General features: G+C 67.1%; 52 protein-coding genes and 1 pseudogene (1 of these 53 running past the window's edge). 17 read left to right on the plus strand and 36 right to left on the minus strand.

Annotated features, from left to right (window positions below):
• Positions 1-955: cadherin-like domain-containing protein (locus BM372_RS20660; RefSeq protein WP_177235966.1), on the plus strand; the 955-nt coding region annotated here is incomplete at its 5' end.
• Here BM372_RS20660 and BM372_RS20665 read toward each other — a convergent pair.
• The gene (locus BM372_RS20665) at positions 952-1,095 is read right to left on the minus strand and encodes a hypothetical protein (RefSeq protein ID WP_177235967.1); all 144 of its coding nucleotides are present in this window, start codon (positions 1,093-1,095) and stop codon (positions 952-954) included. The two genes, BM372_RS20660 and BM372_RS20665, sit on opposite strands and share 4 nt — an antisense overlap.
• Before the next feature lie 80 nt (positions 1,096-1,175).
• Here BM372_RS20665 and BM372_RS11010 point away from each other — a divergent pair, with 80 nt between their 5' ends.
• A complete protein-coding gene (locus BM372_RS11010) occupies positions 1,176-1,820 on the plus strand; it encodes a nucleoside/nucleotide kinase family protein (protein WP_090955139.1) in 645 nt (214 codons plus the stop codon).
• Between the two features lie 66 nt (positions 1,821-1,886).
• Here BM372_RS11010 and BM372_RS11015 read toward each other — a convergent pair whose 3' ends face one another.
• On the minus strand, positions 1,887-2,261 hold the full coding sequence (locus tag BM372_RS11015) for a hypothetical protein (protein WP_143111461.1): 375 nt from the start codon (positions 2,259-2,261) through the stop codon (positions 1,887-1,889).
• 89 nt (positions 2,262-2,350) lie between these two features.
• Entirely contained in the window at positions 2,351-3,373 is a 1,023-nt protein-coding gene (gene ligD, locus BM372_RS11020) for a non-homologous end-joining DNA ligase (RefSeq protein WP_090955144.1), read from the minus strand.
• A gap of 114 nt (positions 3,374-3,487) precedes the next feature.
• Here ligD and BM372_RS11025 point away from each other — a divergent pair, with 114 nt between their 5' ends.
• Positions 3,488-4,177 (plus strand): alpha/beta hydrolase family protein, encoded by a 690-nt coding sequence (locus tag BM372_RS11025; RefSeq protein WP_090955146.1) that lies wholly within the window; start codon positions 3,488-3,490, stop codon positions 4,175-4,177.
• Here BM372_RS11025 and BM372_RS11030 read toward each other — a convergent pair.
• Positions 4,174-5,397, minus strand: a complete 1,224-nt coding sequence (locus BM372_RS11030) for a macrolide family glycosyltransferase (RefSeq protein WP_218160868.1) — start codon at positions 5,395-5,397, stop codon at positions 4,174-4,176. The genes BM372_RS11025 and BM372_RS11030 overlap by 4 nt on opposite strands.
• 181 nt (positions 5,398-5,578) lie before the next feature.
• Positions 5,579-6,046, minus strand: a complete 468-nt coding sequence (locus tag BM372_RS11035; protein WP_090955150.1) for a MarR family winged helix-turn-helix transcriptional regulator — start codon at positions 6,044-6,046, stop codon at positions 5,579-5,581.
• 174 nt (positions 6,047-6,220) lie between these two features.
• Between BM372_RS11035 and BM372_RS11040 the strand changes: the two genes are divergently transcribed.
• On the plus strand, positions 6,221-6,868 hold the full coding sequence (locus BM372_RS11040) for a hypothetical protein (RefSeq protein ID WP_218160869.1): 648 nt from the start codon (positions 6,221-6,223) through the stop codon (positions 6,866-6,868).
• On the opposite strand, the gene BM372_RS11045 is transcribed toward BM372_RS11040, so the two are convergent.
• Both BM372_RS11045 and hrpB read right to left on the minus strand, forming a co-directional pair.
• Positions 6,849-7,061: a hypothetical protein gene (locus BM372_RS11045; RefSeq protein WP_256214201.1), complete on the minus strand. Its 213-nt coding sequence runs from the start codon at positions 7,059-7,061 to the stop codon at positions 6,849-6,851. The genes BM372_RS11040 and BM372_RS11045 overlap by 20 nt on opposite strands.
• A gap of 324 nt (positions 7,062-7,385) precedes the next feature.
• Positions 7,386-10,088, minus strand: coding sequence for an ATP-dependent helicase HrpB (hrpB, locus tag BM372_RS11050; protein ID WP_090955153.1), 2,703 nt, complete (start codon positions 10,086-10,088; stop codon positions 7,386-7,388).
• 389 nt (positions 10,089-10,477) lie between these two features.
• On the opposite strand from hrpB, the gene BM372_RS11055 reads away from it, so the two are divergent.
• The gene (locus tag BM372_RS11055) at positions 10,478-10,744 is read left to right on the plus strand and encodes a hypothetical protein (RefSeq protein ID WP_090955155.1); all 267 of its coding nucleotides are present in this window, start codon (positions 10,478-10,480) and stop codon (positions 10,742-10,744) included.
• 19 nt (positions 10,745-10,763) lie between these two features.
• Here BM372_RS11055 and BM372_RS11060 read toward each other — a convergent pair whose 3' ends face one another.
• A complete protein-coding gene (locus BM372_RS11060) occupies positions 10,764-11,108 on the minus strand; it encodes a YegP family protein (RefSeq protein ID WP_090955157.1) in 345 nt (114 codons plus the stop codon).
• A gap of 280 nt (positions 11,109-11,388) precedes the next feature.
• The gene (locus tag BM372_RS20670; protein WP_177235968.1) at positions 11,389-11,544 is read right to left on the minus strand and encodes a hypothetical protein; all 156 of its coding nucleotides are present in this window, start codon (positions 11,542-11,544) and stop codon (positions 11,389-11,391) included.
• Between the two features lie 272 nt (positions 11,545-11,816).
• Between BM372_RS20670 and BM372_RS11065 the strand changes: the two genes are divergently transcribed.
• Positions 11,817-12,887, plus strand: coding sequence for a quercetin 2,3-dioxygenase (locus BM372_RS11065; RefSeq protein ID WP_090955159.1), 1,071 nt, complete (start codon positions 11,817-11,819; stop codon positions 12,885-12,887).
• A gap of 87 nt (positions 12,888-12,974) precedes the next feature.
• Here BM372_RS11065 and BM372_RS11070 read toward each other — a convergent pair whose 3' ends face one another.
• From BM372_RS11070 to BM372_RS20675, 8 genes are all read right to left on the minus strand, one after another.
• The gene (locus tag BM372_RS11070; RefSeq protein ID WP_090955161.1) at positions 12,975-14,213 is read right to left on the minus strand and encodes a DUF3500 domain-containing protein; all 1,239 of its coding nucleotides are present in this window, start codon (positions 14,211-14,213) and stop codon (positions 12,975-12,977) included.
• The gene (locus BM372_RS11075; protein WP_090955163.1) at positions 14,191-15,984 is read right to left on the minus strand and encodes an FAD-dependent monooxygenase; all 1,794 of its coding nucleotides are present in this window, start codon (positions 15,982-15,984) and stop codon (positions 14,191-14,193) included. Before BM372_RS11075 ends, BM372_RS11070 begins: the two co-directional genes overlap by 23 nt.
• Positions 15,984-16,847 carry a fumarylacetoacetate hydrolase family protein gene (locus BM372_RS11080; protein ID WP_090955165.1) on the minus strand — a complete coding sequence of 288 codons (864 nt, stop codon included), beginning with the start codon at positions 16,845-16,847 and terminating at the stop codon, positions 15,984-15,986. The genes BM372_RS11075 and BM372_RS11080 overlap by 1 nt, the downstream gene beginning before the upstream one ends.
• A gap of 146 nt (positions 16,848-16,993) precedes the next feature.
• A complete protein-coding gene (locus tag BM372_RS11085) occupies positions 16,994-17,887 on the minus strand; it encodes an alpha/beta hydrolase (RefSeq protein ID WP_090955167.1) in 894 nt (297 codons plus the stop codon).
• A gap of 261 nt (positions 17,888-18,148) precedes the next feature.
• The gene (locus tag BM372_RS11090; protein WP_090955169.1) at positions 18,149-19,120 is read right to left on the minus strand and encodes an alpha/beta hydrolase; all 972 of its coding nucleotides are present in this window, start codon (positions 19,118-19,120) and stop codon (positions 18,149-18,151) included.
• The gene (locus BM372_RS11095) at positions 19,117-20,130 is read right to left on the minus strand and encodes an alpha/beta hydrolase (protein WP_090955171.1); all 1,014 of its coding nucleotides are present in this window, start codon (positions 20,128-20,130) and stop codon (positions 19,117-19,119) included. Before BM372_RS11095 ends, BM372_RS11090 begins: the two co-directional genes overlap by 4 nt.
• Positions 20,127-22,853 carry an alpha-L-rhamnosidase gene (locus tag BM372_RS11100; protein ID WP_090955173.1) on the minus strand — a complete coding sequence of 909 codons (2,727 nt, stop codon included), beginning with the start codon at positions 22,851-22,853 and terminating at the stop codon, positions 20,127-20,129. Before BM372_RS11100 ends, BM372_RS11095 begins: the two co-directional genes overlap by 4 nt.
• The gene (locus BM372_RS20675) at positions 22,850-23,068 is read right to left on the minus strand and encodes a hypothetical protein (protein WP_177235969.1); all 219 of its coding nucleotides are present in this window, start codon (positions 23,066-23,068) and stop codon (positions 22,850-22,852) included. The genes BM372_RS11100 and BM372_RS20675 overlap by 4 nt, the downstream gene beginning before the upstream one ends.
• A gap of 155 nt (positions 23,069-23,223) precedes the next feature.
• Between BM372_RS20675 and BM372_RS11110 the strand changes: the two genes are divergently transcribed.
• Positions 23,224-24,054: an IclR family transcriptional regulator gene (locus tag BM372_RS11110; protein WP_090955177.1), complete on the plus strand. Its 831-nt coding sequence runs from the start codon at positions 23,224-23,226 to the stop codon at positions 24,052-24,054.
• 44 nt (positions 24,055-24,098) lie between these two features.
• Here the strand turns inward: BM372_RS11110 and BM372_RS11115 are convergent, their stop codons facing one another.
• The 6 genes from BM372_RS11115 to BM372_RS11140 all read right to left on the minus strand — a co-directional run bounded on the left by BM372_RS11115 (position 24,099) and on the right by BM372_RS11140 (position 33,615).
• Positions 24,099-25,607 (minus strand): glycoside hydrolase family 43 protein, encoded by a 1,509-nt coding sequence (locus BM372_RS11115; RefSeq protein WP_090955179.1) that lies wholly within the window; start codon positions 25,605-25,607, stop codon positions 24,099-24,101.
• Positions 25,608-25,612: 5 nt separating this feature from the next.
• Entirely contained in the window at positions 25,613-27,919 is a 2,307-nt protein-coding gene (locus BM372_RS11120) for a family 78 glycoside hydrolase catalytic domain (RefSeq protein WP_090955181.1), read from the minus strand.
• Positions 27,920-27,994: 75 nt separating this feature from the next.
• Positions 27,995-29,002, minus strand: coding sequence for an oligopeptide/dipeptide ABC transporter ATP-binding protein (locus BM372_RS11125; protein WP_090955183.1), 1,008 nt, complete (start codon positions 29,000-29,002; stop codon positions 27,995-27,997).
• Positions 28,999-31,056 carry a dipeptide/oligopeptide/nickel ABC transporter permease/ATP-binding protein gene (locus tag BM372_RS11130; protein WP_090955186.1) on the minus strand — a complete coding sequence of 686 codons (2,058 nt, stop codon included), beginning with the start codon at positions 31,054-31,056 and terminating at the stop codon, positions 28,999-29,001. Before BM372_RS11130 ends, BM372_RS11125 begins: the two co-directional genes overlap by 4 nt.
• On the minus strand, positions 31,053-32,006 hold the full coding sequence (locus BM372_RS11135; protein WP_090955188.1) for an ABC transporter permease: 954 nt from the start codon (positions 32,004-32,006) through the stop codon (positions 31,053-31,055). Before BM372_RS11135 ends, BM372_RS11130 begins: the two co-directional genes overlap by 4 nt.
• A 55-nt stretch (positions 32,007-32,061) precedes the next feature.
• The gene (locus tag BM372_RS11140) at positions 32,062-33,615 is read right to left on the minus strand and encodes an ABC transporter substrate-binding protein (RefSeq protein ID WP_090955190.1); all 1,554 of its coding nucleotides are present in this window, start codon (positions 33,613-33,615) and stop codon (positions 32,062-32,064) included.
• A 220-nt stretch (positions 33,616-33,835) separates the two neighbouring features.
• Here BM372_RS11140 and BM372_RS11145 point away from each other — a divergent pair, with 220 nt between their 5' ends.
• On the plus strand, positions 33,836-35,089 hold the full coding sequence (locus BM372_RS11145) for a glycoside hydrolase family 1 protein (RefSeq protein WP_090955192.1): 1,254 nt from the start codon (positions 33,836-33,838) through the stop codon (positions 35,087-35,089).
• A 76-nt stretch (positions 35,090-35,165) separates the two neighbouring features.
• On the opposite strand, the gene BM372_RS11150 is transcribed toward BM372_RS11145, so the two are convergent.
• The 3 genes and pseudogenes from BM372_RS11150 to BM372_RS11160 all read right to left on the minus strand — a co-directional run bounded on the left by BM372_RS11150 (position 35,166) and on the right by BM372_RS11160 (position 38,624).
• Entirely contained in the window at positions 35,166-35,630 is a 465-nt protein-coding gene (locus tag BM372_RS11150; protein WP_090955194.1) for a universal stress protein, read from the minus strand.
• Between the two features lie 45 nt (positions 35,631-35,675).
• Positions 35,676-35,909, minus strand: a pseudogene (locus BM372_RS11155) (hypothetical protein); the annotation flags it as partial.
• A 69-nt stretch (positions 35,910-35,978) separates the two neighbouring features.
• Positions 35,979-38,624: a helix-turn-helix transcriptional regulator gene (locus tag BM372_RS11160; protein ID WP_177235970.1), complete on the minus strand. Its 2,646-nt coding sequence runs from the start codon at positions 38,622-38,624 to the stop codon at positions 35,979-35,981.
• A 144-nt stretch (positions 38,625-38,768) separates the two neighbouring features.
• Between BM372_RS11160 and BM372_RS11165 the strand changes: the two genes are divergently transcribed.
• Both BM372_RS11165 and BM372_RS11170 read left to right on the plus strand, forming a co-directional pair.
• Complete coding sequence (locus BM372_RS11165; protein WP_090955198.1) at positions 38,769-39,326, plus strand: potassium channel family protein; 558 nt, start codon at positions 38,769-38,771, stop codon at positions 39,324-39,326.
• 357 nt (positions 39,327-39,683) lie between these two features.
• Positions 39,684-41,021 (plus strand): hypothetical protein, encoded by a 1,338-nt coding sequence (locus BM372_RS11170; protein WP_090955200.1) that lies wholly within the window; start codon positions 39,684-39,686, stop codon positions 41,019-41,021.
• Here BM372_RS11170 and BM372_RS11175 read toward each other — a convergent pair.
• Together BM372_RS11175 and BM372_RS21050 are read right to left on the minus strand one after the other, a co-directional pair.
• Positions 41,008-41,838, minus strand: coding sequence for a class II glutamine amidotransferase (locus tag BM372_RS11175; RefSeq protein ID WP_090955202.1), 831 nt, complete (start codon positions 41,836-41,838; stop codon positions 41,008-41,010). The two genes, BM372_RS11170 and BM372_RS11175, sit on opposite strands and share 14 nt — an antisense overlap.
• 159 nt (positions 41,839-41,997) lie before the next feature.
• Positions 41,998-42,303, minus strand: coding sequence for a hypothetical protein (locus BM372_RS21050; protein WP_256214204.1), 306 nt, complete (start codon positions 42,301-42,303; stop codon positions 41,998-42,000).
• Between BM372_RS21050 and BM372_RS21055 the strand changes: the two genes are divergently transcribed.
• From BM372_RS21055 to BM372_RS11195, 4 genes are all read left to right on the plus strand, one after another.
• Positions 42,290-42,571 (plus strand): hypothetical protein, encoded by a 282-nt coding sequence (locus tag BM372_RS21055; protein ID WP_256214205.1) that lies wholly within the window; start codon positions 42,290-42,292, stop codon positions 42,569-42,571. The genes BM372_RS21050 and BM372_RS21055 overlap by 14 nt on opposite strands.
• A gap of 68 nt (positions 42,572-42,639) precedes the next feature.
• The gene (locus BM372_RS11185; RefSeq protein WP_090955207.1) at positions 42,640-43,026 is read left to right on the plus strand and encodes an SHOCT domain-containing protein; all 387 of its coding nucleotides are present in this window, start codon (positions 42,640-42,642) and stop codon (positions 43,024-43,026) included.
• A 95-nt stretch (positions 43,027-43,121) separates the two neighbouring features.
• Positions 43,122-44,276, plus strand: a complete 1,155-nt coding sequence (locus BM372_RS11190; protein ID WP_090955209.1) for an AI-2E family transporter — start codon at positions 43,122-43,124, stop codon at positions 44,274-44,276.
• 39 nt (positions 44,277-44,315) lie between these two features.
• Positions 44,316-44,978 (plus strand): GAP family protein, encoded by a 663-nt coding sequence (locus BM372_RS11195; protein WP_090955211.1) that lies wholly within the window; start codon positions 44,316-44,318, stop codon positions 44,976-44,978.
• Between the two features lie 49 nt (positions 44,979-45,027).
• Here the strand turns inward: BM372_RS11195 and BM372_RS11200 are convergent, their stop codons facing one another.
• Entirely contained in the window at positions 45,028-46,623 is a 1,596-nt protein-coding gene (locus tag BM372_RS11200) for an MFS transporter (protein WP_090955214.1), read from the minus strand.
• Positions 46,624-46,959: 336 nt separating this feature from the next.
• On the opposite strand from BM372_RS11200, the gene trxB reads away from it, so the two are divergent.
• Positions 46,960-47,997, plus strand: a complete 1,038-nt coding sequence (gene trxB / locus BM372_RS11205; RefSeq protein ID WP_256214206.1) for a thioredoxin-disulfide reductase — start codon at positions 46,960-46,962, stop codon at positions 47,995-47,997.
• Positions 47,998-48,050: 53 nt separating this feature from the next.
• Here the strand turns inward: trxB and BM372_RS11210 are convergent, their stop codons facing one another.
• From BM372_RS11210 to BM372_RS11225, 4 genes are all read right to left on the minus strand, one after another.
• Complete coding sequence (locus tag BM372_RS11210; protein ID WP_090955215.1) at positions 48,051-49,466, minus strand: DUF998 domain-containing protein; 1,416 nt, start codon at positions 49,464-49,466, stop codon at positions 48,051-48,053.
• A gap of 279 nt (positions 49,467-49,745) precedes the next feature.
• Complete coding sequence (locus BM372_RS11215; protein WP_090955217.1) at positions 49,746-50,261, minus strand: universal stress protein; 516 nt, start codon at positions 50,259-50,261, stop codon at positions 49,746-49,748.
• A gap of 105 nt (positions 50,262-50,366) precedes the next feature.
• The gene (locus BM372_RS11220) at positions 50,367-50,882 is read right to left on the minus strand and encodes a flavin reductase family protein (RefSeq protein ID WP_090955219.1); all 516 of its coding nucleotides are present in this window, start codon (positions 50,880-50,882) and stop codon (positions 50,367-50,369) included.
• 208 nt (positions 50,883-51,090) lie between these two features.
• Complete coding sequence (locus tag BM372_RS11225; protein WP_090955222.1) at positions 51,091-52,497, minus strand: aminotransferase-like domain-containing protein; 1,407 nt, start codon at positions 52,495-52,497, stop codon at positions 51,091-51,093.
• On the opposite strand from BM372_RS11225, the gene BM372_RS11230 reads away from it, so the two are divergent.
• Together BM372_RS11230 and BM372_RS11235 are read left to right on the plus strand one after the other, a co-directional pair.
• Positions 52,496-53,509: a DMT family transporter gene (locus tag BM372_RS11230; protein ID WP_090955224.1), complete on the plus strand. Its 1,014-nt coding sequence runs from the start codon at positions 52,496-52,498 to the stop codon at positions 53,507-53,509. The two genes, BM372_RS11225 and BM372_RS11230, sit on opposite strands and share 2 nt — an antisense overlap.
• 103 nt (positions 53,510-53,612) lie before the next feature.
• Positions 53,613-54,278: an FMN-binding negative transcriptional regulator gene (locus tag BM372_RS11235; RefSeq protein WP_090955226.1), complete on the plus strand. Its 666-nt coding sequence runs from the start codon at positions 53,613-53,615 to the stop codon at positions 54,276-54,278.
• A gap of 121 nt (positions 54,279-54,399) precedes the next feature.
• On the opposite strand, the gene BM372_RS11240 is transcribed toward BM372_RS11235, so the two are convergent.
• From BM372_RS11240 to BM372_RS11250, 3 genes are all read right to left on the minus strand, one after another.
• The gene (locus tag BM372_RS11240; protein WP_090955228.1) at positions 54,400-54,768 is read right to left on the minus strand and encodes a hypothetical protein; all 369 of its coding nucleotides are present in this window, start codon (positions 54,766-54,768) and stop codon (positions 54,400-54,402) included.
• Between the two features lie 73 nt (positions 54,769-54,841).
• A complete protein-coding gene (locus tag BM372_RS11245; protein WP_090955230.1) occupies positions 54,842-55,564 on the minus strand; it encodes an SDR family NAD(P)-dependent oxidoreductase in 723 nt (240 codons plus the stop codon).
• A 19-nt stretch (positions 55,565-55,583) separates the two neighbouring features.
• On the minus strand, positions 55,584-56,066 hold the 3' portion of the coding sequence (locus BM372_RS11250) for an SDR family NAD(P)-dependent oxidoreductase (protein WP_090955232.1). Its footprint extends 285 nt past the window's final position; 483 of the gene's 768 nt are visible here — the last part of the coding sequence; the start codon falls outside the window, past its right edge; it ends in the stop codon at positions 55,584-55,586.

Consider the following 56,066-nt stretch of genomic DNA (forward strand, 5'->3'; position numbering starts at 1 on the left):
GGCCGGAGCGACGGCGTCCGCCACCGTCCGGCTCACCGTGACCGCACCCGCACCGACGGTCGCGGCGGTCGATGACGCGGGATCCACCGCGTCCGAGACGGCGCTCACCGTCCCGGCCCCGGGAGTGCTGGGCAACGACACCGGGACCGGGCTGACCGTCACGGCCTGGTCCCAGCCAAGCCACGGTACCGTGAGCATGACGGCCCCGGGCGGATACACCTACACGCCCGCGGCCGGCTTCTCCGGAGCGGACACCTTCACCTACACGGTCACCGACACGGCCGGAGCGACGGCGTCCGCCACCGTCCGGCTCACCGTGACCGCACCGGCCGTTGTCGCTCGTGACACGTTCACGCGCACCGTCAGCGGCGGCTGGGGCATCGCCGATCTGGGCGGCACCTGGACGCCAACCAACACGGCGCTCAGCGTAGACGGCCAGCGCGGCGTGCTGAGCCTCTCCGCCGGGCAGACCCGCCAGGTGCTCCTCAGCAGCGTCAGCAAAACGGACACGGACACCACGGCTACGGTCCGGCTGGGGGCCGCACCGGGGGGAAGCGGAGCGTACGCCAGCCTCGTGGCGCGCCGGGTAGCCCCAACGGTCGAGTACCGCGGAACTGCCAGGGTGCGGGCGAGCGGCGCGGTGAGCGTAATCATCTATCGGATGAACGGTTCCCAGCCCGAGACGATCATAGGACAGGAGGTCTCAGTTCCGGGTTTGTCCGCTGCGCCGGGGGCAACGCTCTCGCTCCGGTTGAGAGCGACCGGCGCCAGTCCCACAACGCTTAGCCTCACCGTATGGCAGTCCGGTTCCACCGAGCCGTCGCCCCAGGTGACGGCGAGCGACAGCACCGCAGCCCTTCAGGCGCCCGGCGTGACCGGGATTACCGCGGCACTATCGTCCACCAGCGGGTCAACTGTCATCCGGTTCAGCTTCGACGACCTCGTCATTCACTAATGGGCTCGCGTAGGCGTCACGGACGACGACATGGCCGGTTCCTGGTCGTCGTCAGCGTCTACCCATGCCGTGAAGTCCTTCAGCGACATGAAGCAGTAGTAGTCGCAGTACCGTAGGTTCTTCTTCTCCGACTTGCTCATGCTATTAATTCGCGGCGACGGCGGCCGCGGATGGCACGGGAATGATTTCGAATACCACCGGCGAACATAGAATCAAAACGATGACGAAAACCACAACCAGCCTGGAAGCCTTGATCGGGCGGGCGACAGAGCTTGCATGCACCGGCAGACGGGAAATACTCGGCATCGCCGGCGCCCCCGGCGCTGGGAAATCGACCCTCGCGGCGCAACTCGTCGCAGCGCTCGGAACCGACCGCGCCGTCCTGGTACCCATGGACGGGTTCCACCTCGCCAACGCCTTGCTGATCGAACGCGGACTCCGACAGGTCAAAGGATCCATAGAGACCTTCGACGACGCCGGTTACGCAACCCTGCTCGAACGCATCAGAAACCAGCAGCCCCCGGAAACCATCTACGCACCGCACTTCGACCGCAGTCTCGAAGAACCCATCGCCGGCGCGATTCCCGTCTACGCACATACTCCCCTAGTCATCACCGAAGGCAACTACCTGCTCTCCGACGAGGGCCAGTGGCCGCGGGCCCGGACCGCGCTCTCCGAAACCTGGTATCTGGAGCCTCACGAAGACACTCGGCGGCAACGGCTCATCCGGCGCCACATGGCGCATGGAAAGAACGAACACGAGGCGCGACACTGGGCGCTCGGATCCGATGAACGGAACGCCAAGATGATCCATGGGACCGCGGGCAAAGCCGACAGGACCATCAGAATGGCGTCCACTTCCTAGCCCACCCGGGCTGCCTGGCCGGCGCACCCGGTAACAATCACCACCGTGCCCAGAGGCTGCCGGGGCTCAGCCCGACAACGCTCTCCAGCGCCGGAACTGGACGGCCAACCAGACCGTGCAGGCGATCGGCAGCAGAGGAATCACCGGCCGACCTATGGCCACGAGGACCACAACGAGGGCCCAAAGCAATCCGGTGATGATGCCGACCGAGATCAATGATTTGCGGGTCACCGGGTAGGACGGCAGGTCGATGCCTTCGTCGCGGAGTCGTTGGGTTTCCTTTACGGCGGACCGAATAAGGGGGCCGAAGACGGCGGCCAGCGCGACGACGGCAAGTATGGATTGCCACGGTTCGGGAATGCCGGCCGCGCGCAACACGGAACCCAGAAGGAGGAACCATAAAAGTCCCCAGCCAACGAGCCGTCTGCGCTTCGGCGGCATTCCCTCTAAGGAATCCGACGGCCAGGATTGCCACTCATACCTAATGTTGTCGCTCTCGTTCCCCCTGGCCACGCCCAAGGACTGCCCGCTCAGCCCTTCCTCCGCGCCCGGCTGGGCTGCACCCGCGGCGGTTCTCCGGGCATCTTCGGAAAGTCTGGCGGGAACGGCAGCTCACTGAGGCCTGCCTCCAGGTCCCTCTCCCACCATTCCAGGAGAAGACCGACCGTGCCTGGGCTCGAATGCATGCCGGCCCACGGATCACCGGAAGCTTTGAGCCGCTCCGGCACCGTAACAATGGTGAAGGCCTGCGGATCGACGGCGTCCAACTCCTCCCAGCGGATCGGACACGACACCGTGGCCTTGGCAAGGGCACGGGGGCTGTAGGCGCCGGCTATGGTGCGGTCGCGGTTCGCCTGGTTGAAGTCAACGAAAATGCGGGAGCCACGTTCTTCCTTCCACCACGCGGTGGTGACCTGTTCGGGCAGCCGGCGCTCCAGTTCACGTGCTGCTGCGATGACGGCGTGGCGCACGTCCAGGAACTCCCGGGTCGGCTCGATCGGGGCATAGACGTGCAGCCCCCGGTTGCCCGAGGTCTTGATGAAGGCCTCGAGCCCGCCCTCGGCGAGGACGCGGCGCAATTCCTTGGCGACCGGCACCGCCTCGGCGAACCCGGTGCCCGGTTGCGGATCGAGGTCAATGCGCAGCTGGTCCGGATTGTCCGGATTGTCGGCGCGGGAAGCCCAGGGGTGGAACACCACCGTATTCATCTGCACCGCCCACACTGCGGCGGCGATTTCCTCAAAGACCAACTGGGGATGCGAGCGTGCGCTGGGATAGGCGACGTCGACCGCACCGACAAAATCCGGCGCACCCTTGGGCGGGTTCTTGGAGAAGAACTGTTCGCCGTCGACGGTGTCCTTGAACCGCTGGAGTGTTACTGGCCGGCCGCCGTTCGCCGCCATGAAGGCGTCCCCGACGTCCACTATGTAGCGGGCCAAATCCAGCTTGGTGAGTCCCACGGCGGGCCAAACAACCCGGCCCGGGCTGGACACCCTTAGCTCCCGGTCCCCGTGCGGACCGCTGACAGTGAGGTGAACTTCTTCCTTGGCCATGGGGACAACGTACCCTCCTGACGTGGGCAAATGAAGACCGCGCGGCGCGCCGAGTTGCCATCGACGACAAGTCGCGGCGAAGCGCACAAGCCCCTGACCCGGCATGATGGAACCATGACCAGCCCCGAATCCCCCGTCACCATAGACGTCGGCGATGCCACCGTCTCCGGCGTCTTCGCCGACCCCGGCGGCGCGTTCGCCACCCTGGTTGTGGCCCACGGTGCCGGGGCGGGAATGGACCACCCGTTCCTGCAGGGCTTCACGCGGGCCCTCAACTCCTTGGGCGTCGCCACGCTGCGGTTCAACTTCCCGTACCGGGAGGCCGGCAAGAAGTTCCCGGACAGGCCGCCGGCCGCCATCGCTGCCTGGCGGGCGGCGATGGACGCAGCCGCGTCCCGGTCCGGCCCCCGGCCGTTGTGGGCCGCCGGGAAGTCCTTCGGCGGCCGAATGGCCTCAATGGCAGTGGCGGAAGGCATGCCCGCCGCCGGGCTGGTCTACCTGGGTTACCCGCTGCACCCGCCGGGAAAACCGGAAAAACTCCGCGATGAGCACCTCTATGGGCTGCCCCTGCCGATGCTCTTCCTGCAGGGCACGCGCGACACCTTCGCCACCCCGGAACTGCTGGAGGCAGTGGCTGGGCGGATCGGGTCCTCTGCGACCGTTGAGTGGTGCGAGGGCGGCGATCACTCGTTTGCCGTTGCCGGCACCAAGCGCAGCGCGGAGGATACGGGGGCGTCGCTGGCGGCGTCGGTCGCGGCGTTCATGAAGGCGCACGGCGAGAATTCGGACGTCATTTCCTCCTAGCCGAGGTTCCCGAACCGGCCCACCACGTCGTGCACACGCGCCTCGATGGCGTCGGCGGCAGCCGGAGCCCCTCCCGCAGTGCGGACAACCTCGCTCATCGCGGCCACGTTCCGCCGGACCTCGTCGCCGACATGGAGCGCGTCGGCCCCGGTCCGGAGCGCCTCCGGCGCGACGTCCTCTGGGGCAAGCTGGCGGCCGAGGCCGAGATCTGCAATCCTTCGGGCTGTCGCCGCCTGTTCCGGCTGCTGCGGCACGGCCAGCATGGGGACTGCGAAATAGAGCGCCTCCATGGTCGAATTCATGCCCGCGTGGGTGATGAAGACAGCTGTCCGGCGGAGCACTTGGAGTTGCGGGAAGAACGGCCGGATCCGGACATTCGACGGAATGGTGCCGAGCTCGGCCGGGCTGGTCTGTTCACCGACCGCCATGGCGACGTCCCAATCGCTGCCCCCGAAGGCCTCCAGGCACATCCGGAAGAAGTCCGGCCGGCGGTTCAGCGGACTGGTCCCAAGCGAGATGAAAAGCAGCGGCCCTGTTCCCTGAGGTGCCCAGTCGCCGTCGTGGTCCCGGCCGCCCACGTCCGGCCCCACAAACCGGAACCGGTCATCGAACGTCTCCCCCATGGGCTGGAACGCGCGGGGAAGGAACACGATGTTGAACGGCGCCGGCGGACCGTCAAATAGCCGTGGAGCCCGCACCCCTTGCTCGGCCGCGAACTCCGCCACCAGCCGGCCCATGGCCATCACGACTTTCGCCATCTCATCGGCGTCGCCCGGCGACGGGGCCGGCATCAGCGACCGCAGCGAAAAATGCTCGTTCGTGGCATAGGTCGGCATGAGGCCAATGGCCGGGGCACCGATCTTTTCCGCCGCCATGCTGCCGCTGAGCGTCATCGCATCGAAGCAGACGGCGTCCGGCGGGTCCTTCCGGAGCCGCTCCACCATGGCGGGAAAACTCGACCGGAGATCCTCGAATACCTTATTCATGACGGGCAGCATCAGTTGTGCACGTTCCCGCTGACCGGGCCCCAGGGCCGGCATGGACGCCAGCCAGTTTCCGCCGGAGGCATGGAAGGCCGCGCCGGCATTGCGGATCCGCGTTTCGAAGTCGGCCGACGTGAAATACGTGACCCGGTGACCGCGGCGGACAAGCTCAGCCACCAACGGCAGGGTCGGGTTCACGTGGCCATGGGCGGGAATGGAGACGAACGCAAAATGCATGGCCATCACTCTTCATCGCTTGGCTGTGGTCCCCGTGACTGGGTAAGTCCGGTTGGCCGGGGTCCGGTCTGAGCGGCGTCCCGTGTGCCTTGCAGTGCGCGGGCCCTGCGGCCGTGGGCGTCGTCCTCCTTCATCATGCCCCTGTTGCACGGCCGGCAACAGCGGAAGATGCGGAACCGCCCTAGCTGCCGGTGTTTTGGTGCAGATCGGGGTCGACGCTGTTGGCCGCGGCAAGGCGTGCAAGCAGGTCGTGGAGCTGCTCGGCTTGTTCTGGTGTCAGCGAGCCCAGCAGCTGGTCTTCGTGCTCCCGGACGGTCCGCCGGAGGGCCGCCAGAAGTTCCTGCCCGTTCCCGGTGAGCCGCAGTTCGTAGCTTCTGCGGTCCGCGCTGCTGCGCGTGCGCTCCACCAGGCCACGGGCTTCGAGGGAGTCGATGAGCGCCACGATCCTGCTCGGCACGGCGCCCAGCCGGTCCGCCAGGACGCGCTGGTTCAGTCCCGGTGTGCGGCCGAGCAGGCGAAGCACGCCGGCGTCCGCCGGGGTAAGTCCGAGTGTGCGGGTGCGTTCGGCAAACCGCGCCGAGGCCAGCGCGCCGAGCTGAGAGAGAAGGAACGCCGTGCGGTGCGGTCCCGCCGTGGTCGAGGGATCCATGCATCCACGATACCCCGTTGACAGAATCATTCACTAAGCGAATCATTATATTGTTGAATCGACCTGGGAGGTGAGTTCGGAATGAATGGTTCGTCCGCTCCGCGTGAGGTTGAGCCTGAAACGGCTGGCGCGCCCCGCCGGCCGTCCGGCCCCCACCCGGGAATCCTGGCGGTGGTGAGTTTGCTCCTGTTGCTGGCCGGCCTGGTCCTCACCGCCGTGCTGAGCGGGGGCCAGCAATTCGTGAGCCCGTTCGCTCCATCGGAGACCGTGGCAACGTTCTTCCGCGACAACCCGGTAGCCGTGCGCGTGGGGGCGATGCTGCAGTTCGGTTCCGCGGTGCCGCTGGGTATCTACGCCGCCACGGTGTACGCCCGGCAGCTCCGGCTCGGCGTGAGGGTGCCCGGGCCGGCCATCGCGTTCTTCGGCGGCATCACGGCATCCTTGATGCTGATGGTGTCGGCCATGCTCATCTGGGTGGTGAGCCGCCCGGAGATCAGTGTGGACGCGGTCCTGACCCATGCTTTGGCCTTCCTGGCCTTCATCACCGGCGGTGTTGGCTTTGCGACCGGGTTGGGGCTCCTCGTTGCCGGCATGGCAGTCCCCTTCCTCGTGCTGCGCCTGGCTCCGGGCTGGTTCGCCTGGGCTGGGCTTGTGCTGGCCGCAGCGGCCGAGCTGAGTTTCCTCTCGATGACAATCGAACCACTGCAGTTCCTCCTGCCGGTCGCCCGTTTCGGCGCCCTGGTGTGGCTGGTGGCGGCTGGCTTCGTGTTGCCCCGCACCCGCGCGGCAGCCAACCAGGCGGTCACCCGCGCTCGACGGTAAGCCCGTACGGGACCTCGGCGCTGACCGCCACCGTGAACAGTGTGTGGCTGTGTCGGGTGACGAGGACGCCGTGCCGGCGTTCCTGCATCGCCCTAGAGCGGGCGACGCCGACGGCGGCTTCCAGTTCGTCCGCGAGGAGGGCGACGTTCTCGGCCTCGATTTCCAGCACGAGGTCAGTTCTTGTCTTGATCATGGCGTGGTCCTTCCAAGGGGTCTGAGGCTCAAAGAGGGGGTGCACGCGCCGCGTCCGCCGTCCAGGGGCGGACTGGCTTACCGCCTCCCCGGCCGCCGCTGCCGTAGCGTTTTGGTGTGGCGGGCCGTGGGGACTAATTCACGGGAAGCTGTGCGGCCCGCTCGGCGGGCGGCCGCCGGCCGGATGAGTGCGGCGGGCGGAGGAAACGGGAGCGGTGCGCACGTCCCGGTTCTGCTTCCAGTGTGCGGCATGCGGTGTTTCATGCGGGTGAATACTGGATGCCTGGGCTGTGTCCGTTCGCGCAACGGGACTGGCCGTCCAGAACTAGCTTCGCGGCTTGGTCCGCGCCGTCGCCGTGGCGGTCCAAGGGTCTTCGGGCCAGGGATGCTTGGGGTAGCGGCCCCGCATTTCAGCCCGGACTTGGGCGTAGGGCCCGGACCAGAACGAGGCGAGGTCGTCCGTCACGGCCAGGGGCCGGCGGGCCGGAGAGAGCAGGTGGAAGAGCACCGGCACCCGCCCGTCCGCCAACCGCGGCGATTCGGCCCAGCCAAAGCACTCCTGCAGCTTGACCGCCACCACCGGCCTGCCGCCGTCTTCCACGTCCGGGTAATCGATCCGGATCTTTGATCCGCTGGGCACCTCCAGCGACTCGGGCACCAGCTCCGCCAGCCGGGCTGCGTCCGGCCAGGGCAGCAGCCGGCTCAGTGGTCCGGTGAGGTCGATCCCGGCGGTGGAAGCCCCACCAGCCAGCGCGGCGAGCTCCGGCGCGAGCCACTCGTCCAGCCGGGCCAGCAGCGCCGGTTCGGAGACGTCGGGCCAGGGTGCGCCAAGCTCCCGGCGCAGGAGGGCAAGACGGCGGCGCAAAGCCTCGGCCGCCGTCGACCATCCGATGGTCCCCAGCCCCTCGCTTGCGAGGGCGCGCGCCACGGCCGCGCGCCCCTCGTCAGCGGAGGGCCGAACCGGGGTGGACGAGAGCAGGATCGCGCCAAGGCGGCGCTCCCGCCGGGCCGTGACCCTGCCCTGGCTGAACTGCGCCTCGAGCGTCTCGGCCAGAAGGTGGCGGGCGGCCGCCGCGGCGGTGTCGGACGTCAGCGGCGCCGCCGAGCGGATGAGGGCTCCCGTGCCCGCGGCGTCGCGGCCCTGTGCGCGGGAGACCTCGGCCACGGCCAGCCACTCGTGCCCGGACAGGGCGCTGCCGGCCGGCAGCCCGGCCCGCGTCCCGGAGGTCAGCAGGTAGCGGTCCGGCCCGTCGCCGGAAACACGGCGCGCGACACGGTCGGGGAAGGCCAGCGCGACGACGAATCCAATCGCTTCCGCGGCGCCCACGGTCCCGGCAGCGGCTGAAGGCGCGACGCCGGACGACTCCTGGCGGGCGATACCCTCCATCCTCCGGACGTCCTCGGTCCAGCGCCGCGATCCGGGATCCCTTCCAGTCCGCAGCGCGGCCACCAGGCGGGTAAGGTCCGCTCCCGGGGCCCGCTGGTCCCCCGAGACCAGGGCCACGGCCTCGGCCGCCGTGCGGTGGCCCACCGTGGCGGCGCCGTCCAGCAAGGCGCGGGCTAGCCGAGGGTCCGTTGGGACCCGGGCCAGGGTCTTGCCCAACGCGGTCGCGAGGCCGTCCGGCGTCACGGCGCCGAGTTCCCGGAGCACTTCGACGGCCTCGTCCATCGCGGCCTGGGGCGGCGCATCCGGCAGGGCCAGGCCCTTGCCCCCGGGCGCGCCCCAACAGGCCAGAACCAGGGCGGCTCCGGCCAAATCTGCCGTGGCGATTTCCGGCGTCTGGTGGGCCGGCGCGGCGCCGAAAGTCCGCTGGTCATAGCAGCGGATCACCGTGCCCGGTCCCTGGCGTGCGGCGCGGCCGGCGCGTTGTTCTGCCGAGGCCCGGGAGCAGGACACCGTCACGAGGCCGGACATCCCGCGGTTAGCATCGCGTCGCGGCTCGCGTGACAGCCCGGAGTCGATGACCAGCCGAACCCCCGGGACAGTGAGGGAGGACTCGGCGAGCGCAGTGGAAACGATGATCCGCGCAGCCCCGCCCGGATCGCGTCCGGAGACGGCGCGGTCCTGCTCGGCCGGGCCAGCCTGGCCGTGGAGTTCGAGGACTTCTGCCCGGCTGCGGCCACGCAGTCTGGCCGCAACGTAGGAAACCTCCCACGCGCCAGGGACAAACACCAGGGCGTCAAGGTCCTGTCCGGCAGCAAGCGCGGCGGCGTGCCCGGCCGCGGCCGTGTCGGCCACGTGGTCAAGGAACGCCCGGGTCACGCCCCGTCCGTCCAGCCGGGGCGCCGCCGCGGGCGCCCACTTGACGTCGAGCGGGAACAGCGCGGAGGGACAGTCGATAACCGGCGCCGGGCCGCCGTCGTGGTTTCCGGCGGCCTCACCGGTCGGTGCGTCACCAACAACTTCCTCACCAAGCAGCGCGGCGAAGCGGGGCGCGTCAAGGGTCGCCGACATGGCGACGAGCGTGAGGTCGCCGCGCAGTTGGCGGACTTCGGTGAGCATGCCGAGGAGGAGGTCGGTCTCTAGCCCGCGTTCGTGGACCTCGTCCAGGACGACGGCGTCGGCGCCCTCAAGGCCGGGATCGGCCAGGAGGCGCCGCAGCAGAATGCCCGGGGTGACGAATTCAATCAAGGTCCCGGAACCGGTCTGGCGTTCCCCGCGGACCGTGTAGCCGACACGGTCACCGAGGCGGGTGCCGTCCAGGGCGGCCAGGCGCCTGGCGGCGGAACGGGCAGCCACCCGCCGCGGCTGGGTGACAACGATCCGGGGACGCCCGCTGCTTCCTCTGCCGTCTCCCCCGGCTCTGATGTTGGCGTTCGCGACATTGGCAAGCAGCGGCGGTACCAGGGTGGTCTTGCCGGTGCCGGGAGGCGCCTGCACCACCGCCGACGTTCCCGCTCCCCCGCCCTGCAGTGCCGCCGCGAGCTCCCCCAATGAGCCCGCGAAAGTCAGGCCGGCCCCGATCACGCCGAGGTTGAAGGGCCCCCGGGGGCCGGCTGGATCCAAGGGTGCGGTCGCGGAAGTCACGCCTCCATTGTCTCCGGAATTCTCTGCTGGCAATTCATTTGGTGGCGGTCCGTTGGGCGGCTCTACACACTCGCGCTGAGGATGGTCCGTTGGCGACGGAACGAATTTCGACACAGCGGATGTCAGTTGCCTGCACGTGGGTGGTCGCCGTCGGCGTCGCCGCCATCCTTGGTGTTGCTGTCCACGTGGCCACCTGGGTGGTGGCGCCCCGGGAGTCGACAACCACGCCTGCCCCGGCTCCCGTCCCTGCCCAATGGTCCGGCCGGGCTCCAGCGGGCTCGGCACCGCCCCGAGTAGCCTCGCGCGACGGTGGATGCAAACAAACCCGTTGGATTTGGCAGCACTAAAACGGGAGACTGGACTTGATCGATCGCGAAAGTGGGAACCACATGATCAGTCTCAGGCAGGACGCCGACGGCTTCATCCGCATGAACCGGCATTTCCCGGACAAAACGCTCATCAGCATCACGTTCACGGATGGCTCCGAACGGGTCTACTCCGGGCGCCGGCTCAACGGCATCTATGACGAGGCCCTGGCCGTCTACCGAGCACAGAACCACCTGGACGCCAAGGGGTTCTCGCGGGCGCCGAGGAAGACAGTCCATCCTGTGAACAGGATCGAGTTCGTTCCGGTTCACGCTGGCATGGACCCTTAAAGGCTAAACCCGGGACACGTCACCGCGATGGGGCAACTCCGATCGCGCCAGGACCGTGCGCCGGCCGGCGGAGGGCCCTGGCGCGGATGCGGAGGTCGTTGTCGTGCACTCGCCGGTCCACGCCGGTCGCCGGCGTGGAGGCCGCCCGTGGCCGCCGCGCCCCCGGACTTGCAGTTGTCTCGGCTGGGCACAAGTCGCTAATCAGCCCCATGCCTGCGTACTCACGGACAGCGCTGATGCCGGCAACGGCTTCCGGCTTGTCCGCAAATGCCTTGGACACGACTAGTACTGCCCCGTCCGGGGCCCTAAGCCTGAACCTGAAGTAGGCATCGGCATCTACGAAGAGTTCAAATGTGCCTGCCATGGGGTTCCTTCCGATTCGCGGGTCCCCTTCCGGGCGTCATTGCCACAGAGTAGAGGGGACAGCTTCGCCGCTGCTTGATGGTTTGTCTCGGGGGCTGAATGGATGACGTCAGCCTCTCTTATCAGTCTGGGTGTGGCCTTGAAACGCCCGCAAGGCCAAGCATGTAAATCCTGGGTAAACGGCCGTCCAACGGCCCGCGCACGGAAGCGGTCGCCGTCGAAACTAGCTAGGTCTAGATCCACATCGGTGCACCCTGAACAGTGCGCCTGTCACCATGCCGCTACAGCGGCGGCCAGTAGTCGGCGCAGTAGTCGCCCCGGCTGGCGGCCGGCGACACTTGAGGGCTGATCCCGTCCCAGCGCGAGGCGACGGTGCCCCTCCGTTCCGGCGGCTCCATCGCCGCCGTCTGGCCCGAGTCACCGGTTGTGACGGTCACAACTGCATCTTTGGACAACGTATCCCCCGTTTCTGGCTGTGAGGGCGCACCGGCTCGAATCAGGAACCGCCATGCGCCTCAAGCAACATTAGCCGCGGGGACCGACACCGAAACAGGGACTTTGGACCGTATCGGGGAACGCCGTCGGTGCCTAGGCGGTTCGGGAAAGCGGCTGAAGTCTTTCATCCATTGGAAACGGAGGTGGTCCAGGCGGGGAAACGGAGGCAGTCTTAGGGGCAGTCCGCGGTCCATTGACAGGAAAGAAGGCTCCGATGTCCCTCAGCGTTGAGGAAATAAGCAATCAGCTTCCGGTGGCGAATGCGCTGCCGGGCGAAGCTGTCCCCTATTACATGGCGTCGGGCGAGGGTGCCCGCTATGAGCTCAACGGCCAGCTGGTCACAGTAATCGCCCGCGCCGAAGACACCGGCGGGATTTTCAGCGCCGCCTACATTTCCGGCGGCATGGGGGCCGGATCTCCGTTTGTAACCCATACCGTGGAACACAAGACGCTGTACGTCTTCGACGGCATCCTGCACGTCTGGCTGCCGGGCGAGAGCCGCATCCTGACTCCAGGGGATTCCGTGGTGATTCCGCCGGGAACCCCGCACGCGTACCGGATGGCAAGCCATTACACGCGGTTCCTGAACTGGATGACCCCTGGCGGGGCCGAGGCCTACTACGAGCGCGTCGGCACCCCCATCGACTCCCACGTCCCCCCGGTCCGTGCCGGCCGGTCGGCCAGCCGTCAGGAGCAGGCGGAAGTGGGCGCCGAATTCGGCATCACGTTCGCTGATGTGGAGCGCGTGGCGCCGGCGTTCCGGCAGGACGCCGGACTGCCCGCCGCCCAGAGCCCGTATTTCCTCAGCGCCGGCGAAGGCGAGCGGATGGTCAGCTACCAGACCATGTTCACGTACCTGTCGCGGCCGGCGAACACCGGATCGAACTACTTCGCCGTTCACACCAAGGGGGCCAAGTCCCCGTACATCCCGCTGCACTTCCACTCGGAGCACACCGAAAACTTCCTCTGCACCGAGGGACGGATGTGGATCTACGCCAACGGCCGGGAGGTTCTGCTGACCAAGGGCGACTTCCTGCACGCTCCGGCGGGAACCATCCACTCCTTCGCCTTTGACTCGCACAACACGCAGATGATCGGTTTCCTCACGCCGTCGGTCTTCAACGGCTTCTTCGAGTACTTCAACAAGCCCACGGAGGACTACATGTACACCGAGGGCGGAGAGCCGTACATGGACATGGAGGGCTTCGGCCGGGCCCAGGCCGAGATGGACCTGACAGTGGTGGGTCCCCCGCCGCAGCGCCGAGCGGCCCTGGATATTTCCTAACCAGCAAAAGCAACGCGGGGTCACTTCCCGCCCAATTTCGAGGGGTTATTGGGCCGGAAGTGACCCCGCGTTGCTCTATTTAAGGGGTCAGTGGCTCTTTGCCTGGCGCACCAGCTCGCGGCCATAGTCGTTGCCGTTCGGGGTGCGGACCACGGTGTGCATGTGGAAGGGTGCGGGGGTGTCGTTGCTCAGAAAGACGCCGGTGTGGTGGTCGAGTTCCAGCACCACGACCGGGCTTTGCAGCCGGAAGTAAAACGCCTCCTGGTCCTCCCAGCCGCCGATCCAGCTGAAAAAGCTCTCGCCGTAGTTCTCCCGGATCTCCCGGCGCCGCGCGGCCCGCGGACCCTCGGGCAGGTAGGCGATGAAATCGTCCACCAGATCGTCCAGCACCGCCACGGCCTGCGCACGCATGTCGCTGACCCGGATGCCCTCATAGGGGATCACCCGGTTGTCCTGGAAGCATCCGCCGAGGTGGCGTTCGTCGCCGGGATGGATACGGCCTTCGGGCATGGCCGGATCCACCATCGCCGCGTACACAACGGCTTCCTTCCGGAGCGTTTCCGGCAATGCGCCCATGAGCTGCCGGGCCAAGCCGATCCGCTCCTTGAAAACCTTCACGCCCCGGTGCGGGCCGGCGTCGATCACGTCCGGCTCCGCGCCCAGGAACACCGGTGACATCACCAGCTGGGTCCCCGCCACGAGGCAATTGAACGCGGCGTGATGGCCGAAGAGCTGCCAGCCCCACGGCGCGGTCTCCGACGGCTCGCCGTACAGCGCGAAGTTGTAGCTGAACTCGTTCATCAGCAAGGGCAACTCCACCAGGTCCCCCAGGAAGCCGTTGATCCGCATAAGATTCCGGACCAGCGCAAAGCCCTCGGCGCTCAGGCTCGCCCCCATCACCGCTAGTGCTGCCTCGCGGACCGTCCCGTCCACCTCATCGAGGCGGAGGCCGGTGTCGTGCTGCAGGAATTCCGGGTTGGCCCAGCTTTGCCACTCTGGGGCGTCCACGGCATAGCTCAGCCGCAGGGCCTGCTCCGGCGTGAGGACCGACAACAGTTTCTGGGCGGCCGCTGCCATCTCCGCGGCCGGGGCCTCCTCCCCCGCGCGGGCAGCCCGGAGCGGAAACAGCCCGTCGCGGAGCACGCCGTCGCTGGTCACGCCGACAAATGGCTGCGGATACAGTTTCTGCCAGCCCTCAATCATCGGCCCGGCGAAGGCATCGGATTTGGCCGCCTCGGCGTATTCGCGGGCGTTCAGGCCGCGGATTTCCGCCACCCGCGGGTGGTCGGGAGTAAAGAGAAAATCACGGAATGACGGCACTGACACGGGCTTTCCTTTCGTGCTGATCCTGGGATTTGGCGCTGTCCGGAGCGGACGTCTGCGGCGCAGTCCAGCCGGCGGCCACGGCCAGGGCTGCCGCGGCGGCCTCCGCAGAGCTGCCCCGCCACGCGACGTGCTGGTCCGGACGGACCAGGACGGCGGCTGCTCCCCACAGTTCGGACGGCGGTGCCCCGTCGTCGGAGGGCCCGACGGCGGCAACGGTCACCGGAATGCCCTGCCGCGCCCCGGCGTCAAGGACCGGCACGAAGATCTGCTCTTCCGGCACTCCGCCCAGCGTCCCGGCGTCGGCCAGCAGCGTGAAGCCTTGGCCGAGCCTGCTGTACACGGACGTGCCGTCATCCAGCCACGCATGTGGGAGCAGGGCCCCCGGGCTCGCGGAGGGGACATACCGGATGGGGTCCTCGGCCGGGACCGGGTAACCGTCCGGCACCACCAGGGGTGACCCGCTGTACGCGTATCCCAGGACCAGGCCCAGAGAGTCGAACTCGCTCTGCTTCACGGCGAGGGCCTCGTGCGCCGCCTGCCGCGCCGCTTCTCCGTCTGGGCCGTCGGCAACCAGCCGCGGATCCGCGAAGTGGTAGGCAAGTGCTTCGCCGTTCGCCGCGGCTTCCCGGATGGTCCGCTCCGCCACGGGGCGGCGTTCACGTCCGTAGCTGTCCAGCAGCCCGGGGCCGGCCCATCCCTGCAGTGCGGCGGTAAGCTTCCACGCCAGGTTGGCGGCGTCGCCGATGCATGTGTTGAAGCCGTGGCCGCCCCACGGCGGGTTCAGATGGGCAGCATCGCCCACCAGGAAGATGCTGCCGCGGCTGTATTCGGGCGCCAGCAGCATCCGGGCGGTCCACGGATCCGTGGCTACCACCTCTACATCAATATTCACAGCCCGTGTCCCCACCAGCGAGCGGACCATGGCTGCCGCGTCGTCGGGACTGACAGCCGTCTGGGGGTCGACGCCCTGGACGATGGCCCACCAGGTGTCGGCGAGGTCCATCGGGCCCACCATGCCGGCTGTGTCGGCGCCGACCACCCAGTACTGGACCGCGGGGTCCAGGGTGATGGCGGAACCCAAGTCCCTGGAGCGGAACAGGATGCTGATGTTGGACAATGCCGCCGACCCGCCTTCGAGACGGAGGCCCAGGCTGCGGCGCACCGCGGACGAACCGCCGTCGGCCCCGATCACGAAGCCTGCGGTGACGCTTCGTGTCCGGCCGGAAGCGTCGGACACTTCTACGGTGACAGGCGTCCTGCCTGCGACGGCGGTACTGTCAACGGCGGACATGTCCACCGTCTCCACGGACCAGCCGGTGACCAGGGTGGCCAGCGGACTCCCGGCTACGGCCTCTCGGAGCACCTCTTCGAGGACCGGTTGCGGAACCTGTTGGCCGCACTCGGGCTGCGGGCCGTAGCGGCCGGGCACCAGCTGGAATGCCTGGCGGAATCTGTGCAGTTCGTGGGCGTCCTGGCCGGTGAGGCCGGTGCAGAAGAGGACGTCCTGGGCGTAGTCCACCGGCAGCGGGGCGGCGGCCCGGAGCGCGTCCGCCAGCCCCAGCCGGCGCAGGTGGGTCATGGTGCGCGCGTTGGTGGTCTTGGCCCGCGGCCGGGTGGGATCCACGGCGTCGCGGGGTTCAATGACCAGGCTGGCGATGCCGCGTTCGGCGAGGTCCAGGGCAAGGAAGAGCCCGCTGGGACCGCCGCCGGAGATCAGGACCTGCACCTCCCCGGGGATCTCATCAGGCAACGCGGACTGCCGAGTGACCATCAGGCACGGCTCCGGAGGGACGGATCGCCCACGGGGGTGACCAGGGTGCCGAGCCGCTCGATCTCCACCTCGACTGTGTCGCCGGGGTGCAGCAGCCACTGCGGGGTGCGCGCATAGCCCACGCCCTCGGGCGTTCCGGTGGCGATCACGTCGCCGGGGTGCAGGGTAAGGGTCTCGCTGATGAGCGAAATGATGGCCGGGACGGAGAAGATCATGTCCCGGGTGTTGCCGTTCTGGGCCTCGACGCCGTTCACCCTGGTCCGCACCTGCAGGCCGTCCCGGAGGTCGCCGGCCTCGTCGCGGCTCACGAGCGGTCCGAGGGGTCCGCTGAAGTCACCGTTTTTGCCCAGGGTCCACTGCGAGGTGAGTTTTTGGGCCCTGCGGGCGGTGATGTCGTTGAAGACGGAATAGCCAAAAACAGCCTCCGCCGCGGTGGCCTCGTCCGCCGATTCCACGCGCCGGCCGATGTACGCGGCAACTTCGCCTTCCCAGTCGAGGCCCGCTTCACCGGCAGGCACGGGCACCGGGACGTTGCCCACCGAGAGGGACGCCGTCCAGCGGCCGAACAGGGTGGGGTACGGCGGCAGTTCCTGGTCCTTGTAGCTGCCTTCGGCTGCGTGGGCCTTGTAGTTCAGGCCCACGCAGATGACCCGTGCGGAGGCGGGGACGAGCGGCACTTCCGTGACTGCGGCACGAGCCAGCTCCCCGGCGGCACCGGTGCCGGACGCCAAGGCGAGCGCTTTTTCCTGCCAGCCGGCGGGGTCGGCCCAAAAATCCTGGACGGGCGCCAGCGGGACCACCCGCGAGCCGAAGAGGGTCGCTGCCCATGCGCCGCCGTCGTGGTTGATGCCAATGAACTGCATGTGGTGGGCCTTTCTGGTGCCGCCAGGATTAGCGGGTGTTGGTGAGGGTTGATGGGTGGGCACGGCAATGGAAGGCCTGAGCCTGAAGGGTGTGTGGTTGAAGTCCGGCAAGGTTTGCGGCGGTGCAGATCCGCGGTGGTGCAGGGTCAGGGGGCGGGCGTGTCCGGCGCTTGCGACTGCCGCAGGAAGAAGGAAACTGTTGCTCCCATCGCCTTCTCGGCCGCGGCCTGGCTCTGGTCCGGCAGGGTCCACATGTGGTCCGCGTCGTCGATCAGCAGGAGTTCGACGTCGGCCCCTGCCCCTTCCAGCGCCGCTGCGAGCGACTCAGACTGGGCGGCGGGCACGAAGCGGTCGGCCGTTCCGTGTGCCAGGAAGAAGGGCGGGGCCGAGGCGCCGACATGGCTGATGGGGCTGGCGGCAGCGGCCTTCGCCGGCTCGTCCGCGAGCACGGCCCCGACCAGGAGTTCTTCGCGGGACCCGGGGGCGTCGGCCCGGGCGACGGCGTCGGGAAGGCTTTGTTCGGCCATCCGCCCCAGGTCGGTGGGCGGGTACCAGGCGGCCACCGCGGTGACGGAACTGTCCTCGGCGTTGGTGCCCGTGAGTCCCACGAGGCTGGCCAGATGACCGCCAGCCGAGTCGCCCCAGGCGTAGATCCGGGCCGGGTCGACGTTGTAGTCGGCGGCGTGGTCCCGCAGCCAGCGGACGGCAGCCTTCGCGTCATGCAGCTGGGCGGGAAAGAGCGCTTCCTGGCTGAGCCGGTAGTCGGCCGAGGCAACCACGAATCCGGCGTCGAGGAGCCGGTCGAAGGCACTGAGGCCGAGACCGTCCAGGACGGGACCGAGGGAGGACCTCTCCCCCGTGCGCCAGCCGCCGCCGTGGAAATGGGCGACGGCGGGCCGCGGAGCCTGGCTGTACGCCGGCGTCGGATCTGTGTCCATCAGCTGCGGGTCCGGCAGGTACAAATCCAGCAGCAGTCGGCGGGAGCCGCCGTCGCCCGTGCGGGCGAATTCGATGCCGCTCAGCACGCGACCATTCGTCATCGTCGACTCCTCTCCGTTCGCCGGGCCGGTTTCCGTGGCGGTCCGGCCTGTTCCCTAAGCCTGTCTCATTCCGGCGGGAGCACCTACCCGGGATTTCAATCATTGGAACGGCTTTGCGGAGGGTGCTTCGAAGCCGAACGTTCCTCGGGCGCCGGACGCCGATCAGAAGGTCATTGATCTGCTGAGCGGGCTCTACACCGGCCGAAGCGGTGAAAAGGCGGAGGCCCACTCATAGTCGTCGTGCACCTGGTCCGGGAGAGCTTACGGCGTCTTTACCGAGGCCAACTCCCCGGCCAGAAAATCCAGGGTCGGTTGTGCCTCCGGGCTTCCGGCGGCGTGGTTCAGATGCCCGTGAACGGCGCCTTCCGCGAGGAAGTACGACACCGGGACGCCGGCCCGCTGCAGGTTCGAGGCGAAGAGCTCGGCGGAGCCGCGCACGTCGTCGTACTCGCAGGCGATGATGGCGGTGGGCGGCAGACCCGACGGGTCGGCGTAACCGGGCATTGCGTAGGACGACGCCATCCCCACGGGTCCGCCCACATAGTTCTCCGCGTTCCGCAGGCAGTCCTCCAGGGTGAACCGGAGATGACGCGGCAGCATGGCCATCACGTCCTCATCCAACCCCTCCGCGGGCGGCGGAAGCTCGGCGTGCAGGAACGGATAGGCCAGCAGAAGTTTCGCCGGCAGCGGCTTTCCGGCGTCGATCAGGTACAGGGTGGCGCCCACGGCGAGGTTGCCGCCAGCACCTGCCCCGCCCAAGCAGAGCAGGTCCGGGTCCAGCCCCAGGCCCGCGGCGTTCCGACGGGCCCAGAACCAGGCGGTGAGGGCGTCGTCGTGCGGAACCGGGAAGCAGACCCCGTCCCGGGCGAGGTGGTATTCCACGGACAGCACGGGCGTTCCGGCCTCTGCCAGCACCCGGGCCAGATAGTCCGATTCGGGCATGTCCAGCCCGCCGCTGACGAAGCCCCCGCCGTGCAGCCAGACCAGTCCGGGCCCGGCCGGAGCGGACCCGGCCGGAGCGGCGGCTTCGCCGTAGATGCGGATCCGCACCGGCCCGTGCCGGCCAACGGCCGTGACCATGCGGAGGGGGACGTCCGGTCCCACGGGCGTGGCCTGCCCCGGGGTCAGCGTCTGCGGGCCCTCCGGCGCCGCCAGGTGCTGGGCAAAACCCGCATCCGGTGCCGCTCCCCCCTCTGCAGCGGAAGCGGAACGCCCGCCCTGCCGGGATGTCACGGCCGGCCAAGTTTCCGGGAGAAGTACGCGACAGCGGTGGCAAGGATGGTGTCCATCTGCTCTTCTGCGCCGAAGAAGCAGTGGTCGCCGCCCTCGATGGTGACCACCTCGTGCTCCACGCCGGCGTCGGCGAGCGCCGCTGCCAGGAGGTCGGTCTGGGTGTGCGGCACCAGCCCGTCGCTGTCGCCGTGGATCAACAGGAACGGCGGTGCGTCAGCCGTCACGTAGCTGACGGGGCTCGCTGCCGCCAGCAGCACCGGCTCGTCGGAGCCACCCACCAGCATGTGTTCGGGCTGAAGGGACATCCCCGCGGGGACTGCCGCCATCAGCGCGGCCGGGAACAACCCGGCCGGGGTGCTCATGGGCGGGATATCCACCAGTGAGGACACGCCGTAGAAGTCGACGACGGCGCTGACGGCGCTCGAGTGCCCCTGCGCGCCGAGTCCGCCGTCCAGGTCCTCCCGCTTTCCGGTCAGCCCCAGCAGTGCGACGAGGTGGCCGCCGGCAGATTCGCCCCAGGCTCCGATCCGGCCGGCGTCGATGCCGAGGACGTCAGCGAATTCGCGAAGGTAACGGACCGCGGCTTTCAGGTCGTGCAGCTGCGCCGGGAAAGGGGCCTCGAGGGAAAGCCGGTAATCGACTGTGGCACAGGCGATGCCCGCCTCGTTCAGGAGTCGGAAGACCGATTCCGGTGCGAACGTTGGCGGCAGTTCGCGGCGGTCCCCCAGCTGGAAGGCGCCGCCGTGGACCCATAGCACCAGCGGAACTGGCTCGGTTGCCCGGCGGGGAAGCCAGATATCCATTTTCAGCGGCCGGAAGCCGATGGCGCGGGCGTAGCTGAGTTCGCGGTGCACGGCGGAGACGTCCGAGACCTGTTCGGGGACGCCTGGGGCGTCGAAGGCGGGAAACGGCGGCACCTCCACCCCGCCGGGCCGCCCTAGGTCTTTCACCCAGGCAGGGTCCGGCGCTGAGATAGCGTTCAGGACGTCGGCGGCTTCGTTCACTGTCATGGCGTGCTCCTTGCGAGGGCAGGGAAAGGGACTGTGTTGCCTGCGCGGTCCGCGGACGGTGCGGCGGAGAACGTGTAGGTTCCGGGGCCGACGACGGCGGCGGGCTCGCCGGGCAGGCGGACTTCCGCGGTGGTGCCGGGAGGCACGGCGGCATTGAGCGTCAGCACGCCGTCGTCAATAATCCACTGCACGTCGATAACGCCTTGCGGGCCGCGGTGCGTTGTGCCGGCCGATGTCAGGCCGGCGCCGGGACGGGGTTCGATGATGATCCGCTCATACCCCGCACTGCCGGGCGCCTGCCGGAGCCCGGCCGTGTAGCGGTGCAGGAAGGAGACCACCGCGCCCTTGCTGTAGTGGTTCAGGGACTGGTGCGGGTTGCCGTCGCGGTCCAGCCCGTTCCACAGCTCCCACATGGTGGTGGCGCCGCGGTCCACCATGACCAGCCAGGACGGCTCCGAATCCTGCATGAGGAGCTCATACGCCAGGTCCTCCTCGCCGTGCTCAGCCAGGACCGGCAGCAGATACGGCGTGGACAGGAAGCCGGTGCCCACGTGGGTCCCGGCGGCCCTGATCAGTGAGACCAGCTGCCCGGTGACGGTTGCGCGGGCTTCCGGGCTGACCAGATCGAATGCCAGGGCGCGGACGCAGTTGGCCTGGCTGGGCTCGGTGACCCGTCCGTGAGAGTCCAGGTATTCCCTCTCCCAGGCCTGCCGGACGTTGGCCGAGAGTTCCTCCAGCGCCAGCGCGTCCTCCGGAAGTCCCAAGGCGCCCGCGATCCGTGCCATGATCGCCGTCGTGCTGCGGTAGTAGGCGGTGGCCACAATGCCGTGGTCGGCGGCGCGGGCGGCAAACAGATCCGGCTCGGGCCCGTCAGGCTCCATCCATTCCCCCCAGTGGAACCCGGTGTCCCAAAGGTACTTTTCATGCGGGACCGGAACCGGGCTGGCGGCTGCGCGGGAAGCATGCCGCCGGGACTCCGCGGTGGTCCGGACAAAGCCGAGCCAGCGGTTCATCGCCTCCCAGTTTTCGGCGAGGATCCCGATGTCCCCCGTGGCCAGGTACAGCTCCCACGGCACCATCACGATGGCGTCGCCCCAGCCAGCGGACCCGTTGACGAAGGCCATGAAGTCCGCGGCCGTGGTCTCCGGGCCGGGCGACGGCGAGATGTTGGCGATGACGCCGTTCTCCCACTGGTCCGCACGGACGTCCTTGAGCCACTTCCGCGAGAATCCAGGCACGTCGAAAAGGTACGCCGCTGTGGGCGCGAACAGCTGCCAGTCTCCGGTCCAGCCGGCCTTCTCCCGCTGCGGGCAGTCGGTGGGGACCTCGCAGGCGTTGTCCCGGAAGCTCCACTCGACGATCCCCTGCAGCTTGTTGAGCCGTTCGTCGCTGCAGGTGAAGGAGCCGATGCGGTCCAGATCGGTATGGACCAGGCAGCCCGCGATGTCGGCAGGCTGCAGATCCGCGGCGATGCCCTGCACCGACACATACCGGAAACCGTGCGTGGTGTGCCGGGGCTCGAAGACCTCGCCCGGCGCGCCGGAGGCCACCACCGAGTCAACCTGCCCTGCGCCCAGGAACTGGCCCGGGTGGCGGAAATCGTGCGGACGCAGGTGGTCCTGGGTCACGTCCCCGGCGGCGTCCACGGCCTCGCCGTACACAAGGGTGACGGTCTCGCCCGGTGCCCCGAGCCTGGTCAGCCGCACCCAGCCATGGATGTTCTGGCCGAAGTCCACCACCTGGTTGCCGTTGGCCAGGCGCCGGACGGAAACCGGTACGAGTTCGGCCACCACCCGCGTGGGCGGCGCCACCGGTCCGGTCAGGGTTGCAAGGCTGCAATGGCGTACGACGGCGGCGCTCGCCTTGCGTGCCCCGGCCTCCGGCACCCGGAAGTCGACCCGCTGGCCGGCCATGAGGTCGGCGCTGACGATTTCCGTCGGCGACACGGACCAGGACGCATCGGTGCCGATAACAACCGTCCGCCCATTTCCGGCCTGCACCTCCAGCTGCGCCAGAAACGCCGTGTGCGTCCCGTACATGTCGGCGTCGCGCGTGTACCCGAAAGTGCCGCGGTACCAGCCGTCCGTGAGGACGGCGCGGATCGTGTTGCTGCCCGGTTGCAGCAGGGCCGTGACGTCGTACATCTGGACCTGCAGGGTGGTGTGGTAGCTGGTGGAACCCGGGGTGAGCTGCTGGTCCCCCACGCGCTGGCCGTTGAGGAACAGTTCGTAGATCCCGTGGGCCGTGGCATAGGTCCGGGCCGAGTCGGCGGCGGCATCCAGGGTGAAGGTGGTGTGAAGTGCGTAGCCGGGACGCTCACCGGGGACCGGAACAACTGGCTCATCGGGGCCGATCCACTGGGCGGTCCAGTCGGAGGGCTGCAGGAGTCCCATCTCGACCGTCATGGCCTCGGACCAGCCGGACACGCTTTCGGTGCCGAAGGCGCCGGTGTTCGAGGCGCCGGTGTTCGAAGTGCCAGTGTTCCACGTGCGGACCTGCCATTCGAACCGGTCGCGGGAGGAGAGTGCCGGGCCGCTGTAGGGGATGCCGCCGTGCGCGGCGGACTCCACCCGGCCGGTGTCCCAGCCGTTGCTGGCTTTCAACTGGTAGGCCGTCTGCCGGACGGTGCCTTGCGGCGGCGTCCAGCCCAGCCGCGGTTCGGCGGTGGTGACCCCGAGAGCTTCCCGCAGGTGTTCGGCGCGGAGGCGGGTTGGCGCCGTCATGCAGACGCCCCCTGCGGGGAAATCCCGCTGACCCGAAGCCCGCCGACCCCAATCTCACTGACCCCAATCCCGCTGACCCCAATCCCGCTGACCCCAATCCCGCTGACCCCAATCCCGCTGACAAGGCGGGCGACCGGCGCCGCGGTTACCTTGTCTTCCAGCGGAAGGGCGAGGATGGCTTCTTCGACGTCGGCGTCAAAGCTCGTGGAGGTCATACGGCGGACTCCTGAAGGTTGGTTACCTGAACTTCCAGCATCGTTTCCGGCCGTCGGCCGTAACACGGGTCTTTCATTGGTTGAAATAGTATTGTCGGGTAGCTCACCATTGAATCGATTCGACGGCAAGGAACCAATGCCATGACTGTTCTGCCATGACTGTCCAAGCAGACAGGGACGCCGCACCCGCCCGTGGCAAGCGGCCCAAGCAGGGCGAGCCCGTCATTGACCGGGCGCTCAGCCTGCTGGCCGTTTTCTCCGACCGCCGCCGGGCGCTCACCCTGTCCGAAATGGCGAGATACGCGGACATGCCTGCCCCCACGGCGCTGCGGTTGATTGCCCGGCTGGTGGCCTGGGGAGCGCTGGAAAGGCTGGAAGACGGGCGGTACGTGGTGGGGGTCCGGCTCTGGGAGGTCGCGTCACTCTCGCCCCGCGGCCACGGGGTGCGCGAAATCGCGCTCCCCTACCTTGAGGACCTGTTCGAGGTCACCCGGCACCACGTCCTGCTGGCCGTCCGGGACAACGAACAGGCTGTGCTGATCGAGCGGCTGTCCTCGAAGGACGCCACGGAAGTGGCCTACCGGGTGGGCGGCCGGGCGCCGCTGCGGTCCACCGCCATCGGGCTGGTGCTGCTGGCGGGTGCGGACCAGCAGTTCCAGGAGACCATCCTTCGGAAACCCCCGGAGAACGAACCGGGGGTGGACCACCTGCCGGAGGGCCAGATCAGGCGGACCCTCTCCGACGTGCGGCGGACCGGCATCGCGATGATCCGCCGTTCCGTCCCGTCACGGACCGTGTCCGTGGCGTCGCCCATCTTCGACGCCCAGGGGTCGGTGGTGGCCGCCCTGTCCATCGTGGTTCCAGACGGCTCCACCCCGGCGAACGTCCTGGCCCCGGCAGTCCGGGCATCCGCCCGGGCGGTATCCCGCAACCTGGGTTACCTGGCGGAGGTGAGTACAGGCGTGCGCACGCACTCGAAGGAGTAGGCTCAACGGTCGCGGACCAGGCCGACCTCACCCCCATTCGGGCATCAGCTGGCCGGCTCGGCCGGTCCGTCCTTACCGCTGTAGCGCAGACGCCGTATCAGGACTTCGCCTTCGACGGCGTAGACGCCGAAGGCCCGGCCCGTAAACGCCTTGGCAGTTTCAAATGCCCAGTGCCTTCCGTCGAGTTCGGTAAGCAACACGCTTTCCGCGCTATCTTCGGGCCCTGCGGCCCGTACGAGGAGGCGGATTCTGTCGCCGCCGACGGCGCCAGCGCTGAAGTCCCGCGAGGGAGGTGTCGTGAGGATCTCCAGCTCAATGTCACCGGGGGAAACGATGGCCTCCCAGGCGCTTTCAAAACTGGCGACTACAGCGCGGGCGGTGACCCTGATCGCGTCCCCATCCTGTTTGGCTTCGATGCCGAACCAGTTGTCCTCGGCGTTGCGCACGGCGATCCCGCCAGTGCCGGAGCCGACGTCGAGGACCACCCGGCATTCGACGCCGAGGTGGCGCTGCCGCTGGGCGAGAAAGCTGGGCCGGCGTGAACTCAGCGGGTTGCCCTCTCCCCTGATGACAAGACCCGCGGGTGTGGCTGCTGCAAATTCCGAAGGCATTCTGCGCACAGCGATCCAGGCGGGATCTTCCAGGCCCGCGCCGTTGCTGAAGTCGTACTCAACCTGTTCCGTACGCGCGCCGGCCAGCTGCGGCAAATGAGGATGAGGCCAGCCATCGACCCAGTCCACCGTGGTCAGGAACGTCTCCCGGCCCAGGGGTGAGAACGCCTGGGTGAGGCCCACTGGACGTACGCCAAGAAGGGTCATGGCTGTCCCGCCGTCGGAACGTTCGAACAGGTCTGCGTGTCCGGTGTTCTGGACTGGTGCGCCTGTCCCGGCCGCGGTGAGGATAGGGTTGTGCGGTGCCGACTCGAAGGGCCCGTAGGGTCGGCGTGAGCGGGCAACAGTGACGGCATGGCCTCGGTCGGTCCCGCCTTCGGCGGCAATAAGGTACCACCAGTCGCCACGACGGTAAAGGTGCGGCCCTTCGGGCGAGTACAGCCCACTGCCGGACCAAAGGGGCCTTGGTGATTCGATCGCTTCTCCCGTCCTAAGGTCGACCCGCACCTGCTGGATCGCGTCGGGGTGTCGGGCAAACGTAACGTAGGCGACGCCCTCATCGTCCCAGGCGAGATCGGGGTCGATGCCGTCGACGGCCTCGATGACGGTCCCGTCGCTCCAGGGCCCGGCGGGGTCGGCTGAAGTGAACAGGACGCACCCCCGCCCCCCGAGGAAGACCGAGACAATCAGGTAGAACATACCGTCCCGAAATCTGAGGGTCGGCGCCCAGACTCCTCCGGGCGTCGGCACTTCGGCCAGTTGGACCTGATGCTCGCGCGTCGCTACGTGACCGACGAGCTCCCAACTTTCCAGGTCCTTGCTGTGATAGATGGGGAGCGCTGGAAGGTATTCGAACGACGAGGTGGCAATGTAGTAGCCGTCTGGCGTGCTGACGATGCTCGGATCGGGGTTGAAGCCTGTGAGGATGGGGTTGGAGTTCATGGGCTCTACCTCACCAAAACGTCGTAGTCGCCAGCGAAGCTGTGGATGCCGCCGCCCACGCTGCGGCGCTCCCCGCCCGGAAGTTCGATGTCGGCCTCCACGCCCTCCGGCACGGTCGCCTCGACCTGGAGCGCGCCGCCGTCGAGCCGCCATTCCACGCGCACGGTGCCGTGCGGAGTTTTCAGCGACGTTTTCGCCCAGTCGATGCCCTCTCCGGGCTGCGGCGCGATGAGCACTTTGGCGTAGCCTGGGGCCAACGGCCGGATGCCGCCAATGACCTTGTGCATCCAGTCGGCCACCGCGCCCAGGGCGTAGTGGTTGAAGCTGGTCATCTCCCCGGAGTTGATGGTGCCGTCCGGCAACATGGAGTCCCAGCGCTCCCAGACGGTGGTCGCACCCATGGTCACGGGGTAAAGCCAGGAGGGGCAGCCTTCCTCCATGAGTAGCCGGTACGCCTCGTCCGCGTGGCCTGTGTCCGTGAGGGCACCCGTGATGAACGGCGTGCCCGCGAAGCCGGTGGACACCCTGTAGTCATTGTCCCGGACCAGCGCCGCCAGGCGGTTGCCGGCGAACTCGCGCTGGCTGCTGGTTTCCAGGAGGTCGAAGGCGATGGCCAGGGCGTAGACGGTGGTGCAGTCGCTGTGGATGGTGCCGTCGGCGGTGACGTAGTGCTCGGCAAAGGCGGCCCGGACCCGGGCCGCCAGCTGCTCGAAGTGCTCGGCGTCATCAGTTTTCCCCAGGAGCCGGGCCGTCTGGGCTGTGATGGAGGCGGTGCGGTACAGGCAGGCGGTGGCCACAACGCCCGTGTCAGCCTTGGCGGCCCACGGCTGGTCCGGCGCGGCGTCCGGGTCCAGCCAGTCGCCGAACTGGAAGCCGGAGTCCCAAAGACCGGTGGATGAGAGCAAGCCCTCCACGCGCCGGGTGTGCGCGGACATGGAGCCATACTGGTTCCGCAAGACGCTGTCATCGCCATAGGCCTCCCAGAGTGCCCAGGGCACCCAGACGGACGCCTCACTCCACAGGGCGGAGGATTCCAATTCCGGGAATCCGGGCGGCGCGGGGCAGTACTTCAAGGCATCGGGCACGGTGATGGGGACCAGCCCGTCGGCGGCTTCCTGCTCTGCGGCCAGGTCCAGGAGCCAGTCCTGCAGGAAGCCCTTGACGTCGTACAGGAAGGCGGCCGTCGGGGCGAACACTGCGATGTCCCCGGTCCAGCCGAGCCGCTCGTCGCGCTGCGGGCAGTCGGTGGGCAGGTCCAGGAAGTTGCCTTTGAGTCCCCAGACAATATTGCGGTGCAGCTGGTTCACCAGCGGGTTGGAGCACTCGAATTCCCCGGTGCGTTCCAGCTCGGAATGCACCACCACTGCTTCCAGCGACCCCTGGGTGAGCGTTCCGGGCCAGCCGGAGATCTCGGCGTAGCGGAAACCGTGGAAGGTCTTCGTGGGTTCGAAAAAGTCTTCCCCGCCGGACAGGATGAACGTGTCGGAGGCCTTGGCCGTGCGCAGCGGGCGGGTGCCCAGCTCGCCGTCCTCGAGCACCTCGGCGTGCCGCACGGTGATCGCGGCCCCCGCCTTGCCGCGGACGGTGAAGCGCAGCCAGCCCACCAGGTTCTGGCCGAAGTCCACCAGGGTCTTGCCGCTGGGTGAGGTCAGGATTTGCACCGGTTTGACGACGTCGGCGCGCACCACCGGCGGGCCAACCGGCTCCGCCAGCCGTTCGACGTCGAACTCCAGCTTGTGGACGCCCGACCAAGCGGCGACTGCAGAGTCAGCGGCTACTGAGACGGCGGCATTGAAGTCGGGCTTGTCCCATCCCTCCGGATTCCGGCGGGCGTCAATGGTCTGCCCGTCGTACAGGTCGTTGGCCATCGTGCTCGACGGGCCGGCCTGCCACGTGGTGTCCGAGGCTACGGACTGGACGTGGCCATCGGCGTATTCGATGTCCAGCTGGCCAAAGAACCCCAGCTCACTGCCGTACAGGCCGGACAGGCCGTGCCAGGCCAGGCGTCCGCGGTACCAGCCGTTGCCGAGCTCCACACCCAGCACAGTGGACGACTCCAGCAGGGCGGTCACGTCGTAGGTGCGGTAACGCAGGCGCCATTCGTAGGAGCTCCAGCCCGGGCTCAGGACGTCGTCGCCCACAGGCGTCCCGTTGATGAACGCCTGGTAGATGCCGTAGGCGGTGGCACGCAAGGTGGCCGTTGCCACGGCTCCGTGGCCTTCCGCCAGGGCGAACTCCTTGCGCAGCAGCGGGGCGCCGTCGAAGTCCTGGTCGGGTGAAATCATTGCGGCGTGCCAGGGTGCCAAAGTCATGGAGTGGTCTTCCGTTTCTGCTGTGTTGGTCGGTTCGTGCTGTGTAGCGGCCGGGCTGCGTAGGTCGAGGCCTGGTCAGGAGTAGTGGCAGGCGACGTCGGATTCGCCCACAAGGCGCAGGGCGGGGCGTTCGTCGCGGCAAAGGTCCGTGGCAAGCGGGCAGCGCTGCCGAAACGGGCACCCACCGGGCGAGGCGGTCGTGGCGGCGGCCGTCCGCACCCCGAGGGATTCGCGGGCTTCACGGCGCTGGGCCTGCTCGGCGGGCCGCGGCACGGGTGACGCCGCGACGAGGGCTCGGGTGAAGGGATGCTTGGGGTTCTCCGTGACGGCGGCGGCCGGGCCGCTTTCCATGACCTGGCCCCGGTACAGGACCACCACCCGCTGCGCGAGGAACTGGACCACGGCGATGTCGTGGGCGATGAAGAGGTAGCTGAGCCCGCGCTCGTCCCGCAGGTCGGCCAGCAGATTCAGGACCTGCGCCTGGGTGGAGAGGTCCAGGGCACTGACGGCTTCATCGCAGACCACCAGCTGCGGATCGCAGATCAGGGCGCGTGCCACCGAGATGCGCTGGCGCTGGCCGCCGGAGAACTGGCTGGGATAGCGGTCCACAGCTTCCCGCGGCAGCCCCACTCGTTCCAGCATGTCCTCGGCCCGCGCCCGTGCCTCCGCGGCGGACACGCCGCGGAGACGGAGCGGGTCCATGAGGGAGGCACCCACGGTGGTGCGTGGGTTCAGCGAGGAATTCGGGTCCTGGAAAACAGCGCGCAGTTCCCCGCCCAGAGCCCGACGCCGGCCCGCACCAGCGTGGGTGATGTCCTCACCCCGGTAGGTGATGGAGCCGCCGGACACGTTCTGCAGGCCCAGGATGGCCTTGCCGATGGTGGACTTGCCGGAGCCTGACTCCCCCACCAGCCCGACGGTTTCGCCGGGGCGGATGGTGAAGCTGACACCGTCCACGGCTGCCGGTGCGGCAGCGGCCTTGCGGCCGCGTCCGTAGCGGACCACCAAATCCCTGACCTCCAGCATGGGTTTGGTGGGGAGGGCCGACGGCGATTCCTGGCGTACTGGTGTTTCGATGCTCATGCCAAATCCTTTTCAACGATTTCCAAGAGCCGGTGCGTCGGGACTTCAGTCGCGACCCACTCCAGGCCCTCAACGGCCAGTTCGTCAGCCTTCACGCAGCGGACCAGGCCGTCGCTGGCCCCGGAAGGCAGCAGCGGGATGGGAACCGTGCAGGCGGAGCCGGCAAACTGGCAGCGCGCCGCAAAGCGGCAGCCGGTGGGCCAGTCCTTGGGCTGCGGAACCTGGCCGCTGATCGTGGCCAGCCGTTCAGGCATGTCCTCGGCGGCGTTGGTGTGGGGATCCGCCGCCAGCAGCGCCAGGGTGTACGGATGGCGCGGGTTATCCAGGACGGCCGCGGTTTTGCCGTTCTCCACCACCTGCCCGGCGTACATCACCGCCACCTGATCGCAGATGTCGGCGACGACGCCGAGGTCATGGGTCACCATGACCACTGACATGCCGGTGTCCTTCACCAGTGCCCGCAGCAGGGACAGGATCTCGGCCTGGACCGTAACGTCCAGGGCGGTGGTGGGTTCGTCCGCCACCAGCAGTCTGGGCCGTCCGGAGAGTGCCAGGGCGATCGCCACGCGCTGGGCCATGCCGCCGCTGATCTGGTGCGGGTAGGTCTTCAGGATCCGCTGGGCATCAACAATCCCTACCTTCTCCAGCAGGCTGAAGGCTTCCTTGCGGGCTTCCGACTTGCCCACCTTGCGCAGCCGGCGGATGGCCGCCGTGAGCTGGTAGCCCACGGTGAACATCGGATCCAGGGCCCTCATGGGCTCCTGCGAGATCAGGGCGATCTCGCGTCCCCGGATGCCCTCCATGTCCTTGTCCGTCGAGGCCGCGAGGTTCGTTCCGTTCCACAGGATCTGGCCGCCGGCAACTGACACGCCCGAGGGCAGCAGGCCAAGGAGGGAAAGAGCGGTCATGGTCTTGCCGCAACCGGACTCGCCCACCAGACCCAGGACGGTTCCCGGTTCGACGTCGAAGGAGATGTCCGTGACCAGCCGTACGCCGTGATCCACGCCCACGGACAGGTTGCGGACGCTGAGCAGGCCCTTCGCGGAAACGACCTGCGACGGGATGGGAGCCGATGCGGTGGCGCCCACGGCGGCCTTCACTGACTTCATCCGCTGCCGGCGGGCGGCGGCGGAGGGCAGGTGTGAGGCGGTGGTGTTGGGGGCCTTGCCCAGCGCATTGCCGACGGCGTTGGCTGCGAGGACAGTCAGGGCCAGCACGGCGCCAGTGGGCACCATAAGCCATGGGGCATCGTAAACGTGCTGGGAGGCGCCCTGGATCATGCCGCCCCAGCTGGGCTCCGGAATGGGCGGCCCAAAGCCGATGAAGGCCAGTCCCGCCTGGATAAGCATGCCCACGGCGAAGATCAGCGCGCACTGAACCACGATCGTGTTGGTGAGGCCGGGGAGGACGTGCCGGATGCTGATGCCCAGCGGGCTGACCCCGTCCACTTTGGCGGCGTCAACGTAGAGCTGGGACTGCAACGACTTCGCCTGGCCCAGGATGACCCGGAAGATACCGGCGGAAATCAGGACGCCAAGGATGGCCATGACAACGGGGATGTTCGTTCCCACGGCACCAATGACAGCGAGGATGATGACCGTCCCGGGAAGGGACATCATGATCTCTGTCGCCCGGCTGATGATTGCGTCCGTTCGGTCACCGCCGGCGGCTGCGACCATGGCCAGAATAGTGCCGAGGCCGACGCCGACGATCACCGTGATCATAGACGTTCCGAGGGTGCCAGCCGCGGCCGCAAACGTGCGGCTGAGGATGTCGCGGCCCAGTTCGTCAGTGCCCAGCCAGTGCGCGGCCGTCGGGCCGGAAAGGACGGCGGTGAAGTCCTGGTCCTCCGTTTTGAAGGGCAGCCACAGCGGTGCGGTCAGCGAAGCGGCCATCAGTGCGGCCAGCCAGACGAGGCCGGCAACACCGCCGGGCGAGGTGAACAGCCGGTGGGAACCGAAGCGGGTCATGGCCGCTTTCGCGCCGGATTTGGGTTGGACGGCGGTGGCCGGCACCGCTTGGTCCGCCGGTGCTGGGGCAACTGAGGGAATCATGAGGCACGCAACTTCGGATCGAGGAACTTGGTGGCGAGTTCCAGCACCAGGTTGACGGCGACCACCACGACGGTGGCGATCACCACCACGCCCTGCACGGCCGGGGCATCGTGGGTGCTGACGGAGGTCTGGACTGCCTGGCCGAGGCCCGGCATGGCGAAGAGCTGCTCGGCGATGACCGAGCCGCCGAACAGACCGATGAACTGCAGGGCGATGCCAGCCACGATAGGCAGGCTGGCATAGCGCAGGGCGTGGACATAGAGGATCTTCCAGGTGGGCGTGGCCGTTGCCCGGAGCGTCCGGATGTGTTCCTGCTGGAGGGCCTCCAACATGGAGGCGCGGGTCTGGCGGGCGATGAACGCGGCGCCGCCGACAGCCAGGGTGAGGACGGGCAATGCCAGTGACATCGCCCAGTCCTGTGGTGACACTTCAAACGGCACGTAGCCCGTGGCCGGGAACACCGAGGCCTGAACGGCGAAAAGGTAGACGAAGATGACGCCAATCCAGAAGGCGGGCAAAGCCACCAGGAGTCCAACGAATCCTCCGATGGCCCGGTCCACCACACCGCCGCGGACTGCGGCGGTGACGCCCAGCCCGATCCCCAGGACGGCACTCAACACGGTTGCGCCGGCTGCCAACGCGGCCGTGACGGGAAGCCTGTTGGCCAGGTCGGCGCTCACGGAACGGCCGTCGATGAGCGAGACGCCCAGGTTGCCCTGCACGGCATCGCCCAGCCAGCGGAAGAACTGGGCCAGGAGCGGGTCGTTCCAGCCGAGTCGCTGGTTGACTGCATCGATGGCGTCCTGGGAGGCGCCAGCGCCGAGCGAGACAGCTCCCGGGCTGCCGGGCATTGCGTGCACCAGCAGGAACGCCAGCACCGCAACCACAAGCACGGTGGCTAGCGCCATGAGCAGGCGCTTGGTGATGAATAGTGCCATGATGACCTCCATCGGTCAGAACTTGCCGGACGGGTCCTCTCGGGGACCCGTCCGGCAAGTTCAGGTATTAGCTGGTCGGTGCGTAGGAGGAGAGCAGCGGGTAGGCGTTGGTGCCTGCGAACTTCACTTCCTGGACCTTCTTGGTGTTGTAGCCCTGGTTGGTCAGGGACTCGTACAGCGGGACCAGCCAGCCGGATTCGACCAGGCGGGTGTTCAGCTTGGTCAGCGCTGCCTTCTTGGCGGCGTCGTCCTTGGCGGCGGCAATCTCACCGGTGGCGGCGCTCAACTGCTCGTCGGTGGCCTTCTGGACGTTGGTGAAGCCGCTGAGGATGGCCCCGTACATCAGGCCGATCGGGTTGTCCCAGCTCAAGGGTGCGTACCCCAGCGGCGTGGTGGCGACGGCGGCAAACGCTTCGTCGGTGGAGGCCGCCATTTTCACCTTCATGGTGATGCCCACGGCGGCCAGGTCCTTCTGGACTGCCTGCAGGTCGGTCTGTGTCTGGGCGCCGGCGATAATGGTGAACTCGAATCCGTTCGGGTAGCCGACCTCGGCGAGGAGGCTCTTGGCCTTGGCCGGGTCGTACGCGAAGGTGGTCTCCAGCTCCGGGTTGAAGCCTGCGGAGTCCTTCGGCAAAGCGTTCCAGGCCGGGACGTCACCCTTGTGCAGCGCATCCACGAGGGCCTTGCGGTTGATGGCATGCTGGATGGCCTGGCGGACTTTTTCGCTGGCAAACGCGGGTGCGGTCTTGCCGGTCTTGTCGAAGGAGATCATGGTCTGGACAGTGCCGCCGATCTGGGACACGCCCACGCCCTTGGACTTGGCGAAGTCAACGGTCGGGGAGGTCAACTGCGCGACGTCGGCCTGGCCGGAAACCAGGGCGTTGGCCCGGGCCTGGGGGTCAAGGATGACGCTGAAGACGATCTTGTTGTAGGCGTACTTGGCGGCATCAGGGCTCTTGTCGTTCTTCACCATCACGTACTTGTTGCCCTTGACGGAGGCAGTGGTGTCCAGCGTGTACGGTCCTGAGCCGGCCGGGGCTGTGGCCAGGCTGGCGCTGTTCGCGATGCCGGCCTTGCCGACAATCATGCCCATGGTGGAGGTGAGGTTCTTTTCGAATCCGGGCTGGGGCTTCGCGAAGGTAATGGCCACCTTGGTGGGGCTGACCACGTCCACTTTAGTGATCTCCTGGGCGCCGCCCTTGGCAATGGCCGAGTAAGTGCTCAGGGCAGGGTCGGTGCGCCGGTCGAAGTTGGCCTTGACCAAAGCTGCATCCAGCGTGGAGCCGTCCGTGAAGGTCACGCCTTGCTTGAGGGTCAGCGTCAGCACCGTGCTGTCAGCGTTGTATTCGAAAGCGGAAGCAAGGCCGGGCCCCACGGAGCCATCCGGCTGAAGGGTCATGAGGTTGTCGTACAAGCCCTCCATAAATTGGCGCTGCGCATCAGAAACGCGGATGGGGTCGTAGCCGAAGGAAGCGGAGTCGCTTTCTACGGCGATCGTCAGCGTGCTTTTGTCAACGGTGGCTGCCTGGCTGCCGCCGCCGCAGGCGGCCAGGGATCCCATCAGCAGGGCGCCGGCCAGAATGGCCGCGCCGCCGCGTGTGGTGGAGGTCAGAAGTTTCATGAGTGCGCCTTCGCATTCTTCTATGACAACGGAGTGGACGTCTGTGGGGCCCGGCAGGTAGCCGGCTCCCTTCAAGCATCAGACGCGCCCAATTGGCACCCACATCAGAATTTCATTGGTTGAAAAAGTATTGTGGCGCCGGTCACTGACGCGGGCAGAATCGATGAAGGGCCAACGCCCAGGGCATCCCAAGCCGGGTGCCCTTCACGAAAGGAACCCTATGACCAGCACTTTTCCGTTCCCGCAGGACTTCCTCTGGGGTGTCGCCAGCGCCGGACACCAGGTCGAAGGAAGCAATGTCAACAGCGACACCTGGTTCCTCGAGCACCTCCCCGGCAGCATGTTCTCCGAGCCTTCAGGTGACGCCGTGGACCACTACCACCGCTACCGCGAGGACATTGCCCTGATCGCCAGCCTCGGGTTCACCAGCTACCGCTTCTCGATCGAGTGGGCGCGGATCGAGCCGGAGGAAGGACTCTTCTCACAGGCCGAGCTGGACCACTACCGCCGCATGCTCGAGGCCTGCCACGAGCACGGCCTCACCCCCGTGGTCACCTTCCACCACTTCAGCTCACCGCAATGGCTCCTCGCCGTCGGCGGCTGGGAGGGTCCGCGCACGGCGGAACTCTTTGCCCGCTACTGTGACGGCGTAATGGCGCACCTGGGCGACCTCATCGGCGTCGCCTGCACCTTGAATGAACCGAACCTGCCGTGGCTGCTGGAGTCCTTCGGCATCGGCGGCGTAGCACCGGAAGACCGCGGCTCCGTGCCGGTATGGGCCGCAGCTGCCGAGCGCCTTGGCGTGGATGCCAGCACCGTCGCTGCCTTCCAGTTCTGTTCAACCGAGGCCGCGTTCGATGTAAAGCTGGCAGCACACCGCGCCGCCACCGCCGCCATCAAAGCCCGCCGGCCGGACCTTCTGGTGGGCTGGACCCTCGCCAACTCGGACATCCAGTCCATCGACGGCGGCCAGGAACTTGCTGACCAAGTGCGCCGCGACGTCAACGAGCGCTTCCTGGAGGCCTCCCGCGGTGACGACTTTGTGGGGATCCAGACCTATGGTCGCACCGTTTACGGCCCCGACGGCCACGCCCCCGCCCCGGAAGGCGTAGAGACGAACCAGATGGGTGAGGAAATCTATCCGCAGGCCCTCGAGGCCACTATCCGGGAGGCTCACCGCATTGCCGGCATCCCGGTGATCGTCACGGAAAACGGCCTGGCCACCGAAGATGATGCCCAGAGGGTGGACTACCTACGGGTGGCGGTGGATTGTGTCGCTTCCTGCCTCGCCGACGGCATCGATGTCCGCGGCTACATCGCCTGGACCGCCTTCGACAACTACGAGTGGGTCTTTGGATACGGGCCGAAGTTCGGCCTGATCGCCGTCGACCGGGTCACCCAGCAGCGGACACCCAAGCCGAGTGCATATTGGCTGGGCCGCCGCGCGCACGCACAGGCTGTCCCGGCGGCCTGACGAGGAACCAACGGCTGTGCGCCGTCGCCGGGACCTCTTGACAGGCCCGGCGGCGCGCCCTGTCAGTGTTGGGCCGTCAGTGTTGGGCCGCCGAGGTTTTCGGACGGACCACCAGGACAGGGCACGGCGAGTGGCTGGTGACCTGGGTGGAGACCGAGCCGATGTGCAGACCGGCGAAGCCGCCGTGACCGCGGCTACCCAGGATGACTAGGTCCGCTTCCCGTGCGGCCCGGAGAATGGCTGACGCTGCGGAATCATCCTTAACCGTCTGCGTCACGACGTTCACGCCGGCCGCGGCCTTCGCCGCCGCCGCGCTGAGGGCCGCCGCTTGCCGCTCCGGGGAGTCCTCCGCCACGACTTCCCCTGCCGCCGTTTCCAGCAAAGCCGGGTACCACGACATCGGCGCTTTGTTCCAGACGGTCACGACCCGCAGTTCCGCCTCACGGTACCGGGCCTCTTCGATGGCCCATTCCAGGGCGTCGTGCGAATGTTTCGAGCCGTCAAACCCGACCACGATTACAAAGGGATCCGCGTTTGTCATCGTTCCAGGCTCTCACCGTCGGTTTCGGGGTGCCAGAGGCTTCTGGCTCCCCGTGGACCGCAAGGCCATTCCCTCACCGCGGGCAGCCAAGTACACCAGCAGGGACAGGAAAGGAATGAAGATCAAAAAGAAAATCCACACCGCCTTCCACCACCCATCCAACTTATGATCACGGAAAATATCACCAATCACGGCGAAGAACGCCAACAAGTAGGCAAGGAACACGAACGCACAGAAAAACCACCACAGAATGTCCCAGAAGCTCTCCCAGAAATTCATGCGGCTCCCCCACCTTCTTTGGGATCGGTTTCCAACGACAACTGAGCCGCCTTTGCACGGTCCAGGGCTTCAGACAATGCCGCGCCGGGCCGCGGTCTTCAGGGCATCGCGCCGGCTTCCCGCGCCCAGCTTGCGGTAGATCGACCGTTCGTGGGTCTTGACAGTGTTCACCGAAATGAACAGCGCGTCGGCAATTTCGGCCGCGGTCATGATGGAGCGCATGTAGGCAAGGACCTCTCGTTCACGCTCAGTCAGGTTCCAGTAGGACTGCGCCCGGAGCCGGGGACCGCCGTGCGTGTCGCGTGCCATCAGCGCTGCGATGAAGGATTCATGTGCGGTGCCCCAGACAGCGTGCTGCACGAGCAGATCAGCCAGTTCGTCTCTCCGCTCGGCGAAGGGCCGGAGGATCGATGCGGGCTCGGCCCGTTCCACCGCGTGTTCAAGCCGCTCGTGTGCCGCCGCCGTGTCCCCCGCCCCGTGCGCGAGGAGCGCCTCGGTCAGGCTCAGACAGGTGTCAATATACGGGTTCCGACGACGATCGGTCAGTAGCTCGGCACAGCGTTGGGCGGTGGTGGCTTCCCCGCCGCGGCGAAGCAATTCCGCCAGCAACGTGTCAGCCAGTGCCCCGTGCCCGCCGGCACCCAGCGGTTGAATGATGCCCAGCGCGCCCTCCAGGTCACCCTTGGCTTCGGCCACCTTCGCCACGGCTACGGTGTACAGTGCATTCCACGACACGGCGTACTTCCCCCGCCCGTGGAACTCCTCGAGCGCCGCGCTAGAGTCAGCAAGCCGTGCCAGGTCGCCGGTGGCACAATCAACCAATACGCGGTAAATGGCGCTGAGCGGGCCGGACGGGAAAAACTCGCTACCCAGCCTCTGTGCTTTGGCGAGGCAAGTACGCGCAGCCTTCAGCTCGTCGTTCCAGTAGCGTGCAATGCCTCGCCCCAGCCACGCCGGAGCCAGCCGTTCCTGGGAACCCCAGCCCAGCGCTTCAACCCGCCCCAACGCCTGTGTGGCGTGCTCGTCGGCTCCGGCCAAGCCACCAGCGGCCGCGAACGCCAACGCGAGATCGGCGTGGGCGCAGATGTCCAACGCATCCAGCTGCTCCGCGTTGCCGATGTCTCCGGTTGCCTGCAGCAGGGCCGTCGCGAGCTCGCCGCTGCGGTGCAGCCGAAACTCCGCCTGGGCAAGGAGGAAGAGTCCCGTCGAGCGGGGGGCGGACCGGCGGCCGCCCGGTAGGTCGGCGGTCGTCCGGCCATCATCTCCCGGGGTGGCGGGGTGGTCCGCGCGGCCACCGGCAGGCAGCAGATCGAACAGGGTCCGGTAGCCATCAAACGTCCGGCGGCGGGTGGCATCCAGTACGAAGGTCCGGGACAGCGCCCTCCGGATGAGCTCGTCGGCTGCGGCGTTGTCGCCAGCCAATGAACGGCAGACGGACCGGATCATCAAAATTTCGGGGTCCTCGCCCCACGGCGTGGGAAGGTCCCGGCACAGCCGTTCCAAAGTCTGGGCGTCATTGCCGAGCACGAACTCGAGCCAGTGGGCGCCGAGGGACATCACCGCCTGCCGGGGTGCACGCCCCTTCAGCGTCTGGGCAACGCCCTCCACGACGTCGGCGTCCTGGTAGTACCGGGCCGCAACGCGGTGCAGGCGCTCGGCAAGAAGCGGGTCCCGCCTCTCCTGGATTCGGCGGCACTGCTCCGCGAAGAGCGAATGCCAGCGGTACATCGATTCACCGCCGCGGTAATCGTGCTCTTCGATGAAGAGGCCGTTGCGCAGGCATTCCTCAAGCAGCACGCTGCCATTGGGCCGGCCGTAGAGTTCGACGGCGAGTCGGCGGCCGAGCCAGTCGCACGTGGTGGCCCGCAGGATGAACTCCGCGAGCGACGGGTCGAGCTGGTCGAGGATCTCTTCAGCGACGTAATCGGCAAGGGGAATGTGCGCAGGCGTGGCGATCGGCGTTGTGGGCGGGGCGTTGCGGGACTGGGCCAGTGACACAAGGCTCGCGTGCACGGCCACCGGCCAGCCCGCCGTCGCCTTCCAAAGAGATCCGGCGTCGAACGCGGGGTCCTGCCCCAGCGAATATGCGAACTGGGCAACTTCCTCCCGCGTGAAGGCCAGTTCGGCGGCGCCAAGTTCGCCAAGTCCCTCGCCATACCGGAACCTTTCGAGCTGGATGGACGGGTGGCCCCGTCCCGAGAGGACGAGCCGCAACGGAGGCGGGGCGGACGCGGCGAGCACCCCGACGATGCCGTCGGCCAGCCCCGGCCCGGCTAAATGCACGTCGTCGATCACGAGGACGATGGGCTCAGTGAGGTGTTCGAGCGCCCCTAAAAGAAGGTCGTAGGAGGCCGTCCGGCCGTGGGCAAGGCCCTGGTCGAGCGCCAGCAACGAGTCGTTGCCAGGCAGCGGCAACTTGTTTGCCGCTGCCTGAATCGCACTGACTACGCCGTGAAACAGCCGTTCGGGTTCAGTATCGAACCGGTCGAGGGACAGCCACGCGCAGGGCAAATCACAATTGCGGACCCAGTCGCCCAGGAACGTGGACTTGCCATAGCCGGCCGGAGCCGCGACAAGAGTCAGGCGGTGGGAATCGGCCGCCGCGGACAATGCGTTTTCCAGGCGCGGACGCTCCAACGCTCCGAGGCCGCGGACAGGTGGACGGATCTTGAACTGCGGACCTGGCACCCATCCGGCGTTCTGCGTCTCTCTCACGTTCCACATGCTAGGCCGACGAAAAAGGCCTCCAACAGGGCGCAAAGACCCCTTATGCCCTCCTCCGTGGTGCGGCTTTTAAGACGATGAAACCACCCAAAATACGGCGCGGCCCCAATTGCGTGGTCGGCGGTATCATCAGTCATGGCTACGAAGTGGGGCAGCCACACCGATGCAATTTTCCTCCATGAGCTCGGCAAGGCCGACCGGAGGCACGTCCTTATCATCGCGACGGTGCGCCTGGTCTCATTCACGGTCGTAATCCTGGCCCTTTATTACCTCGTTCCCATAGGTGGATTCAAAGACGATCCTGCGGCCGCGTGGATCCGGCTGGCGGCCATCCTCTTGGTCTTTTTAGCTAGCCTTGCCTTTCAATTGCGTTTGATACTGACTGCGCACATTCCCCAGCTTCGGGCGGCCGGCGTAGTGGTCGAATCCGTTCTCATGTTCCTGTGCCTTTTCGCCTGGCTTTACGCGTCGATGTCGATTACGGACCGTTCGTCCTTTAGCGAACCTCTGGACCGAACAGACGCCCTGTATTTCACCACGTCTACCTTTGCCACTGTGGGGTTTGGGGACATCACACCGACGAACCAGCTCGCACGGGCAGTCGTGTCGGTCCAAATGATTGCGGATCTGGGCGCACTCCTGTTGATCGCCAAAGTGGCCTTCTTCGCGGCGGGCCGACGCCTGGGCCGCTAAGCCGCTTGTCCGCCTCCCCCGCCTCATAACCGGAAAGGGATGAGGCCTTCGACGAACCGCTCGGTTAGGGCTCCGATAAACGGTGGCACGGCGGAACAGATCACCCAGTGTGGGTGGGGCCGCCCCGGCACACCAAGGGCACAATGAAAATGACCATGAGTGCCCACAGCCGGAACAGGAACAGTCCTCATGTCCCTCCAGGATCAATCCCCGAGCCCTCACAGCCGGGAACAGGAAGAAATACTGCGGCTACGGGCAGAGGTTGCCCGATTGCAGCTTGAGCGGGACGGGGCCCGGGCGGCACCCGCAAAGCCATCCGGACGGCGTCGAGGCCTGGGTCGATGGATAGCGGCCATCGTGCTGGTGGTCCTGACGGGAGTGTTGGCCTGCGCTGCAGTGCCGGCCCTCTACCTGCGCAGCGAAGTCATCGATACCGATCACTACGTGGCCACAGTGGCGCCCTTGGCGTCGGACCCGGCGATCCAGGCCGAGATCACTGACAAGGTCACCCAGCAGATCACAGAAGCGGTGGACTTCCAGACCATCACCAAGGATGCGCTGAATGAACTCAGCAAGACGGCGCCACGGGTGGCTGCGGTGATCACCGGGCTTGCACCGATGATTGCAGAGCAGACCCGGTCACTCATCCACTCCACCGTTGCCAAATTCGTAGCCACGCCGCAGTTCCAGGGTCTTTGGGTCCAGGTGAACCGGGTAGCGCATCAGGGTCTGGTGAACCTAGCCACGGGAAACGCAGCCGGGGGCACCGTCAATATTGACCAAAGCGGGACAGTGACGATCTCAACAAAAGAGATTGTCGCCCGGGTCAAGACCCTCCTGGTCGAGCAGGGGGTCGGCCTCGCCGCGAGGATCCCGGACATTGACGCACAGATCACCCTGTTCCAGTCGCCTGAACTGGTCCGGGCCACGAGCGCCATCAGGACGCTTGACCAGTTGGCCCCAGTGTTGGGGTGGCTGACGGCGATTAGCGCCGTAGGGGCCATTGCCGTGGCCCCGGGGGGCAGGAAACGGAGCACCATCAGCGGCGTCGGTCTGGCCGTGGCGGTGGCCATGGCGTTGCTGGCGCTGGCACTTGTCATCGGGCGGAGTATCCTGCTGAACTCCATCCCCCCGGATGCTGTCTCTCCGGCGGCGGCGGAAAGCCTGGTCGAGACACTCCTGGTGCCTCTGCGCACCAGCGTGCGCCTCGTGTTCGTCGTGGGCCTCCTCATTGCCGTGGCCGCATTTCTGAGCGGGCACTCGCGCCCTGCGGAATATGTCCGGCACGCTCTGGCGAGTGCGGGAGACTACATCACCGGCAAAGTCGGCGCCGGTCAGGCCAGGCCGTGGCAACGCTGGCTGGCGCGCTACCGGCGGATCCTGGAAGCCGTCATCGTCGGAATCGCTGCGCTGGTCCTGATCCTTTGGCAGTACCCGACGGCGGCCGTCGCCATCTGGACAGCGGTGCTCGCTGTGCTGGCCATTCTCCTGGTCGAACTGCTGTGCCGCCCCGCCCTTGCTCCCGGCCCGGGCGGCGAGCCCGGCAGTGGGCCCGGCGCCGAGCCCGTCACCCCCGTCAACCCGGCCATGAGTGGGTCCGGCGCCGTGCCCCGAACCGCGGGCGGTCCCGCTGCAGAGCCGAATCCCACGGCTCCGCTGCCCGGGAACCTGCCCGGGGACACTAAGCCACTGTAGCCGTGAACGGGAACAGATCTTCCCCGGCTCCATGCACCACCACGCACGTAGACTCCGGGATTTCCCGCCACGCACCGCGCAAATCCCCCAACGGTTCCGAGACAACCAGGCGGGCATCGTCGGAAAGCTCGTGAAGCATGGGGTTGTCGGGGTATTGGACGCGGAGGGTCGATACGTCCGTGCTGTGGAAGAGCGACCGCGACCGGCCTTCACTCGAGTAGCGGAACGCCCAAGTGGTGTCGCCGTCGGTGGTTGCCACGGTCATCTGAATCGGGAACTCGATGCCGCTGCGCCGGCCGACGTCTTCGATGAGCCCCACCGCGGCAGCGACACCCGAACGCGGATCCTGCTCCAGCCCGAAGGTGAGGGCGAGGAAGAAGAACAGCTCCGAATCCGTGGCCCCCTCGATCTCCGGAAAGAGCGAGGGCTCCACGGCCATGGCCAATTCGCGCTTCACCGCCGGAAAATCCGAGATGAGCCCGTTGTGCATCCACAACCAGTTGCCGTGGCGGAACGGATGGCAGTTGGTCTGCTGAACGGCCGAGCCGGTCGAGGCACGAATGTGCGCGAAGACGCGGCGCGCCGAGGCCTGGCCGGCCAGCTCGCGGAGGTTGCGGTCATGCCAGACCGGCTCCGTGCTGTGGAACAGTCCGGGATACGGCTCGGATCCGTACCAGCCGACGCCGAAGCCGTCCCCGTTGGTGGTTTCAACTCCCAGGCGTGCGTGCTTGCCCTGCATCACAAGCGAGTTGGCGGGTTTGTACAAGAGCTCATCGAGCCTCACCGGCGAACCAGAATACGCGAGCCAACGGCACATGGCGTCCTCCCTCTACTGTGGACTGAAGTCCATCACGGGCGCAGGAGGCACACATCATCACCCGGGGGTGAGAATTGCCGAAGGGGGCCGCATCCCCTGCGCACCGCCAACGGGAGGCTCGACCGTGCCCTGATCATGGGAAAATGCACGGCACCAGGATCACCCCCAGCGGGTGACGCGCCCGGGTGTGCCGAAGCAAAGACTGGTGGTACCTGCCAGTACCAGCGCTGGCAGGCGAAAGCCCATGGAGATCGCAAAAGCTCTGAAAGAGGGGCCCCCGATGTCGTTACCACCATCAGTCACCGCGCGTTTGATCACTGTCGCGGCAGCCCTCGCGCTGCTCACCGGCTGCAGCCCCCCCAACACGAGCACGCCAACCACCAGTCCCAGCGCTGGCCAGACGAAAAGCGTTTCCCCAGCTTGCGCCGCAGCCAGTGCGTTCTCCGCAGCCTTGACGAACTTCAAGGACACACTGAAGCCAAGTTCCACGGTGGAGCAGATCCAGTCCGCGCGGGACCAGGTCCGGACCGCGTACGACAATCTCGTTACGGCAGCCGCCGACGCCGCCAAGGGCCGGGTGGACGCCGTCAAAGCGGCGGAAGAAAAGTTTGTTGCCGCTGTGAACGCCGTTCCCAACGACGCCACCGTGTCCCAAGCCGCAAACTCGCTGCGGGATGAAGCCGCGAACGTACAGGGCGCCCTCAGCGACCTCATGAATGAGGTCAAGTGCTAGGCGAACCCGACAGGACACCCGTGCACACCGTTGAAACAGGAAAACCAAATCGAATTTAGGACTACCAAATGGACTTTTTTGAGGACTTCTGGAGTATCTTCTGGTGGTTATTCTGCGTCTATGCGATCTTCGCCTTCCTGTATGCGTTGTTCATGGTGATCACAGACCTCTTCCGCGACCACGAACTTAGTGGCTGGTGGAAGGCCGTCTGGATCGTTTTCCTGGCCTTCGTTCCGTTCCTCTCCCTGCTGGTGTACATGGTTGCGCGCGGCAAGGGCATGGCTAAACGGGGAATGGCCCAGGCCCGCAAGAACCAGCAAGCAACTGATGAATATATCCGCCAAGTCGCCGCTGCGAGCCCGAGCGCCGAAATCGCGAAAGCCAAGGCGCTCCTGGACGCCGGAACCATCAGCGCGGCAGAGTTTGAACACATCAAGAGCAAAGTAGTGGTGTGACCCAGGCTGGACGGCGCCTTCCCCGGCCGGCGAACTCACTACGCATCGCGCCTGGCCAAACCTAAAATGGGGCTAGGTTGAACAAGGAGGGCTCAATGGGGCCGGAACCATCGGAATCCGATCCACGTCCGGCCCTCCCCCGCTCCGTGACCATCCTTCTCGCCCTGAGCGGCGCAACCATTGCTGCGTTCGGTGTGGGTGCGGCCCGGGGAATCGTAACCCCTGTCTTTTTCGCATTTGTACTCACGCTCTGCGTCCATCCCGTGCGACGGTGGATGCAAGCACGAGGAATTCCCCGGGGCATAGCCACCGGGACCACCATCGCGGCCGTCTTCGGGTTGCTGACCGCCTTCGTTGCGGTCCTGCTTGCCTCACTTGCGCAGTTCTCCGCGTTGCTGCCCCAATATGCTCCGCAGATCGCGCAACTGGGTGCCACCTTCGCCGGGTGGCTGGAATCTGTCGGTTTCGGAGCGGAGCAGGCCAAGGCCGTTCTGGACGGGGTCACTCCCGGCGGCATCATCGACTTCCTTGGCGGGCTCCTGGGGAGCATTGCGAGCGTGGCGGGCGGCCTCGTTATCATACTGACGATGCTCATCCTCATGGCGGTGGAAGGCTCTCGCGTACCGGCCATGCTGGCCAGTCTGAACAACCACCGGCCGGCACTGGTCTCCGCGCTCAACGGCTTCGGAACCGGCGTTCGCCGCTACATGGTCGCCACCACGGTCCTCGGGATCGCCCAAGGCCTGTTCAACTGGCTAGTCCTGGTCATCCTGAATGTCCCCGGCGCCCTGTTGTGGGGGTTGCTTTCCTTCATCTGCAGCTTCATCCCCAACATCGGCTACTTCATCGCTATCATCCCCCCGCTTTTCTTTGGATTCCTCACCGGTGGTTGGCCTACCGTTCTGGCCATCATCGTCATTTATGGCGGGATCAACAGCGTCGTCCAGTCCATCATCCAGCCCAAGTATGTGGGGAACGCGGTTTCGCTCAGCGAGACTCTGACCTTTGTGTCCGTTCTCTTCTGGGCCTTGCTCCTGGGCCCGGCCGGGGCCATTCTGGCCGTCCCCCTGACGCTCTTTATTCGCACCATCCTGCTGGATTCGGACCCGTCCAAGTCATGGTGGCGGCCTTTGACAGGTGACCAGACGGACCTCCAACTGACCCTCCAGCAAGAAGACGACGCGATCCGCGCCCGTCGTGCCCGGTCGCGTCGGGGACGCCCGGGCACCGGCAGCGCGCCGAAGGCATGACGTGCCGTCAAGGTGGCGCCGGGGGCAGGTGACAGCCGCATGCTGAGCACCATTCTCAGCCTGATTCTCTTCGCCCTTGCAGGGGCGATGAGCACGGTGCCTGCCAGCGCGACAATCATGATTCTGCTCTCCCCGGACCCCCGCCGCGGCGCCCTGCCCTTTCTGATCGGCAGTCTGGCAGGATCGGTCGTGGTGGTAGGGCTTTCGGCAGTGGGGCTGCAGTTTCTGCCGGTCAGGCCCCGGCTGAGGGACGAATTGCTGGCCTCGATTGGCCTCCTGGTCGGCGTTGCCCTTATTGGCTACTCCATCATCCTCTTTGTGCATAAGAGCCGGTCAGAAGGGACCATGCTCAGGAAGATCGAGTCGAGGTTCCGTTCCGCCCCGTCTTGGGAATTCCTCGCCCTCGGACTGGGCCTGAATCTGCGCCCCAAGGCGATCCTGCTGGCGGTCACGGCCGGCGCGCTGATCGGCATTCAGGACCCCCCGCCGCTGCAAGGCACCTTGCTGGTCCTGGCCTACGCCGCTGTGGCCCAGTCCGCCGTCGTCGTTCCGATCGCCGTCTGGTTGCGCTCGCCGGAGAAGGCCCAACGGCCCCTAACCGCCCTCTACAACTGGCTGCAGCGCAACGGGCGCAGGATCGCCGCCATCGGGACGCTGGCCATTGGGCTAGTCGTCGCGGGTTACAGCCTCTTTCTGCGCTGATAGGAAGTCCGCTCTGTGGCGAGGCTCAATCCAGGAACGCGGGCGAGGCTCAATCCAGGAACGCGCCTTCACCCGTGCCGGCGGCCTTAGGATCGGGAAGCCGCATCATGCGGAATGAGATGAGGAAGCCGGCCGCACTGGCGAGTACCGGAATGAGCAGACCTATCTGCAAAGCGGTGGGCCTGGCCTCCGTGTTGATGCGGATGATTTCGGCCTGGATGTCCGGCGGCTGAGTGACTAGGAGTTCCTCGAGCTCGGTGTTGCTGAGAATCTGCGCGTCTTCTTCTAGCACCTGCGCGACCTGCTGCTGCTCGGCGGGCGGGAGCACCGTGCTCGACGTCGCCATGCTGGTGAAGATGATGGAGAGCGATGCGAGCATGATGGCCCCGGCAAAGGCGAGCCCGAACGACAATCCAAACGAGCCAGCGGCCGAGTTCACGCCGGCGGCCTCACTGACGCGTTCGTCTGAGATAGGGGACAAGGTGTAGTTGTTCAACTGCGACACCAGCAGCCCGAGACCGCAACCAGCAATGACCAGCGGGATCAGGAGCCACCAGCCAGAGTCCGCGCGGGGCACGACCGGCAGGATGGCAATCAGGCCCGCCATCAGGAGGATGAAGCCCCACCTGATGATGCTGGCCGGTCGTCGCGCTCCGGCCCGCCTGCCGGCCAGCAGGGCTACGGCGAACATGCTGAGCGAGAGCGGCGAAATGGACAATCCTGCCTGCATCGCGTTGTATTCGAGCACCATCTGCAGGTAGATCGGCAACACGATCATGGTGCCGCCGAGCGCAATCTGCTGGAGCATTTGCTGCGTGGCGCCCAACCGGAAGGCAGGCGCCCGGAGCAGCTCCGGATCCAGGAGCATGGCCTTGTTGAGTCGCTCTCGGCGCTTCAGCCAATAGACCAGACTGCCCAGGCCGGCCATGCCGATGATGATGAGGGCGCCTACAGCCTCGCCGCCTTCCTGCCAGACCAGGATTCCGAGGACGACGCCGCCCATGCCCACGACGGATAGGACCGATCCAACGACGTCGAACTCCCGGGGTCCCGTATAGGGCACGTCTTTGACGAGCTTGATTCCGGACAGGACAACCGCGATGATCACGGCTTCCAGCAGGAAAGCGACGCGCCACGACAGGAACGTCGTGATGAAGCCCCCGAGCAGGGGCCCGACGGCGGCGGCGATCGCCGCAGATGCCCCGACCAGGGCATAGACCCGCTTTCTGGCCGCTCCGTCGAAGTTGCCGTGGATCAGGGACTGCATGGCGGGAAGCAGGAGCGATGCGCCAAGGCCACCGATTAATGCCCAGAAAATGAGGATCGGCACAATGCTCTGGGCCAGCGTCATGGCGATGGCGCCTACGGCATACCCGCAGAGGCCCAGGACATAGGCCCGTTTGCGCCCGATCAGGTCACCGACTTTGCCGCCGATCAGGATGAAGGCGGCCGAGACAAGGGCTTCAAGGGCGATGGCCGCTTGGAGGTCACTGACGGTGCTGTCGATGTCTTTGACCACCGCGGAGATCGAGACGTTCATGATGGACGTATCGACCACCAGCACGAACATGGCCATCCCCAGCAGCAGCGCGAGTTTCTGGTTGAACTGCACTGGCTCGTTACCGGCGTCGTCGCGGGTACTCATCGCGAGTCTTTCCCCCGGCTAAACGCGTCCGGAGCTGATTCACGACCCGACATGTCGCCTCCTATGGCTCGACCGGGCAGACGCACACGGAGGCGTGGTTCTGCAGGAATGCGTCCTGGCAGAGCCCACCGAAATGCGATGTCGATGCCACGCTAGCTGTACGGGGTCCGGAGGGAATCATTCCCGGCGGGTGAGGTTTCTGCCCGGCCCTGCCGGGTTCGTACCGCAGGCGGCCCCTGGCTGGCCTCGAGGGGGTCTTGATCGAAGCCCCCGACCTTGTTGCACTGGTATATGGGCCCGGCGGGACCCAGCAACCGGCATCGAAGGAGCCAGACCGTGAGCGCAGAATCCCCTAATTCAACGCCATCCAACGCTGCACCGACGAACACTGCGGCAACCAATACGGAACAGCTGATCATCATCGGATCGGGTCCGGCTGGCTACACCGCGGCCATTTACGCGGCCCGCGCCGGGCTCCAGCCGCTCGTCATCGCCGGGGCGGTCACCGCCGGGGGCGCACTCATGAATACCACGGAGGTGGAGAACTTCCCAGGCTTCCCGGGTGGGGTCCAAGGTCCGGAACTGATGGACGGCCTGCAGCAGCAGGCCGAGAAGTTCGGTGCCCGCGTGATGTACGACGACGTCACCGAGGTCCGTCTCGCCGGTCACCTCAAGCGCGTGGTCACCGGCGGCGGCGAGACCTACGATGCCCGGGCGGTCATCCTGGCCACGGGCTCCGCGTACAAGGAACTGGGCCTGCCCGAGGAGAAGAAGTTCAGCGGCCACGGTGTCTCCTGGTGCGCCACCTGCGACGGTTTTTTCTTCCGCGACCAGGACATCATTGTGGTCGGCGGCGGGGACTCCGCGATGGAGGAGGCAACCTTTCTGACCCGCTTCGGAAAGTCCGTGACCGTGGTGGTGCGCAAGGGTGAGCTGCGCGCCTCCCGCATCATGGCGCAGCGGGCTAAGGACAACCCGAAAATCACGTTCGCGTGGCACTCTGCCGTCACGGCAATCCACGGCGACGGCAAGGTCAGCGGCGTCACTCTGACGGACACTCGCAGCGGCGAAGTACGGAAGCAGCCAGCGACCGGACTCTTCGTGGCGATCGGACATGTCCCCCGGACCGAACTGCTGACAGGGCAGGTGGAGCTGGACGCCGAGGGGTACATCAAGGTGGACTCGCCCACCACCTGCACCAATCTCACCGGCGTCTTCGCGTGCGGGGACGCAGTGGACCACCGCTACCGTCAGGCCATCACCGCCGCCGGGACAGGGTGCGCCGCGGCCCTCGACGCCGAACGCTACCTCGCCGCGCTCGACGACGCGGACAGCATCGCCACCGCGCTGGTCGAAGAGCCCACCCACTCGTAGACCGGCGCCGGACCTTCCTGCGCCGGCCCGGTACCGCGCCGGTCCGGTACCGCTCAGGGCTCGCTCGCTGTCTTGTCGGCCTTCTTGTCCGTTGCCGTGGCAGCAGACGGGTCCGTGCTGTCGCCCGGTTGCGGTCGCGGTCGTGCCAGCAAATCCGCGTCTTGTTGGTCAGCATGTTGCCGGTAGGCGTCATAGAGGGACGTGTCCTTCGGCGCTGGGCCATTTTGTTCACCGCCGTACAGGTCAGCGTCTTGCCGGTACGCGTCGTACAGGGCCGTGTCCTGCTGCGCGGCCTCGTACCGGTCCGCCTCCTGCTGTTCAGCGTCGTACCTGTCGGCGTCCTGCTGTTCAGCGTCGTACCGCTCGACGCCCTCCTGTTCAGCGTCATACAGGACTGCGTCCTGCTGCTCCGTGTCATACAGGGCCGCGTCATACTGGTCAGCATCGACGGCGGCGAGGTTGCGAATCAGCACGATGAGCCAAGAGAAGATCAGCGAAGCGGCGATGAGTTCCACCGCCGTCAGGTTGTAGTAGCCGACCGGGAACCACAGGACGGCTGCGGCGGCGATGACCGCCAGGAAAACCCAGCCGAGCAAGCCGAAGGTCGCGGAGATCGAGGGGACGAGTTTTCGGATCCGGGCAACCAGCATGCCAAACACGATCGCCATGCCGGAGGCGAACAGCGTGTGGATCCAGAAGCGCTTATCGACGGGAAACAAACCCACGCCGGCGAGGAAGACGCCAAGAAGGACGATGTCGCCTTCAAGCCACCACACGCGGTGGAGAGCAGGCTTGGTGTCCGCGGTCGCTCTAAGGGTCGACGTCGAATATCCGGCCAGGGTGGTGATCACCACGCCAGCGACGATCAGCGTGACGTTGAACGCCACCCCGGAGATGTCCGAGCTCGCGCCGAGGGCGCTGAGATGCTCCTGCCACCACAGGGGGTCCTGTGCCGTTAGCATGCTTGTCAGTATGCCGGTGACGAGGAAGACGGCCAGGAGTGCTGCGAGCCGGTACGCGGTCATGCTCAGCGCGGTCAAGTACGCGATGTACGCACTGATGGCTCCTGTGGTTCCGATAAGGATGGCAGCGGCAACCGGGTAGAGGACAGCACCGATGAAGGCCTGCTGGAAGAGCGCGAAGAGCGCCAGCCAACCAACGAGAAAGGTGCAGGCATGGGCCAGCGCGAGGGCCGCGATGTCGATCGCGTTGCGAATCCGGCCGTCGCGCCGAACCTGCGGCGCCACGGCCGGTCGATGTTGAAGGCTGCCGGCCACGACAGCCACGGCACCGAGAACAGCCGTTCCGAGTGCTGCAATTTCGCCGGCCGAGCCTCGTCCGGACAGCGGAACAGGTTCCCGCCCGACGAGCAAGAACGCGGCGGCGCCCAGGACGATAAAGGCCCCGCTGCCGATATAGAGAGCCCGCGCCTCGGAGGTGACCGCTGCGGGTCGGTTCAGGTCTGCCATCACTCACTTCGCTTCGCCCGGAAGGGCCGGTGCAGTTCCGCCGTCAGCGGCAACTCCTTGTGCACGTCTTTGTGCACGAGCAAGCGGCCGCGGGCTTGGTCCCCGTCCGGATCGTCCGACCCAAAGCCGTCCGACACCGGCGTTATCCCAACGATATGACGCGCGTGTTCCCGGGCCGTCACCCGGAACGGATGAAAGCTGGATGACGGTCGGTGCAGCCGTGACCGGCGTCGGGTCCCGTCCCGCTACCGGACGGGCACCTCTTGCTTGGCCGGTTGATTATCGCCCCGTGTGCGGAACGATCAGAACTGGTCTGGCCTGCAGATGTGTCAGGGAAACGCTGACCGAGCCCTCCAACATCCGGCCCATCCGGGCAACGCGCCCGGCCCGCTGGCCGCCGACTATCAGCGCCGCCGCATCGGTGCTTTCCGCCAGCCGGGCAAGGGCCTTGGCGACGTCCCCGTTCAGCACCCTGAAGGACCATGCCCCGCCGGGCGGTCCGAGCACGCCCTCAAGTGCGGCCAGCATCTGCCGGGCGGGGAATTCGGCTTCAAGATTTTCGACGGGGTCCAGAGAGATGGCGGCCCTGGACCCGTCCGGCTCCCACTCGGTGAGATAACTCGCCGGATCGACGAACGCGCAGATCAGGTGGACCCCCATGATGACGGCCAACCCTGCGCCGGCCCTCACCAACCGCACTTCGAATTCCCACGGCACCCCGAGAACCAGCGGACCGCCGGGCCAGATGCCGGCACCGGCCTGCGTAAAGTCACCCGGCGATTCCTCGGATCCCATCAGCGCAGACCCACGGCCGTTCGCCGTCTATGCCCGGGGGTGCGCAGGGAACTCACGCTTTCATTATGGCCACTCCGTGCCCGGCGCGCGAAGGCCCGGCCGTCGTCATGCCACGCCCTCCAGTGCCCCGTCCCGGGACTGCACGCCGAAGTACTCGCCCTTGAAGAAGAGCAGCGGCTCGGCATCGGCGCGGGCGCTCAGGGACCGGACCGCGGCAACAACGATCGTGTGGTCGCCGCCGTCGTACTCCTGGTGAAGTTCGCAGTCCACCCAGGCCAGGGCCTGGTCCAGGACGGGGTTGCCCAAAGGCGAGAGCGAGTAGTCAACACCGGCGAATTTGTCAGTCCCGGAGCGGGCGAACTGGCCTGCCAGGTGCTGATGTTCGACCGGAAGGATGTTGACGGTAAAGCGTCCTGCCTCGCGTAGCAACGGCCAGGTGCAGGAGGAACGTGCGGGGCTGAAGGTCACCAGTGCCGGATCCAGCGACAGCGACGCGAACGACTGGCACGTAAAGCCGACCGGACCGTGCCTGGTTCCTGCGGTGATCACGGGTAGGCCGGTGGCAAAATGGCCCAAAATGGTCCGCAGGCGGCGCGGGCTGAGGTCTGAAGGTTCAGTCATGGCGGGTCCTTTCGAAGCGAGTTCCCTAAATCAACCACTGGAACCGCCGGTTCCCAACACCGGATGAAACGAACGGACCTGCGGGGAAACACGGCTTCACTGCGCGAAGCTTGGCGTAAAGAAACCGGGCCGGATCCGGGCCGCCGGCCACTTCGCCAGCGTTCCTTCTTGGCCGTCAACGCGCAGGTGCCACAACCGCGCAGGGCCCTCAACGGCGTTCGAGCACCCGGCCGAGGATCCGCGCTCCCTCCTGGAAGGCACCCGGGTTCGGTCCGGCGTAGTTGAGTCGGATGTACGGCCCCGCCGGTTCGGCCGGGAACCACTCGTCACCGGCGGCGACGATGACCCCCTCTGCCTCGCAGTCACGGACGAGTTGGCCGACGTCGGTCCCGTCGGGCAGCCGGGCCCACAGGTTCAGACCGCCCCTGGGCACGTGTTCAACATGCGCCAGCGGGGCGTATTCCCGCAAGCTGCTGACCAGCAGGTCCCGACGGGCCTGGAGCTGGTGGCGCAGCCCCCGCAGGTGGGTTTGCCACCCCGGCTGGGTCACGACGTCGAAGGCGGCCGCCTGGAGCACCCCACTGACATACATCGACTCGGCTCCCCGGGCGGCAAGGATGCGGTCGCGCGCAGGGCCGCGGGCAATCATCGCGGCGACCCGGATGCCCGGGGAGACGCTCTTGGTCAGCGAGCGGAGGTAAACAACATGGCCGGAATCGTCATGGACGGCGAGGGGCGTGGCGTCCGTGGTGATTCCGAAATCATGGGCCCAGTCGTCCTCCACGAGGAAGGCTCCGTGCCGGCGCACAACATCCAGCACCTGCGCGCCTACGTTTGCCGACCACTGGGCGCCGGTGGGATTCGCATAGTTCGGCTGCGCATAGAACAGCCGTGCGCCTGTCTCGTCAAAGGCGCGGGCAAGCTCCTCGGGGTCGGGGCCCTCGGGACCGCTCGGCACCGGAACCACCCGGACGCCGGCCTGCGCCGCGGCCAGGATCGCCCCCCAGTACGTCGGGGATTCCACCAGCAGCGGTTGCCCGCTGCCAACCAGAGCGCGGAACACGGAACTGAGCCCGCTCTGGCTGCCCGGGAGCACGATCACATCGCTCGTTGCCGGCGGCGTGACACCGACCGGCGTGGAGGCCCGCAGCTCGTGGGCAAACCAGGACTGCAGCTCGGGCAGGCCCGCGGCGGGCGGCGGGGACAAAGCGGCGTCACTGCGGGCGGCCCGGGCCAGGGCCGCCCGCACCAGCCGCTCGGGCAGGAGTTCGCGGTCCGGATAGCCGGAGTGGAACGCGATGACATCGTTCGGCGCGCTGCGCATCGCCGTGGAGACGGGGCGGAGCGGCGCCTGCGGTGAGCCCAGCGCCGCCGTCTGCCAGCCGTAGTCCGCCGGCCGCGCGGTCCGAACGGCGCGCACGAAAGTTCCGACGCCGGGGCGGCTTTCGATCAGGCCCTGCGCGGTGAGGGCGCGGAGCACCTTCTGCACGGTCACGGGGCTGGCCTGGTGTTCGGCCACCAAGGACCTCGTGGAGGGCAGCCGGGCGCCAGGTGCGGCCCCAGCAATCCATTCCCGGAGCTGTGCCGTAATCCTCAAGGTGCTATCGTTGGACATGAAAGACCATAGTAGCGCTACTGCACTTATTGGCCAACCGTTATCACCTCGACCGCCGACCGGGCTGTGGTGGGGACTACTCGGCGTCGCAGCATTCTCCTTCACGGTGCCGTTCACCCGACTGGCCGTCGCGGGGCTTTCCCCCTTGTTCATCGGATCGGGCCGGGCGGTCCTCGCGGCTGTTCTCGCCGCATGCGCTCTCGCGTGGACCCGGCAACGCCTGCCCCGCGGCGCCCAATGGGTGCGCGTCGCCGTCGTGGCCGGCGGCGTGGTGATCGGATTCCCGCTGCTGACCTCCTTCGCCCTCACCTCTGTTCCCGCCAGCCATGGCGCCGTCGTCATCGCGCTGCTCCCGGCCGCAACGGCAACGATGGCGGTGTTTCGCGGTCACGAACGTCCGCCCGCCACGTTCTGGGCGATCACCGGCGTCGGCGCGGTTGCGGCCATCGCGTTTGCAGCGGTGCAGTCGGGCGGGATCGGACAACTGCACCTGGCGGACCTGCTGCTCTTCGGCGCGGTCGTGGCGGCGGCCATCGGCTACGCCGAAGGCGGCCTGCTTGCCCGGGAGCTCGGCGCGTGGCAGACCGTCTCCTGGGCGCTCGTCCTCGCCTCTCCGCTCATGCTGTCACTGGCGGCCTACTCCACGGCCGCTCAACCACCATCCGGCACTGCTGTGCAATGGGCGGCCTTCGCGTACCTTGGGGTCGTGAGCATGTTTCTCGGCTTCTTCGCCTGGTACCACGGCCTGGCCATCGGTCCTATGGCGCAGGTCAGCCAGATCCAACTGGTCCAGCCTGTACTGAGCATCTGCTGGGCCGGGCTGATCCTAGGCGAGCACCTGACGTGGACCACCATCGTCGGCGGCGCCGCGGTGGTTCTCTGCGCGGGTCTGGCCGTCCGCTCCCGGACAAGGCCGCCGGGAGCTACGGCAACGACGGCTGCAGCGGCGCCGGCGCTGGCGCGAGCCCACGCCCAGGTGCAGGCCCAGACGATGGAGCATCAGTCCCGCTGACCGCCCGCCTCCACCCGACCTCTTGGTAGCACCCCGCATCCCGGACCTCGCCTACCACGCCCCGCATCCAGCACCCGATCCCCGACCCGAAGGGAAGATCTCCGTGTACATCCCCGCACACTTCGCCGCCACCGCCGACTCCGTCCAGGACCTGCTGACCCGTCCGGCCGCGGCCAACCTGATCACCGCGACCCCCAGCGGAATGCTGGCCACACTGCTGCCCTTTGTCTTCGACCCCACGGCCGGTGAACACGGCACACTGCACGGCCACCTCGCCCGCAACAACCCCCAATGGTCAGAACCCGCACTCGGCGAATCGCTCGTCATCGTCCAAGGCGCCGACGCTTACATCTCACCGTCGTGGTACGCATCGAAGGCAGAGCACGGACGCGTCGTTCCGACCTGGAACTATTCCACCGCCCACGTGTACGGCAACCTCGTCATCCACGACGATCCGGCCTGGCTCGCCAGCCATGTGCGGCGACTGAGCGATCACAACGAAGCCGGCTCCGAGCACCCTTGGAGCGTCGACGACGCCCCGGAGCCCTACATCGCCGGACAGCTGCGCGCGATCGTCGGCGTCGAGCTTCTCATCACCCGGATCGAGGCAAAACACAAACTCAGCCAGAACCGGCCCGACGCCGATATCGACGGGGTGGTGACCGGGCTGCTGGCCCTGGGGCAGACGGCAAGCGCTGCCGACGTCGAGAAGGCCCGCCCGCAGGCGCGTCGCCGGCACGCCGGAGATCCGTCCCGGCCCCCGGCCTGAACCCGGAACGGCGTTCGAGTCCTGTTTTTCGCTGCGCTTGCGGAGCGGCGACCCGAAAAAGGTCCGGCGCTGCGGGGATCCCCGCTGCGCCGGACCTTTTTCGTGTCACAGGGCCGTTTCCCTAGCGGATCCCGCCGGGCTCTCGGGTCATGCGCTGACCGAGTTGCAGGACCCGCAAGGATAGGTCCCGCTCCTCCGCGCTTACTTCATCCATGTCCGCGATGATCGCCAGGGTATCTGCCTCACCGGGGGCATTAGAGCCGGCCGAAACACCGGAGCCGTCCTCGGCATGCTGCAGGTCCTGCGGCCATGCTCCGGGCCTACCCCGCAGAACAAGGGACCACAGGGCTTCCACGGTCGAGACGGCTTCGGTGGCGCCCGTTGGTCCCGAGACCAGCCAGCCGCCGCTGGTGGCGCCCACTTTGGGGGCTCCCGGCCATGACCGGCAGACACTGTTGATCGTTTGGGCGACGATGAGGTGCTGCCGCATCGTTCGAACCGCTCCCAGCACGGGGTCGCTCACCACGCTTCGTCCGCAGGCACCGCACATTTGACCGGTTCTCCTAGGGCATCACATCGCCGGAATTTGGCCCCAGCGTCTGGCCGACATACAGGTTGCCGCCCGGATCGCTGGCGAGAAGCAGCGCGGTCGGGGCGACCTCTGCCGGCAGCCCAAAACGCAGCAGCGGGAGTCCGGCACGCTTCGCAGCCTTCCATTCCTCGGAAATGCCGTCAACCAGGGGCGTCTCAATGGGGCCCGGGGCGATGCTGTTGACCAGTACGTTGTCCGCAGCGGTTTCGAGGGCCAGGGCCTTGGACAGTGCTACAACGCCGGCCTTGGCGGCGCTATAGTGGCTGAGACCGGTCCCGCCCTTGATGGCCAGCTGGGATGCGATGTTGATGATGCGACCCCACCTTTGCTGCCGCATCGCGCCCACCACCTCCCGGCAGCACAGGAACACGCCTGTCAGGTCCACGGCAATCGTTTCGTTCCACATGGCCAGGGTCATGTCTTCCAGGGGCGATTCCGTCAGCAGGCCAGCGCTGTTCACGAGAACGTCAATGGTCCCCAGCTCGGAGCGTGCGGCGGCGAAGGCCGCCCTGACGCTCGCCTCATCCGAGACGTCGACGGCGATGGTTCCCGCCATCCCCGACCTATCCAGGACCGCGACTCTGTCACCGCTGGCGGTGAAGGCGTCGGCGATGGCCTTGCCGATGCCGCTGGCTCCGCCCGTGACCACGACGGCGCGGCTCTCCGCGAATCGGGAGGCGTCAGGATTGTTCATGCTTGTCCTTCCGGGCCTTTCAGGCACGCATCTTGATGGTGAGACCGCCGTCGACGATGAGGGACTGCCCCGTAACGTAGACGGCGTCATCGGAGGTCAGGAAGCCGATCACGCTGGCAACCTCCTGAGGCCGTCCAACGCGGCCCCAGGGGATCTCCAGCCCGGCGCGCTGCAGGCCCTCGGGCCCTAGGGAGTTCACCGGGTCCAGGGACTGGGGGGTTTCTATGAGTCCCGGGATCACGGCGTTGGCGCGGATGCCGCGCGGCCCCAGCTCTGCGGCAACGCTGCGGATCAGCCCGAGGACTCCGGCCTTGGCGGCGGCGTAGTGAGCGTGTTCCTCCCAACCGTAGACCCCGCCAGCAATCGAGGAGACGGCAACCATTGCCCCGCCATCGGTCATCTTCGCAGACCCCGCGCGCAGGGTCCTCAGCACGCCGGTGAGGTCGACGTCGAGCATGTCGTGCCAGCGCTCATCGGTCATCTGGTCCAGCGGCGAGTTGCG

This window comes from Arthrobacter sp. ov118, from assembly GCF_900116495.1.
Lineage (GTDB): Bacteria > Actinomycetota > Actinomycetes > Actinomycetales > Micrococcaceae > Arthrobacter.

Bases quoted from the DNA above. Each gene is read 5' to 3' on its own strand.
- BM372_RS20665 (WP_177235967.1), bottom strand. From the start codon at position 1,095: ATGAGCAAGTCGGAGAAGAAGAACCTACGGTACTGCGACTACTACTGC.
- BM372_RS11010 (WP_090955139.1), top strand. From the start codon at position 1,176: ATGACGAAAACCACAACCAGCCTGGAAGCCTTGATCGGGCGGGCGACA.
- BM372_RS11015 (WP_143111461.1), bottom strand. From the start codon at position 2,261: ATGCCGCCGAAGCGCAGACGGCTCGTTGGCTGGGGACTTTTATGGTTC.
- ligD (WP_090955144.1), bottom strand. From the start codon at position 3,373: ATGGCCAAGGAAGAAGTTCACCTCACTGTCAGCGGTCCGCACGGGGAC.
- BM372_RS11025 (WP_090955146.1), top strand. From the start codon at position 3,488: ATGACCAGCCCCGAATCCCCCGTCACCATAGACGTCGGCGATGCCACC.
- BM372_RS11030 (WP_218160868.1), bottom strand. From the start codon at position 5,397: ATGCATTTTGCGTTCGTCTCCATTCCCGCCCATGGCCACGTGAACCCG.
- BM372_RS11035 (WP_090955150.1), bottom strand. From the start codon at position 6,046: ATGGATCCCTCGACCACGGCGGGACCGCACCGCACGGCGTTCCTTCTC.
- BM372_RS11045 (WP_256214201.1), bottom strand. From the start codon at position 7,061: ATGATCAAGACAAGAACTGACCTCGTGCTGGAAATCGAGGCCGAGAAC.
- BM372_RS11055 (WP_090955155.1), top strand. From the start codon at position 10,478: ATGATCAGTCTCAGGCAGGACGCCGACGGCTTCATCCGCATGAACCGG.
- BM372_RS11060 (WP_090955157.1), bottom strand. From the start codon at position 11,108: ATGGCAGGCACATTTGAACTCTTCGTAGATGCCGATGCCTACTTCAGG.
- BM372_RS11065 (WP_090955159.1), top strand. From the start codon at position 11,817: ATGTCCCTCAGCGTTGAGGAAATAAGCAATCAGCTTCCGGTGGCGAAT.
- BM372_RS11075 (WP_090955163.1), bottom strand. From the start codon at position 15,984: ATGGTCACTCGGCAGTCCGCGTTGCCTGATGAGATCCCCGGGGAGGTG.
- BM372_RS11080 (WP_090955165.1), bottom strand. From the start codon at position 16,847: ATGCAGTTCATTGGCATCAACCACGACGGCGGCGCATGGGCAGCGACC.
- BM372_RS11085 (WP_090955167.1), bottom strand. From the start codon at position 17,887: ATGACGAATGGTCGCGTGCTGAGCGGCATCGAATTCGCCCGCACGGGC.
- BM372_RS11095 (WP_090955171.1), bottom strand. From the start codon at position 20,130: ATGACAGTGAACGAAGCCGCCGACGTCCTGAACGCTATCTCAGCGCCG.
- BM372_RS11100 (WP_090955173.1), bottom strand. From the start codon at position 22,853: ATGACGGCGCCAACCCGCCTCCGCGCCGAACACCTGCGGGAAGCTCTC.
- BM372_RS20675 (WP_177235969.1), bottom strand. From the start codon at position 23,068: ATGACCTCCACGAGCTTTGACGCCGACGTCGAAGAAGCCATCCTCGCC.
- BM372_RS11110 (WP_090955177.1), top strand. From the start codon at position 23,224: ATGACTGTCCAAGCAGACAGGGACGCCGCACCCGCCCGTGGCAAGCGG.
- BM372_RS11115 (WP_090955179.1), bottom strand. From the start codon at position 25,607: ATGAACTCCAACCCCATCCTCACAGGCTTCAACCCCGATCCGAGCATC.
- BM372_RS11120 (WP_090955181.1), bottom strand. From the start codon at position 27,919: ATGACTTTGGCACCCTGGCACGCCGCAATGATTTCACCCGACCAGGAC.
- BM372_RS11125 (WP_090955183.1), bottom strand. From the start codon at position 29,002: ATGAGCATCGAAACACCAGTACGCCAGGAATCGCCGTCGGCCCTCCCC.
- BM372_RS11130 (WP_090955186.1), bottom strand. From the start codon at position 31,056: ATGATTCCCTCAGTTGCCCCAGCACCGGCGGACCAAGCGGTGCCGGCC.
- BM372_RS11135 (WP_090955188.1), bottom strand. From the start codon at position 32,006: ATGGAGGTCATCATGGCACTATTCATCACCAAGCGCCTGCTCATGGCG.
- BM372_RS11140 (WP_090955190.1), bottom strand. From the start codon at position 33,615: ATGAAACTTCTGACCTCCACCACACGCGGCGGCGCGGCCATTCTGGCC.
- BM372_RS11145 (WP_090955192.1), top strand. From the start codon at position 33,836: ATGACCAGCACTTTTCCGTTCCCGCAGGACTTCCTCTGGGGTGTCGCC.
- BM372_RS11150 (WP_090955194.1), bottom strand. From the start codon at position 35,630: ATGACAAACGCGGATCCCTTTGTAATCGTGGTCGGGTTTGACGGCTCG.
- BM372_RS11165 (WP_090955198.1), top strand. From the start codon at position 38,769: ATGGCTACGAAGTGGGGCAGCCACACCGATGCAATTTTCCTCCATGAG.
- BM372_RS11175 (WP_090955202.1), bottom strand. From the start codon at position 41,838: ATGTGCCGTTGGCTCGCGTATTCTGGTTCGCCGGTGAGGCTCGATGAG.
- BM372_RS11185 (WP_090955207.1), top strand. From the start codon at position 42,640: ATGGACTTTTTTGAGGACTTCTGGAGTATCTTCTGGTGGTTATTCTGC.
- BM372_RS11190 (WP_090955209.1), top strand. From the start codon at position 43,122: ATGGGGCCGGAACCATCGGAATCCGATCCACGTCCGGCCCTCCCCCGC.
- BM372_RS11195 (WP_090955211.1), top strand. From the start codon at position 44,316: ATGCTGAGCACCATTCTCAGCCTGATTCTCTTCGCCCTTGCAGGGGCG.
- BM372_RS11200 (WP_090955214.1), bottom strand. From the start codon at position 46,623: ATGAGTACCCGCGACGACGCCGGTAACGAGCCAGTGCAGTTCAACCAG.
- BM372_RS11210 (WP_090955215.1), bottom strand. From the start codon at position 49,466: ATGGCAGACCTGAACCGACCCGCAGCGGTCACCTCCGAGGCGCGGGCT.
- BM372_RS11215 (WP_090955217.1), bottom strand. From the start codon at position 50,261: ATGGGATCCGAGGAATCGCCGGGTGACTTTACGCAGGCCGGTGCCGGC.
- BM372_RS11220 (WP_090955219.1), bottom strand. From the start codon at position 50,882: ATGACTGAACCTTCAGACCTCAGCCCGCGCCGCCTGCGGACCATTTTG.
- BM372_RS11230 (WP_090955224.1), top strand. From the start codon at position 52,496: ATGAAAGACCATAGTAGCGCTACTGCACTTATTGGCCAACCGTTATCA.
- BM372_RS11225 (WP_090955222.1), bottom strand. From the start codon at position 52,497: ATGTCCAACGATAGCACCTTGAGGATTACGGCACAGCTCCGGGAATGG.
- BM372_RS11240 (WP_090955228.1), bottom strand. From the start codon at position 54,768: ATGCGGCAGCACCTCATCGTCGCCCAAACGATCAACAGTGTCTGCCGG.
- BM372_RS11245 (WP_090955230.1), bottom strand. From the start codon at position 55,564: ATGAACAATCCTGACGCCTCCCGATTCGCGGAGAGCCGCGCCGTCGTG.